The sequence below is a fragment of the Tessaracoccus sp. MC1679 genome (genome assembly GCF_014164775.1).
Lineage (GTDB): Bacteria > Actinomycetota > Actinomycetes > Propionibacteriales > Propionibacteriaceae > Arachnia.
The window spans coordinates 1-54,067 of record NZ_JACJGB010000001.1; the positions used below are offsets into that span (position 1 = coordinate 1).

The 54,067-nt window shown below is 68.5% G+C and carries 62 protein-coding genes and 1 tRNA gene (1 of these 63 cut by a window edge); 32 read left to right on the plus strand and 31 right to left on the minus strand.

What is annotated here, in order from left to right:
• On the minus strand, window positions 1-616 hold a 616-nt coding region (locus H5398_RS00005; protein ID WP_182798547.1), incomplete at its 3' end, for a transposase domain-containing protein.
• Between the two features lie 186 nt (window positions 617-802).
• On the opposite strand from H5398_RS00005, the gene H5398_RS00010 reads away from it, so the two are divergent.
• Window positions 803-997 carry a hypothetical protein gene (locus H5398_RS00010; protein ID WP_182798548.1) on the plus strand — a complete coding sequence of 65 codons (195 nt, stop codon included), beginning with the start codon at window positions 803-805 and terminating at the stop codon, window positions 995-997.
• A gap of 171 nt (window positions 998-1,168) precedes the next feature.
• Here the strand turns inward: H5398_RS00010 and H5398_RS00015 are convergent, their stop codons facing one another.
• Window positions 1,169-1,903 (minus strand): hypothetical protein, encoded by a 735-nt coding sequence (locus tag H5398_RS00015; protein ID WP_182798549.1) that lies wholly within the window; start codon window positions 1,901-1,903, stop codon window positions 1,169-1,171.
• 200 nt (window positions 1,904-2,103) lie between these two features.
• Here H5398_RS00015 and H5398_RS00020 point away from each other — a divergent pair, with 200 nt between their 5' ends.
• Window positions 2,104-2,820 (plus strand): AAA family ATPase, encoded by a 717-nt coding sequence (locus tag H5398_RS00020; protein ID WP_182798550.1) that lies wholly within the window; start codon window positions 2,104-2,106, stop codon window positions 2,818-2,820.
• A 78-nt stretch (window positions 2,821-2,898) separates the two neighbouring features.
• On the opposite strand, the gene H5398_RS00025 is transcribed toward H5398_RS00020, so the two are convergent.
• On the minus strand, window positions 2,899-3,765 hold the full coding sequence (locus H5398_RS00025; protein WP_182798551.1) for a hypothetical protein: 867 nt from the start codon (window positions 3,763-3,765) through the stop codon (window positions 2,899-2,901).
• A gap of 330 nt (window positions 3,766-4,095) precedes the next feature.
• Window positions 4,096-4,521 (minus strand): NUDIX domain-containing protein, encoded by a 426-nt coding sequence (locus H5398_RS00030; protein WP_182781856.1) that lies wholly within the window; start codon window positions 4,519-4,521, stop codon window positions 4,096-4,098.
• Window positions 4,522-4,574: 53 nt separating this feature from the next.
• On the opposite strand from H5398_RS00030, the gene H5398_RS00035 reads away from it, so the two are divergent.
• The gene (locus H5398_RS00035; RefSeq protein ID WP_182798552.1) at window positions 4,575-5,141 is read left to right on the plus strand and encodes an isochorismatase family protein; all 567 of its coding nucleotides are present in this window, start codon (window positions 4,575-4,577) and stop codon (window positions 5,139-5,141) included.
• Window positions 5,142-5,152: 11 nt separating this feature from the next.
• On the opposite strand, the gene H5398_RS00040 is transcribed toward H5398_RS00035, so the two are convergent.
• The 3 genes from H5398_RS00040 to H5398_RS00050 all read right to left on the minus strand — a co-directional run bounded on the left by H5398_RS00040 (window position 5,153) and on the right by H5398_RS00050 (window position 6,752).
• Entirely contained in the window at window positions 5,153-5,581 is a 429-nt protein-coding gene (locus H5398_RS00040; RefSeq protein WP_182781854.1) for a CBS domain-containing protein, read from the minus strand.
• Between the two features lie 62 nt (window positions 5,582-5,643).
• Entirely contained in the window at window positions 5,644-6,480 is an 837-nt protein-coding gene (gene cysE, locus H5398_RS00045) for a serine O-acetyltransferase (RefSeq protein ID WP_182781853.1), read from the minus strand.
• A 62-nt stretch (window positions 6,481-6,542) separates the two neighbouring features.
• Window positions 6,543-6,752, minus strand: coding sequence for a DUF6191 domain-containing protein (locus H5398_RS00050; protein ID WP_182798553.1), 210 nt, complete (start codon window positions 6,750-6,752; stop codon window positions 6,543-6,545).
• Between the two features lie 303 nt (window positions 6,753-7,055).
• Here H5398_RS00050 and H5398_RS00055 point away from each other — a divergent pair, with 303 nt between their 5' ends.
• Window positions 7,056-7,361, plus strand: coding sequence for an HsmA family protein (locus H5398_RS00055; RefSeq protein ID WP_220489021.1), 306 nt, complete (start codon window positions 7,056-7,058; stop codon window positions 7,359-7,361).
• Window positions 7,362-7,383: 22 nt separating this feature from the next.
• Here the strand turns inward: H5398_RS00055 and H5398_RS00060 are convergent, their stop codons facing one another.
• Window positions 7,384-8,553 carry a phosphoglycerate dehydrogenase gene (locus H5398_RS00060; RefSeq protein ID WP_220489022.1) on the minus strand — a complete coding sequence of 390 codons (1,170 nt, stop codon included), beginning with the start codon at window positions 8,551-8,553 and terminating at the stop codon, window positions 7,384-7,386.
• Window positions 8,554-8,555: 2 nt separating this feature from the next.
• Window positions 8,556-9,638: a 3-phosphoserine/phosphohydroxythreonine transaminase gene (serC, locus tag H5398_RS00065; protein ID WP_182798554.1), complete on the minus strand. Its 1,083-nt coding sequence runs from the start codon at window positions 9,636-9,638 to the stop codon at window positions 8,556-8,558.
• Between the two features lie 126 nt (window positions 9,639-9,764).
• Between serC and trpB the strand changes: the two genes are divergently transcribed.
• A complete protein-coding gene (trpB, locus tag H5398_RS00070) occupies window positions 9,765-10,964 on the plus strand; it encodes a tryptophan synthase subunit beta (RefSeq protein WP_182798555.1) in 1,200 nt (399 codons plus the stop codon).
• Window positions 10,965-10,989: 25 nt separating this feature from the next.
• Here the strand turns inward: trpB and H5398_RS00075 are convergent, their stop codons facing one another.
• Both H5398_RS00075 and H5398_RS00080 read right to left on the minus strand, forming a co-directional pair.
• Window positions 10,990-11,544, minus strand: coding sequence for an AEC family transporter (locus tag H5398_RS00075; RefSeq protein ID WP_182798556.1), 555 nt, complete (start codon window positions 11,542-11,544; stop codon window positions 10,990-10,992).
• Window positions 11,472-11,900 carry a hypothetical protein gene (locus H5398_RS00080; protein ID WP_182798557.1) on the minus strand — a complete coding sequence of 143 codons (429 nt, stop codon included), beginning with the start codon at window positions 11,898-11,900 and terminating at the stop codon, window positions 11,472-11,474. The genes H5398_RS00075 and H5398_RS00080 overlap by 73 nt, the downstream gene beginning before the upstream one ends.
• 249 nt (window positions 11,901-12,149) lie before the next feature.
• Here H5398_RS00080 and H5398_RS00085 point away from each other — a divergent pair, with 249 nt between their 5' ends.
• Window positions 12,150-12,623 (plus strand): hypothetical protein, encoded by a 474-nt coding sequence (locus H5398_RS00085; protein ID WP_182798558.1) that lies wholly within the window; start codon window positions 12,150-12,152, stop codon window positions 12,621-12,623.
• A 74-nt stretch (window positions 12,624-12,697) separates the two neighbouring features.
• On the opposite strand, the gene H5398_RS00090 is transcribed toward H5398_RS00085, so the two are convergent.
• The 4 genes from H5398_RS00090 to ychF all read right to left on the minus strand — a co-directional run bounded on the left by H5398_RS00090 (window position 12,698) and on the right by ychF (window position 15,576).
• Window positions 12,698-13,126, minus strand: coding sequence for a type II toxin-antitoxin system VapC family toxin (locus H5398_RS00090; RefSeq protein ID WP_182798559.1), 429 nt, complete (start codon window positions 13,124-13,126; stop codon window positions 12,698-12,700).
• A complete protein-coding gene (locus H5398_RS00095; RefSeq protein WP_182781845.1) occupies window positions 13,123-13,410 on the minus strand; it encodes a type II toxin-antitoxin system Phd/YefM family antitoxin in 288 nt (95 codons plus the stop codon). Before H5398_RS00095 ends, H5398_RS00090 begins: the two co-directional genes overlap by 4 nt.
• A gap of 175 nt (window positions 13,411-13,585) precedes the next feature.
• Window positions 13,586-14,113: a hypothetical protein gene (locus H5398_RS00100; RefSeq protein WP_182798560.1), complete on the minus strand. Its 528-nt coding sequence runs from the start codon at window positions 14,111-14,113 to the stop codon at window positions 13,586-13,588.
• Between the two features lie 389 nt (window positions 14,114-14,502).
• Window positions 14,503-15,576: a redox-regulated ATPase YchF gene (gene ychF, locus H5398_RS00110; protein WP_182798561.1), complete on the minus strand. Its 1,074-nt coding sequence runs from the start codon at window positions 15,574-15,576 to the stop codon at window positions 14,503-14,505.
• A gap of 172 nt (window positions 15,577-15,748) precedes the next feature.
• Between ychF and H5398_RS00115 the strand changes: the two genes are divergently transcribed.
• Genes H5398_RS00115 through H5398_RS00130 form a run of 4 tightly spaced genes read left to right on the plus strand, consistent with a single transcriptional unit; the run spans window position 15,749 to window position 19,563 of the window.
• On the plus strand, window positions 15,749-16,693 hold the full coding sequence (locus tag H5398_RS00115) for a siderophore ABC transporter substrate-binding protein (RefSeq protein ID WP_182781842.1): 945 nt from the start codon (window positions 15,749-15,751) through the stop codon (window positions 16,691-16,693).
• A 10-nt stretch (window positions 16,694-16,703) separates the two neighbouring features.
• On the plus strand, window positions 16,704-17,723 hold the full coding sequence (locus H5398_RS00120; RefSeq protein ID WP_220489025.1) for an iron chelate uptake ABC transporter family permease subunit: 1,020 nt from the start codon (window positions 16,704-16,706) through the stop codon (window positions 17,721-17,723).
• Window positions 17,720-18,697: an iron chelate uptake ABC transporter family permease subunit gene (locus H5398_RS00125; protein WP_182781841.1), complete on the plus strand. Its 978-nt coding sequence runs from the start codon at window positions 17,720-17,722 to the stop codon at window positions 18,695-18,697. Before H5398_RS00120 ends, H5398_RS00125 begins: the two co-directional genes overlap by 4 nt.
• On the plus strand, window positions 18,694-19,563 hold the full coding sequence (locus H5398_RS00130; protein WP_182781840.1) for an ABC transporter ATP-binding protein: 870 nt from the start codon (window positions 18,694-18,696) through the stop codon (window positions 19,561-19,563). The genes H5398_RS00125 and H5398_RS00130 overlap by 4 nt, the downstream gene beginning before the upstream one ends.
• On the opposite strand, the gene H5398_RS00135 is transcribed toward H5398_RS00130, so the two are convergent.
• Complete coding sequence (locus H5398_RS00135; protein WP_182798562.1) at window positions 19,564-20,829, minus strand: M18 family aminopeptidase; 1,266 nt, start codon at window positions 20,827-20,829, stop codon at window positions 19,564-19,566. It lies immediately after the preceding gene.
• 95 nt (window positions 20,830-20,924) lie between these two features.
• On the opposite strand from H5398_RS00135, the gene rmuC reads away from it, so the two are divergent.
• Window positions 20,925-22,448 (plus strand): DNA recombination protein RmuC, encoded by a 1,524-nt coding sequence (gene rmuC / locus H5398_RS00140; protein WP_255443427.1) that lies wholly within the window; start codon window positions 20,925-20,927, stop codon window positions 22,446-22,448.
• 3 nt (window positions 22,449-22,451) lie between these two features.
• Here rmuC and H5398_RS00145 read toward each other — a convergent pair whose 3' ends face one another.
• Entirely contained in the window at window positions 22,452-22,664 is a 213-nt protein-coding gene (locus H5398_RS00145; protein ID WP_182781838.1) for a hypothetical protein, read from the minus strand.
• A gap of 56 nt (window positions 22,665-22,720) precedes the next feature.
• On the opposite strand from H5398_RS00145, the gene ilvA reads away from it, so the two are divergent.
• The gene (ilvA, locus tag H5398_RS00150; protein WP_182798563.1) at window positions 22,721-23,986 is read left to right on the plus strand and encodes a threonine ammonia-lyase IlvA; all 1,266 of its coding nucleotides are present in this window, start codon (window positions 22,721-22,723) and stop codon (window positions 23,984-23,986) included.
• Between the two features lie 10 nt (window positions 23,987-23,996).
• On the opposite strand, the gene H5398_RS00155 is transcribed toward ilvA, so the two are convergent.
• Entirely contained in the window at window positions 23,997-24,971 is a 975-nt protein-coding gene (locus H5398_RS00155; protein ID WP_182781836.1) for a 4-hydroxy-3-methylbut-2-enyl diphosphate reductase, read from the minus strand.
• 41 nt (window positions 24,972-25,012) lie between these two features.
• Between H5398_RS00155 and H5398_RS00160 the strand changes: the two genes are divergently transcribed.
• The 3 genes from H5398_RS00160 to H5398_RS00170 are packed head-to-tail and all read left to right on the plus strand — an operon-like array spanning window position 25,013 to window position 27,197.
• Window positions 25,013-25,765, plus strand: a complete 753-nt coding sequence (locus H5398_RS00160) for a hypothetical protein (protein ID WP_182798564.1) — start codon at window positions 25,013-25,015, stop codon at window positions 25,763-25,765.
• Window positions 25,766-25,776: 11 nt separating this feature from the next.
• Window positions 25,777-27,003 carry an exodeoxyribonuclease VII large subunit gene (gene xseA / locus H5398_RS00165; RefSeq protein WP_182798565.1) on the plus strand — a complete coding sequence of 409 codons (1,227 nt, stop codon included), beginning with the start codon at window positions 25,777-25,779 and terminating at the stop codon, window positions 27,001-27,003.
• On the plus strand, window positions 27,000-27,197 hold the full coding sequence (locus tag H5398_RS00170) for an exodeoxyribonuclease VII small subunit (protein ID WP_182781833.1): 198 nt from the start codon (window positions 27,000-27,002) through the stop codon (window positions 27,195-27,197). The genes xseA and H5398_RS00170 overlap by 4 nt, the downstream gene beginning before the upstream one ends.
• 19 nt (window positions 27,198-27,216) lie before the next feature.
• Here H5398_RS00170 and H5398_RS00175 read toward each other — a convergent pair whose 3' ends face one another.
• Together H5398_RS00175 and H5398_RS00180 are read right to left on the minus strand one after the other, a co-directional pair.
• Window positions 27,217-27,768, minus strand: coding sequence for a DUF4245 domain-containing protein (locus H5398_RS00175; protein ID WP_182781832.1), 552 nt, complete (start codon window positions 27,766-27,768; stop codon window positions 27,217-27,219).
• Between the two features lie 47 nt (window positions 27,769-27,815).
• Complete coding sequence (locus H5398_RS00180) at window positions 27,816-28,616, minus strand: isoprenyl transferase (protein ID WP_182798566.1); 801 nt, start codon at window positions 28,614-28,616, stop codon at window positions 27,816-27,818.
• 85 nt (window positions 28,617-28,701) lie between these two features.
• Here H5398_RS00180 and H5398_RS00185 point away from each other — a divergent pair, with 85 nt between their 5' ends.
• Window positions 28,702-29,391: a hemolysin III family protein gene (locus H5398_RS00185; protein ID WP_182798567.1), complete on the plus strand. Its 690-nt coding sequence runs from the start codon at window positions 28,702-28,704 to the stop codon at window positions 29,389-29,391.
• Between the two features lie 30 nt (window positions 29,392-29,421).
• On the opposite strand, the gene H5398_RS00190 is transcribed toward H5398_RS00185, so the two are convergent.
• The 3 genes from H5398_RS00190 to H5398_RS00200 are packed head-to-tail and all read right to left on the minus strand — an operon-like array spanning window position 29,422 to window position 32,637.
• Window positions 29,422-30,774, minus strand: a complete 1,353-nt coding sequence (locus tag H5398_RS00190) for an ABC transporter permease (RefSeq protein WP_182798568.1) — start codon at window positions 30,772-30,774, stop codon at window positions 29,422-29,424.
• Window positions 30,775-30,781: 7 nt separating this feature from the next.
• The gene (locus tag H5398_RS00195) at window positions 30,782-31,879 is read right to left on the minus strand and encodes a COG1361 S-layer family protein (RefSeq protein WP_182781828.1); all 1,098 of its coding nucleotides are present in this window, start codon (window positions 31,877-31,879) and stop codon (window positions 30,782-30,784) included.
• Window positions 31,876-32,637: an ABC transporter ATP-binding protein gene (locus H5398_RS00200; protein ID WP_182798569.1), complete on the minus strand. Its 762-nt coding sequence runs from the start codon at window positions 32,635-32,637 to the stop codon at window positions 31,876-31,878. The genes H5398_RS00195 and H5398_RS00200 overlap by 4 nt, the downstream gene beginning before the upstream one ends.
• 333 nt (window positions 32,638-32,970) lie before the next feature.
• On the opposite strand from H5398_RS00200, the gene H5398_RS00205 reads away from it, so the two are divergent.
• The 4 genes from H5398_RS00205 to H5398_RS00220 all read left to right on the plus strand — a co-directional run bounded on the left by H5398_RS00205 (window position 32,971) and on the right by H5398_RS00220 (window position 36,533).
• Window positions 32,971-34,317 (plus strand): PhoH family protein, encoded by a 1,347-nt coding sequence (locus H5398_RS00205; RefSeq protein ID WP_182781826.1) that lies wholly within the window; start codon window positions 32,971-32,973, stop codon window positions 34,315-34,317.
• Between the two features lie 119 nt (window positions 34,318-34,436).
• Window positions 34,437-35,240, plus strand: coding sequence for a DUF4397 domain-containing protein (locus tag H5398_RS00210; protein WP_182781825.1), 804 nt, complete (start codon window positions 34,437-34,439; stop codon window positions 35,238-35,240).
• Window positions 35,241-35,340: 100 nt separating this feature from the next.
• Window positions 35,341-35,910, plus strand: a complete 570-nt coding sequence (locus H5398_RS00215) for a sigma-70 family RNA polymerase sigma factor (RefSeq protein ID WP_220489026.1) — start codon at window positions 35,341-35,343, stop codon at window positions 35,908-35,910.
• Window positions 35,907-36,533 carry an anti-sigma factor gene (locus H5398_RS00220; protein WP_182781824.1) on the plus strand — a complete coding sequence of 209 codons (627 nt, stop codon included), beginning with the start codon at window positions 35,907-35,909 and terminating at the stop codon, window positions 36,531-36,533. The genes H5398_RS00215 and H5398_RS00220 overlap by 4 nt, the downstream gene beginning before the upstream one ends.
• A gap of 10 nt (window positions 36,534-36,543) precedes the next feature.
• Here H5398_RS00220 and H5398_RS00225 read toward each other — a convergent pair whose 3' ends face one another.
• Window positions 36,544-38,553 (minus strand): thioredoxin domain-containing protein, encoded by a 2,010-nt coding sequence (locus H5398_RS00225; protein WP_182798571.1) that lies wholly within the window; start codon window positions 38,551-38,553, stop codon window positions 36,544-36,546.
• A gap of 94 nt (window positions 38,554-38,647) precedes the next feature.
• Here H5398_RS00225 and H5398_RS00230 point away from each other — a divergent pair, with 94 nt between their 5' ends.
• Window positions 38,648-39,232 (plus strand): rhomboid family intramembrane serine protease, encoded by a 585-nt coding sequence (locus H5398_RS00230; RefSeq protein WP_182781822.1) that lies wholly within the window; start codon window positions 38,648-38,650, stop codon window positions 39,230-39,232.
• Here the strand turns inward: H5398_RS00230 and mca are convergent.
• Window positions 39,229-40,125 carry a mycothiol conjugate amidase Mca gene (gene mca / locus H5398_RS00235; RefSeq protein WP_182781821.1) on the minus strand — a complete coding sequence of 299 codons (897 nt, stop codon included), beginning with the start codon at window positions 40,123-40,125 and terminating at the stop codon, window positions 39,229-39,231. The two genes, H5398_RS00230 and mca, sit on opposite strands and share 4 nt — an antisense overlap.
• A gap of 59 nt (window positions 40,126-40,184) precedes the next feature.
• On the opposite strand from mca, the gene H5398_RS00240 reads away from it, so the two are divergent.
• Window positions 40,185-40,586 carry a DUF4307 domain-containing protein gene (locus tag H5398_RS00240; RefSeq protein WP_182781820.1) on the plus strand — a complete coding sequence of 134 codons (402 nt, stop codon included), beginning with the start codon at window positions 40,185-40,187 and terminating at the stop codon, window positions 40,584-40,586.
• Between the two features lie 12 nt (window positions 40,587-40,598).
• A complete protein-coding gene (greA, locus tag H5398_RS00245) occupies window positions 40,599-41,099 on the plus strand; it encodes a transcription elongation factor GreA (protein ID WP_182781819.1) in 501 nt (166 codons plus the stop codon).
• A 3-nt stretch (window positions 41,100-41,102) separates the two neighbouring features.
• Here greA and H5398_RS00250 read toward each other — a convergent pair whose 3' ends face one another.
• Together H5398_RS00250 and H5398_RS00255 are read right to left on the minus strand one after the other, a co-directional pair.
• On the minus strand, window positions 41,103-41,513 hold the full coding sequence (locus tag H5398_RS00250) for a DUF2089 domain-containing protein (RefSeq protein WP_182798572.1): 411 nt from the start codon (window positions 41,511-41,513) through the stop codon (window positions 41,103-41,105).
• Window position 41,514: 1 nt separating this feature from the next.
• The gene (locus tag H5398_RS00255; protein ID WP_182798573.1) at window positions 41,515-42,318 is read right to left on the minus strand and encodes a hypothetical protein; all 804 of its coding nucleotides are present in this window, start codon (window positions 42,316-42,318) and stop codon (window positions 41,515-41,517) included.
• Between the two features lie 116 nt (window positions 42,319-42,434).
• On the opposite strand from H5398_RS00255, the gene H5398_RS00260 reads away from it, so the two are divergent.
• The 3 genes from H5398_RS00260 to H5398_RS00270 are packed head-to-tail and all read left to right on the plus strand — an operon-like array spanning window position 42,435 to window position 44,846.
• A complete protein-coding gene (locus H5398_RS00260) occupies window positions 42,435-43,112 on the plus strand; it encodes a uracil-DNA glycosylase (RefSeq protein ID WP_182798574.1) in 678 nt (225 codons plus the stop codon).
• A gap of 30 nt (window positions 43,113-43,142) precedes the next feature.
• Window positions 43,143-43,808 carry a peptide-methionine (S)-S-oxide reductase MsrA gene (gene msrA, locus H5398_RS00265; protein ID WP_182798575.1) on the plus strand — a complete coding sequence of 222 codons (666 nt, stop codon included), beginning with the start codon at window positions 43,143-43,145 and terminating at the stop codon, window positions 43,806-43,808.
• 42 nt (window positions 43,809-43,850) lie between these two features.
• Window positions 43,851-44,846: a hypothetical protein gene (locus tag H5398_RS00270; RefSeq protein WP_182781814.1), complete on the plus strand. Its 996-nt coding sequence runs from the start codon at window positions 43,851-43,853 to the stop codon at window positions 44,844-44,846.
• A 9-nt stretch (window positions 44,847-44,855) separates the two neighbouring features.
• On the opposite strand, the gene H5398_RS00275 is transcribed toward H5398_RS00270, so the two are convergent.
• A complete protein-coding gene (locus tag H5398_RS00275) occupies window positions 44,856-45,746 on the minus strand; it encodes a neutral zinc metallopeptidase (RefSeq protein WP_182781813.1) in 891 nt (296 codons plus the stop codon).
• A gap of 93 nt (window positions 45,747-45,839) precedes the next feature.
• Between H5398_RS00275 and H5398_RS00280 the strand changes: the two genes are divergently transcribed.
• Window positions 45,840-46,535 (plus strand): NUDIX hydrolase, encoded by a 696-nt coding sequence (locus tag H5398_RS00280; RefSeq protein ID WP_255443428.1) that lies wholly within the window; start codon window positions 45,840-45,842, stop codon window positions 46,533-46,535.
• Here H5398_RS00280 and H5398_RS00285 read toward each other — a convergent pair.
• Window positions 46,520-47,332, minus strand: a complete 813-nt coding sequence (locus H5398_RS00285; protein WP_182781812.1) for a Bax inhibitor-1/YccA family protein — start codon at window positions 47,330-47,332, stop codon at window positions 46,520-46,522. The genes H5398_RS00280 and H5398_RS00285 overlap by 16 nt on opposite strands.
• A gap of 129 nt (window positions 47,333-47,461) precedes the next feature.
• On the opposite strand from H5398_RS00285, the gene H5398_RS00290 reads away from it, so the two are divergent.
• Window positions 47,462-48,880, plus strand: coding sequence for an MBL fold metallo-hydrolase RNA specificity domain-containing protein (locus H5398_RS00290; protein WP_182798576.1), 1,419 nt, complete (start codon window positions 47,462-47,464; stop codon window positions 48,878-48,880).
• A gap of 3 nt (window positions 48,881-48,883) precedes the next feature.
• Here the strand turns inward: H5398_RS00290 and H5398_RS00295 are convergent.
• Window positions 48,884-48,957, minus strand: a tRNA-Leu gene (locus H5398_RS00295).
• Between the two features lie 795 nt (window positions 48,958-49,752).
• Between H5398_RS00295 and H5398_RS00300 the strand changes: the two genes are divergently transcribed.
• The 4 genes from H5398_RS00300 (at window position 49,753) to H5398_RS00315 (ending at window position 53,166) form a co-directional block, all read left to right on the plus strand.
• Window positions 49,753-50,244, plus strand: coding sequence for a hypothetical protein (locus H5398_RS00300; RefSeq protein WP_182798577.1), 492 nt, complete (start codon window positions 49,753-49,755; stop codon window positions 50,242-50,244).
• Between the two features lie 489 nt (window positions 50,245-50,733).
• Window positions 50,734-51,075: a hypothetical protein gene (locus H5398_RS00305; RefSeq protein ID WP_182798578.1), complete on the plus strand. Its 342-nt coding sequence runs from the start codon at window positions 50,734-50,736 to the stop codon at window positions 51,073-51,075.
• Between the two features lie 62 nt (window positions 51,076-51,137).
• Entirely contained in the window at window positions 51,138-51,656 is a 519-nt protein-coding gene (locus tag H5398_RS00310; protein WP_182781808.1) for an NfeD family protein, read from the plus strand.
• A gap of 16 nt (window positions 51,657-51,672) precedes the next feature.
• On the plus strand, window positions 51,673-53,166 hold the full coding sequence (locus H5398_RS00315; protein ID WP_182781807.1) for a flotillin family protein: 1,494 nt from the start codon (window positions 51,673-51,675) through the stop codon (window positions 53,164-53,166).
• Here the strand turns inward: H5398_RS00315 and H5398_RS00320 are convergent.
• Window positions 53,163-54,067: the 3' portion of an exopolyphosphatase gene (locus H5398_RS00320; protein ID WP_182798579.1), read on the minus strand. 13 nt of this gene lie beyond the right edge of the window; only the last 905 of its 918 coding nucleotides appear in the window; its start codon lies beyond the right edge, outside the window; the stop codon is at window positions 53,163-53,165. The two genes, H5398_RS00315 and H5398_RS00320, sit on opposite strands and share 4 nt — an antisense overlap.

Sequence of the window (54,067 nt, forward strand, 5' to 3'; positions counted from 1 at the left end):
GCAGCGGCTCGGCCAAGGTGGCCTCCGACTGCGAGTAGGGGCCGATCTCGGCTGCGAAGACCGCATGCGTCCCGCACTCGGCCAGCGCCACCACCCGAGCCATGGGAAAGGCAGCCCGCTCGCCCTTATTGACCCCCGGACGCCCGAAGTGCTCGGCGTTGGCTGTCGTGTCAGCGACATCAAGACACATCCCGTCGATCGCGACCAGCCGCCGCCCAGCCAGCCACACCCCCGGCGTCGCTTCCGTTCCGATCGGCCTCGCGACCCGCTCAAACAGCGCCTTCAACGGCTCAGCGCCCAGCCGGGCACGGGCCTGGAAGATCGCTGACTTACTCGGGAGAGCGTAAGACTCCCTCCACCCCGAAGCCCACGACAACCCGTCGGTCAACTGACCGAGCACATCCTCATAGGAGCCCTCGGAGTACAACGCCATCCCAATCGAGAAGTAGGCCATCACCCGCGCCGGCAACGACCGATGCCGCTGCTCGGTCCGGCCGACCTCAGCGATCACCTCATCAACCAGACCCGGCGGGAACACCCGCGTCAACACCCCCACCGACACAAGATCGGACAAACGACGCTCGGTCTCCGGCTTCTTCCATCCCGCACGCGGCATACCACCACACTACACCGACAGGAGCTTAACTGAACGGTATTGGGCTTAGCCCTGGTCTTCGCCGGCTCGCTCGTCGTGAGCGGAGTTGCCGGTTTTCAACTGGGGCTACGTCGTCGTCAGTGATCGCGAAAGGGCAGTCGCGACGGAAGCGTGGTGCGCGCGGCCGGCAGGTGAAGGAGTCCCAGGGTGATGCGATTCATCGTCGAGCTGATCGTCGGCGTCGCCCTGGCGGCGATCGTCACGGCGGCCATCATGGTCACGATGTTCTACTTCGGCCCGTGGGCCGATCCACCAGGGATGGACGAACTGTGGTGGCTGTTGGCGACCGCGGCGGTCCTGCTCGCGTCTGGACGATGGTGGGCACGCCGACGAGCTCCTTGATTGACCGAGGAACTCCACCCACCGCGGCAAGAGCGGATGTTCGCGCTTCACCAACTCCAGCTCAGGTGGCATCGTCTGGTGCCTGGTTCACGCGTCGTGCGGCGGTTCAGCAGGCGGGGCGAGCTGGATCGGCCGGGTCGAACGGGCCGGTCGGCGGGTCGGAGGCGGCTGTCAGGCCCGCCGGGGCGCCGGATTGATGGCGTCCCCGGACCAGCTCATGTTGTCGTCCACACCAACCTCGAACGCCTCCAGGGCGGGATCGGCGAGCACGGCGTCCGCGACCGCGCGCTCGCAGCCGAGCAGGGTGAACCCGAAGTCGATCTCGGTGGCCAGACACCAGACGTGGTCGTCCGGCCATACGAGGTTCGCCGACTGCCCGAAGCTCTCGTCCTCGACCCACGTCTCGTGCGCGGCCAGGGGCGCCCGGAACAGGTGGTAGCGCCGGTGCGGCAGGGCCAACACCGGCTCGGCACCCCCCGGGACCCGGCTCGGCACCGGGACCTCGTAGGTCATCAGGTCGGGGTGGTGCGCCTCGACCGCGCCGCCTCCCCAGAACCCGTAGCCCTCCCACACCGCGTAGGTCACGTCCCCAGACGCCGGCAGGTGCGCGACCAGCGCGTCGTGGTCGGGGCGCGGGAGATGGCCATCCGGCGGCCACAGGTTCGGGTGGCGCAGGGTGTCGAACATGTGGCTCCACTGCGCCAGGGGATGCAGGACGCGTCCATTGGACGCCGCGATCTCCCGCCAGCGGCGTCCGTCCGGCAGGGGGTGCAGGACCCGCACATACGCCGCGAAGCCCGTCGGCACCATGGCACCCACCGGAACCCCAGCCGGTCCCCACGGCAGCAGCCGGGGCGCGAGCCAAGCCGACAGGGCGGCGTCCGTCGTGTGGCGAGGCAGGGCCATACCGCAAGGGTAAGGCCGTAGCGCCCCACTCCTGATGTGCGGATCGAGGCGACCCACTCGTTGCGGACAGCGTTCAACACGAAGGCATACCGCGCTGCGGCAAGCGGAGCCAACACACGACCCTCGCGCAACCTGCGCCATGTCAGTGCGTTCGGGATCCCCTGCGCGGTGGTGTCACGGTCGCGCTCTAGCCTGAGCCTGTGACCCCTTTCAGTTCATTGCCCGTCCGCGAGGTGGTCGGTAATCCCAGCAAGGATGATCACGGCTGGCCATTCACCATGGGCGCAGTCAGGCAACTGCTGCGCGACGGGCTAGAGCTCTCCGAACTGACGATCCTGGTCGGAGAGAACGGAGTCGGGAAGTCAACCGTCATCGAGGCAATCGCTATGGCATACGGCCTGAGCCCCGAGGGCGGCAGCACACACCTAAGGCCCTCGGCGCGTCCCACCGAGTCGCCGCTGCACGAAAGGATCCGACTGGTGCGCGGCCTGTCCCGTTCCCGCTGGGGATACTTCCTGCGCGCCGAGACCATGCACGGACTGCTCACTTTCCTTGAGCAGAACCCGGGAGCCGACGGTCGCTACCACGAACGTTCGCACGGCCAGGCCTTCACCGGGCTCCTCGACACCAAGCTGGTACACCTGTCCCGCAGGGGCGGGTTCCTGGTGCTCGACGAGCCCGAGGCCGGGCTCTCGTTCATGACCCAGATCAAACTGGCCAACCTCCTGGCGGAACTACGCGACGACGGCATCCAGGTGCTGATGGCCACCCACTCTCCGATCCTCACCGCCACCCCAGGTGCCCGGATCGTCGAACTAGACGACGACGGACTCCACGCCCGTGCCTGGAAGGATCTGATGACCGTGGCGCTGTGCCGGCGGTTTCTCGCCGACCCCGGCTACTTCTGCCTGGAATGAGCACGCGCCACCGCGGAAGAGCCATCCGCTCCAGTCGCGGCAGATCAGTGCGTTGGTGGGGTTGCCCACAATCGGTACCTATCCCACTAGGAGCGCGGCCAATGGAGCCAGCTTCACCACCACATCCACAACCGACGATACGGCCGCCATCACAGCCGTCCATTTCTCCCGCACCACCTCCTGCGGCATCCTGGGATCGGCGGCGACGTCACGTAGCGCCACCAACTCGCCACGCACCGACTCATCTGCCACATCTGCGAGTACATCCTCAACCGCCCGCACGAACTCAGCGCGCCGCTCCCATTCAACGGTGACGGTCTGCACGTTTCCGCGCCCACCCTGGATAGCGCCCACCATGTCGCCGCTAATTGAAGTGTTCGTGCTGTAGTCGATACTCGTCGAAGCGGCGCGCACGGCATGGGAGACCGGCCTGCCAGACGTGGCCACAGCCCTACCCGTCGGCGAAACTCGCATCGCGACGATGCGGCCGTCGGCGCGTCTAGGTGCAACCATTGTTGCCAGATTGCGGTCTATGAGCGCGTCCGCGGCGTGAACCACCTCCTCCTCCGAGGCATCCAGCCCTTCGGGCTGCCCGTTGGCATAGAAGTTCTGCGGGCTCGCTGTGTCCACTGAGTTGAGCCACCGCAGCATTGCGGTCTGTACCGCATCGGCCCGATCTGGGCCAGTGGCACGGCTCTCCATGATGTGCTTCGCGGCACGTTTCCCCTTCGGTGTGAGCGCGATCTCCCAAGCCCCTGAGATATCTGGGACAGCAAGTCCGAGTTCGCGTAACTCACCGCCCACCGTGAGAGCTTCGTCGTGCTCCCAGTCCAAGACTTCGCACACCCTTGCCGGTAGGGCCGTAGCCTGCGGTTCGTCCGCAACGAGCACGAGCACGTCCTTCTGTTCCTCATTCAGCCGGTCAACTATGTCCCAGATGGTCACAGGATCCGCCACCCTTCACTTCCGTCTTGGTTCCGGGCGTTTCCCAGATCTTGTTTCATCGTTACATACAGCTCTGACGACTTACGGGAACGAGGCGACGAGTGCCTGGTAGTTCTCGTATTTGCTGGCAATCTCGAACAATTGAGCCGGACTAGCCGCAGGTACCTCTTCGACCCATGCTCACTTCTGACGGTGTGATGTCAGGATTTGGCAGTTTCACACGCCCGCAACTCGGCATGACCGTGAAACCGCACAGCCATCCCTTGACACCAGCACCCGAGCAGGCGCGAACTGGGCGCCGCCGCCGCGGCAGGAGGACTCATCCCCTACTTAAGACCGGTCTCCCGCCCGAGCCAGGAGCGGCGCGATCACCGTGGTGTAGAGCGGCGCCAGGGTGGGATCAGACCCGTCGAGCGCGACGTCGGGATCCGACCAGCGCACGGCGTCGATCTCCGCGGCCGGCTGCACCCGGCCGAGGACCGGATCAGGCCAGCTGAATACGTGCGCGACGACGGTGTGGTCCGGTTCGTTGGCGGCGGCCGCCTCGAACAGTCCCAGGGGCTCCAGCCGGAGGGGATCCAGAACCAGGCCGAGCTCCTCCCGGACCTCCCGGGCGCCGCACTGCTCAGGAGACTCCCCCGGGTCAGGCTTGCCTCCCGGGTTCATCCACATCGACGTGCCGCGCTTGCGCACCAGCAGCACCGCGCCGGTGGGATCGCGCAGCACCACGGCCGTCACGTGGATGCATCGCTCCATGCGGCCGAGGCTACCGCGTTAGGCTGGACGGACCGAGCCGAGAGGGGGCCGACGTGGCCAAGGCACTGATCGTGGTGGACGTCCAGGTGGACTTCTGCGAGGGCGGAGCCCTCGGGGTCGACGGCGGCAACGCCGTGGCCGAGAAGACAGCAGAGCTGCTGAACGGCGATCACGGCTACCGCCGGGTGGTGGCGACGCGGGATCACCACATCGACCCGGGAGCGCACTTCTCCGACAGCCCTGATTTCGTCGACAGTTGGCCGCCCCACTGCGTGGTCGGCACCCCCGGACAGGAGCTTCATCCGGTGCTGCGGGGGTTGGCCTTCGATGCGGTGTTCGATAAGGGCTCCTTCGCGGCCGCGTACTCCGGCTTCGAGGGCACCATCGGGGGCGAGGACGACGGGATCGGACTGGCGCGGTGGCTGGGCCTGCACGGCATCACTGCGGTCGACGTGTGCGGCATCGCAACCGACTACTGCGTGCGGGTCACCGCCATCGACGCGGCGCGCGAGGGGTTCGACACCATGGTCCTCGGCGGGTTGGTGGCAGCCGTGCACGCGGAGAGAGTGGCCCGCGTCGTCGACGAGCTGGCCGACGAGCGCGTGGCCTGGGTGGGCTGAGGTCGCCGCGATCAGCTCTGGACGTACTTGATGAGGTACTCCTGCTCCGTCTGCAGCTGGTCGATCCGGCTCTTGACGATGTCGCCGATGCTGACGATGGCCACGAAGTGCCCCTCCTGCACCACAGGCATGTGGCGGGTTCGGAACTCGGTCATGGCCGCCGCCACGCTGGCGATGTCGTCATCCGGGACGCACACGTGCACGTCGCGGTCGAGGATCTCGCCGATGGTGGCCTCCAGGGCCGCGGCGCCGCGCTCCCCAAGCGCCCGCACCACGTCCCGCTCGCCGGCGATGCCGGTGACCGTCTGGTCGTCGTCGGTGATGACGACGGCTCCGATCCGGTGCTGGGTCATGAGTTTCACGAGGTCCGCGACGCTCTGGTCAGAGCGGGCGGTGATGACAGTGGAGCCCTTGCTGGCGATGACGTCGTTGATGCGCATGGCTCACGGTATCGCCGCCGGAGGGGCCGGCGGTAGCAATTCCACCGAAAGTTTCGGCTCGGCTACCACCCTTGCGGAACGGCTTCGCGGCCGGACTCCTCAAGGTCGTCGATGCTCTGATCCATCTCGAATGCAGGCAGAGCGGAGGCCGGGATGTTGACGATCTTGGCCGGGACACCCGCCACCGTGGTGTGCGGAGGCACATCGTGGAGCACCACGGAGCCTGCGCCGATCTTCGCCCCTTCCCCCACGCGGATGTTGCCCAGCACCTTCGCGCCGGCGCCGATCATCACCCCTCGGCCGATCTTGGGGTGACGGTCGCCGCCCTCCTTGCCCGAACCGCCGAGGGTGACCTCGTGCAGCATCGAGAAGTCGTCCTCCACCACGGCCGTCTCGCCGATCACGACGCTGGTGGCGTGGTCGAACATGATGCCCTTCCCGATCCGGGCACCGGGGTGGATGTCGACGGCGAACACCTCTGAGATGCGGCTCTGCAGATAGAGCGCGAGCGGCTTCCTGTCATGCATCCAGTAGAAGTGCGCCACCCGGTAGGCCTGGATGGACTGGAAGCCCTTGAAGTAGAGCAGCGGGTTGGCGTAGCCGGGGCACGCGGGGTCCCGGCTCACGACGGCCTGCAGGTCCGCGCGGATGGCACGCTGAATGCACTCGTCGTCGAGGATCACGTCGTGGATGATGTCGCGCAGGCTGAGTGCCGGCAGCGTCGTGTTGTCCAGTTTGGCGGCCAGAATCAGGCTGAGCGCGTCCTCCAGGTCCGGCTGGCTGAGAACCACGGTGTGCAGGAATCCGGCGAGCAGCGGCTCGTGGGCGGCCGCCTCGGCGCACTCGGCCTTGATCGACTCCCAGATCTGGTCGTCGGAGACGATGCGGGTCGGATCCATGGGGAACTCCTTGTGTGGTCGGACGTCTGCCAACGTTACCCACCCCGCGCCTTTGGCAGGGATCAGTCCGCTGACGGCGAACCTCCGGGGCTCCTGGAGGGTTGAGGGACGCTCTCGGGTGGCAGGGTGATCGTGACCGAGCCCGATTCGAGGTCCAACGGTTCCGGCCCCGGGGCCCCCTTGTCGGCCTCGACGATGAGGATCTTGTCAAGGTCGCGCTGCTGACGGACGTACTCCAATCCTGGCTGGAATATCGACATGAAGTCGGACACTGGCTCACCTCCGTGTGTGCCCCCACTGTAGGCACCGATTCGCGGCGTCACTAGTGTCCTGCGCCAGAAGTTCGTTGATGGGTGGCGATGTCCCAGGGGATGGATCGCAAGGCCGACGAGCGAAGTAGCACTTGGTTGTTCGTCGAGTGAGGAGAACGCAGCGAGGCGCCGCTGGGGGCCGTCAATCGCAGTGAATTTCTGGCGCAGGACACTAGCATGAGACGCCCCAACCCGAGGAGTCATAGTGGACCCAAGTGCCAGCATCGTCATCACCTCGGCGCTGATCTTCTACTCGATCGGCGTGTGGGGGAGCGTCTCCGCGGACGGCTCAAGTGGTGGAATCTGGCGTTCTTCATCCTCGGCCTGATCTTCGACACGATCGGCACCAGCATGATGTTCGACTTCGTCGGGGGCATGACGTTTGATGTCCACGGGATCTCCGGGCTCATCGCGATCCTGCTCATGTTCGTCCACGCCGCCTGGGCGCTGGTTGTGCTGCTCCGCAAGGACGAGGACGCCATCAGGAGCTTCCACAAGTTCAGCATTCTCGTGTGGGCCGTCTGGCTCATCCCCTACTTCAGCCCCATGTTCTTCGCGATGGCCGGCTAGCCACCGCGCACGGGCGGCCCCGTCAGATCACGCGCACCGAGAGGACGCCCTCGATGGCACCGATCTCAGCCGCCAAGGTGTCCGGGACCGTTCCCTCGACGTCGATCAGCGTGTAGGCGAGCTCCCCACGGGACTTGTTGAGCAGGTCCGCGATGTTGAGCCCGGCGTCGGCCAGGAGCGTCGAGATGCGTCCAACCATGTTGGGGACGTTGGCGTTGGCGATCGCCAGACGACGTGTCCTCTCGTATCGGGCGAGCACCGCGTCGGGGAAATTCACGGAGTTGCTGATGTCGCCGTTTTCCAGGAAGGCGCGCAGCTGTGCGGCGGCCATCACAGCGCAGTTGTCCTCAGCCTCTCCCGTCGACGCGCCGAGATGCGGCGTCGCGACGACCGCGGGATGACCGTTGAGCCGCGGCGAGGGGAAGTCGCAGATGTAGCCGCGCAGCTTGTGCCGGTCCAGGGCATCGACGACGGCCTCCTCGTCGACGATGGCCGCGCGCGAGAAGTTGAGCAGTAGCGCCTTGGGCTTCATGAGGGCCAGCCGGTCGGCGCCGAGTAGGCCACGCGTCCCGGCGACGAGGGGGATGTGGAGCGAGACGGCGTCCGAGCGCTTGAGGACCTCCTCGAGCGAGGTTGCCTGCTCAACGGTGGCTGACAGCTTCCAGGCGTGGCCCACCGTGATCTGGGGGTCGTACCCCAGCACGCGCATTCCCAGCGCCGCGGCGGCGTTGGCCACCTGGACGCCGATCGCGCCGAGTCCGATCACGCCGAGAACGCGCCCGGGGAGCTCGAAGCCGACGAACGCCTTCTTGCCCCTCTCGACGGCGTCCTCGACCTCCTCCGGGGTCCCCGTGAGGGAACGGCTGAACTCCACGGACTGCACGATGTTGCGCGCCCCCGCCAGCAGACCGGCCAGGACGAGTTCCTTGACCGCGTTCGCGTTCGCACCGGGGGTGTTGAAGACCGGCACGCCGCGGGCGCTCAGGTCTGCAACTGGCACGTTGTTGGTCCCGGCGCCGGCTCGCGCCACCGCGATCACCGACGCCGGGATCTCCCGGCTGAAGAGGTTGGCGGACCGCACGAGCAGCGCGTCCGGGTTGGGCATGTCTGCCGCGACGACGTAGGACTCCGGAGGTAGTTGCGCCAGCCCGTGCGCGCTGATGGCGTTGAGCGTCTGGACCCGGTAGGCCACGGTCAGGCGTTCCGGCGCTCGAAGTCGGCCATGAAGCCGATCAGCGCGTCGACGCCCTCTGGCGGCATGGCGTTGTAGATGGAGGCACGCATGCCGCCCACGCTTCGGTGACCCGCGAGATTCGTCAGCCCCGCCGCGGCTGCCTCGGCAACGAACGCCTTGTCACGCTCGGGCTTCGCGGTGACGAACGGGACGTTCATCCAGGAGCGGGAGTCAGGGGCGACGGGGTTGGAGTAGAACTCGGACTCGTCGATGAAGGAGTAGAGCTTCGTAGCCTTGGCGGAGTTGCGCGCGGCCATGGCCTCGAGGCCACCGAGGGACTGGACCCACTCGAGGATGAGGCCGAGCAGGTAGACGCTGAAGGTGGGCGGGGTGTTGAGCATCGAGTCGCTGGCGGCCATCTGCGCGTAGTCCCAGATCGACGGGGTGGTGGCGCGGGCGTGGCCGACGAGGTCGTCGCGGACGATGACGACGCACAGCCCGGCCGGCCCCATGTTCTTCTGCGCGCCACCGAAGATCAGGCCGAACTTTTCGACCTCGACCGGGCGCGACAGGATGGTGGAACTCAGGTCCGCCACGAGCGGCACTGCGCCGGCGTCCGGCACGTAGGAGTACTCGACGCCACCGATGGTCTCGTTGGGTGTGTAGTAGAGGTACTTCGCCTCAGGGTTGACCGCGAAGCTCCCCGGCGCCGGGGTGGTCGTGTAGCTCGACGCTGCCTCGTCGGCGATGACGTCGACGACGAGGTCCTGCTTCTTCGCCTCGGAGATCGCCTTCTTCGTCCACTGCCCCGTGTGGAGGACGTTGATCAGGTCACCGGGTGCGGTCAGGTTCATCGGGATGCCGGCGAACTGCCCGTACGCCCCACCCTGGAGGAAGAGGACGCGGTAGTGGTCCGGCACCCCCATGACCTGGCGCATCCGGGCCTCCGCCTCGGCCGCGCAGGCGACGAAGTCCTTGCCGCGGTGGCTGACCTCGAGCACCGACATCCCTGAGCCGAGCCAGTCGGTGAGTTCGGATTGGGCCCGCTCGAGGACGGCGAGCGGGAGCATGGCAGGGCCGGCAGAGAAGTTGTAGACGCGCACGGGCCAAGTCTCGCAGCGTCGGCGCCCGATGATCGAGGGGGTCCACCGAAGCGACGTCGCCGATTCAGCCGGCTCGTTTCCGGGACCGGGTCACGCGCCGCGCAGCGAGGCAGTAGGTTCTGCGGCGTGACGAACTATTCTCAGGCGGACGAAGCGGGCTACTTCGGGCGATTCGGCGGTGCCTATCTCCCGCCGCACCTGGTGCAGCCGATCGCCGAGGTGAAGGCCGCCTACGCCGAGGCCCGCAACGATCCCGCGTTCATGGAGGAGTACGCCCATCTCCTCAAGGCCTACGTAGGACGCCCGTCGCTGCTGCACTTCGCCGAGAACCTCACTGAGCACCTGGGCGGCGCGAAGGTCTACCTCAAGCGCGAGGACCTCAACCACACCGGTTCGCACAAGATCAACCACTGCCTCGGCGAGGGCCTGCTGGCCCGTCGCATGGGCAAGAAGAAGCTGATCGCCGAGACCGGGGCAGGCCAGCACGGGGTCGCGCTCGCCACCGCTGCCGCGCTTCTGGGCCTGGAGTGCGAGATCCACATGGGTGCCATCGATGTGGCGAAGCAGCACCCGAACGTGGTGCGGATGCAGCTGCTCGGCGCCAAGGTGGTTGAGGTCACCGAGGGCGGCGCTTCTCTGAAGGAGGCCGTCGACTCCGCCTTCTCCACCTATGCGCGCGACTTCGAGGACACGTTCTTCGGCATCGGCTCCGTCGTGGGCCCTGACCCGTACCCGTCGATGGTGCGCGACTTCCAGGCCATCGTCGGCCGTGAGGCGCGGGCCCAGATGCTGGAGGCCGAGGGGCGGCTGCCCGATGCGGTCGCCGCCTGCGTGGGCGGCGGGTCGAACGCGCTGGGCCTGTTCACGGCCTTCCTGGACGACGAGGAGGTGCGCCTCTACGGCGTCGAACCGGCGGGTCGCGGTGTCGAGGTCCTGGGCGAGCACGCCGCCACCATGACCACGGGCACCGACGGCGTCCTGCACGGCATGGCCACGAAGGTGATCCAGACGCCCGAGGGCGAGCCGGCCCCGGTGCACTCCATCGCCTCCGGTCTGGACTACCCCGGCGTCGGACCCCAGCACGCCTTCCTGAACGAGATCGGGCGCGTGACCTACGTGTCGGCCACGGATGCGGAGTGCCTCGACGCGTTCCAGCTGTTGTGCCGCACCGAGGGCATCATCCCTGCCCTCGAGAGCTCGCACGCCGTGGCGCACGCCATGCGGATGGCGCCGTCGATGCCGAAGGACGCGATCGTGCTGATCAACCTGTCAGGTCGCGGCGACAAGGACGTCGATTATGTCGCCGAGGTGCTGGCGTCCCGATAGCCCGCCTCTGAGAGTGCGTGGCCGGTCATCCCAGCGTGAGCAGGATGGCCGGCATCACGACGATCGCGACCAGGATGGTCACGCTGGTGATGAAGGCGCTCGTCTCCACGTCCAACCCGGCCTCTTCCGAGAATCCCGCCACCATGGACGCCACCGGGGCGAAGAGCAGCATCACCAGCACCAGCTTGATGTCGGGGGACAGCGGCAGCGTGAACCAGATTCCCAGGGCCAGGACGATCGCGAAGGTGTAGCGCAGCGCGAGGTATTTGGCGGCGCGTGTGAGCTTGCTGCGGTGCAGCCTGATCTCCAGGCCGATGCCGATCATCAGCATCGCGAGGAAGGGGTTGGCGGCCCCGACGGTGCTGGTGAAGACGATGACCGGGTCCGGTAGCGTCAGGTTGGCCGACCTCATCGCCACGAGGACGAGGTAGGTCACGAAGATGGGCGAGCTGAACACGATCCTGAGGAACGACACGACCGTGGTTCTCTTCGACTGGTCGACCATGCTCATGCCCCAGCCGTATCCCACGCCGGCGGAGGCGAGCGAGTTGCCGACGTCGAACATGGCTGTGTGGACCATCGCGGCGCACCCATGAAGCCCGAGATGTAGGGCATCGAGAAGGCGCCGATGTTGTAGGTCCCGGAGTGGAATACGCCGAAGGCCTTGGCCCGGGGACCGTTGCGACGGTTGAGCCAGTAGCCCACGACCTGCTGCCCGAGGTTGACGACGAAGCCGATCACGACCAGTGACGCGAGCGCCGGAACGAGGTCGTAGCTGTTGAAACTTGTCGCCAGCGCGCAGGGCAACGTGACCCGCAGGACGAGCTTGGAGAAGATCCCGAAGTCGGACGCCTTCACCCAGCCGAGCCACTTGATGCCGTACCCGATGGCGACGATCAGCACCAGGGACAGCGCCTTGGTCAGGATCTCGGCCACGCGATTCTCCTCCCAGGCGGCGCCCACGAGTGTACTGAGGGTGAACCAGCGTCCGGACGCTGCCGTGCCCGACGCAGACCCCGTGGCGCGACGACGTCGACGCCAGCTATCCAGTCAAGGAGTCAAGGTCACGCGACAGGCAGGACCAGCTTCTCCCGTTGTCCACAGGCGAAATCCACGGAGGCAGCCCTTCTCCACAGTGAGCTCTGTGGAGTCCCTGCGGGACTCTGCTTGTAGCAGGCTGCAGGCATGGGAATTCGCTACTACGCCTATCCGCTTGCACCCGAGTTCGTCGACAGGGCAACCGAGGATCCGTGGGCCTTCATGTCTGACGACCCGCTCGCCGATGCGTGGGGACCGAAGGAATCTGCTCCCGACATGTTGTATCTCGACAAGTGCTGGAGATACCTGCAGCGGTTGACTACCCCTGGTGTCGCGTGCCCGCGCATCGCGTATGACCTGTTCGAGGGCGACGTCACGCACACATCACGCGGCTGGATCCCATGGATCAAGGTCCTCACACCCGACGCGGTGAGCGAGATCTCCCGAGACCTGTCACTGCTCGACGGTGACGATGTCGACGCACTGCTCGCCCGGGATGATTTCTACACGACCCGCCTTGAAGAGGACCGCAGCTACATCAAGGAGCATTTGCGCTCTGCCCAGGCTTTCACCGCCCGGATGCAGGCGCGCGGATGGGGTTTGGTCTATCTCATCGGATGAGTCCGCTCGAACCTCACGGCTCGGCCCTCACGGACCCCCGCAGGGCACAACTTCGCGGTGGACAGGGCGTGATGTCAGCCATGATCAGCAGTCTCCGCTGGGTCCGCACTGGTGAAGCCAGGTGAGATCACCGTGAGTCCGATGGACCGGGCCGCTTCGCCGAGCCTGTGGTCATAGGTCAGCATGGCGTCGGCATCCATCCGCAACGCGGCCTCAAGGTGAAGCGCGTCGAGGGTGCGAAGGTACGCCATCGGGAGGAACCCAGCGCTCCGATAGAGGGCCCTGTCGAGGGCCGCGAGCGCCACACCATCGAGTACACGAGTCACGTCCCCCTGGTCAAGGCCTTCCCGGACGGCTAATCTGCGCAACTCGGTCTCCAGTAGGTCGCACGACACCAGCGCGCTCGCCGTGTGATCGAGCCAGTCTGCCAGCACAGTGCTCTCCGGCTGCTCGATGAGCAGCGCACCCAGAGCAGACGTCTCCACGTAGACGATGTAGCTCACCGTCGCGGCCGATCCCCGCGCAGGTCATCGAGCGTCTCCCCCAGAGACCGCGTCGCGGCCTTCCGCTTGATGCCCAGTGCCGACCAGCCACCGACCCGCCGAGCAGGCCTGGTGATCGCCAGGCCTGCCCGGGGGGCCTCTATGGGCACGATCCGACCAACGGGCACTCCGCTGTTGGTCAGGATGAAGGAGTGGCCCTCCCCCACTGCGCGCAGCACCCGTCCGGACTCATTGCGCAGCTCGCGCTGGGACAGACTTTCGACGATGGGCTCCGACGCACGCATAAGCTTGAGCGTAGCACGAGTGCTACGCGAACGACCCGTTGAACGCGCACCTATCCGCACTCGCGGAGGGAGTCTCCGTCCTGCGCGACCGCCAGCATCGACCGATGACAGGCAGAACCCCCCTCGTTGTATCCCGACAGAAGGAGGAACTCACCCTCGGCAATCCGGAGGGTGATCAGGACCTGGTCTTCACAGACGGCGATCGCAGATCCACTCGATGTTGAATCTCAGAAAGCCGATCCGCCGGCGTGAAGACCTGCCATAGCCTCCACCCTTCGTTGACGAACGTTGGCCCCAGAACCGCCAGGACCTGCTCCATACTCATCGACTCCTGCCACGCAGTCACCATGACCCGTGAGCCACCCTCGGTGTGGACCGCATACCCGTCACGAACCCAGCCGTCGTAGACCTCTTGTGCCTCCTCCGTCGTCACTGGCTTGTCGAAGGTGGTCCAGGTGGCCATGAACTCCGCCAGCCGCACCGCCTCGACCATCCGCCAGCCACCCTCGGGGTCTCGGGCAACGCGCACAGTGTCGGCAACCAGCAAGGGAACCTCGACAGCGTTGTTCTGGGCCACAACGAGCCCTCTCTTGCGATCCAGCCACCGCCCCCACAACCACTCACCCGCCATCGAAGCGTCTTCCAAGGGGCGGTACTTCAAGCGGAACTTGAGGAGGTGGTCAGCATCGTGCGCATTTCTCATGACCCGAGCATGGTTGGCACCACCGACATTTTTCGTCCCACCGACCCGGGGCAGGCCCATCAGTCCTGGAGAGGGTCAGGCACCGCGCCAACCAAGTAGGCCTCGATCACGCTGCAGCGCTGCCGCTTCGTCCTTCGATAAGACGAACGTCGATCGAGCGGCTCACGCGACCTTCAGCGGTGTGATCGCCGCGATCTTGTCCCGCAGAACCCGACGCTCAAGCCGTAGTTCGTAGTTGGTCTGAAGGTTCATCCAGAACTCTTCGGACGTGCCGAAGTACCGCGCTAGCCGGATCGCCGTGTCGGCCGTTACATGCAGATGCGCTCGGTGTCCTTGTTCCCGAACGAGCTGATCAGACGACCAGTGTGGAACGAAGCCCGTCGATAACGCTAGACGTTGAACCGGAACTCGACGACGTCGCCGTCGGCCATCACGTAGTCCTTGCCCTCGAGGCGCATTTTGCCCGCCGCCTTGGCCGCGGCCTCGGAGCCGGCCGCCATGAGGTCGTCGAATCCGATCACCTGGGCCTTGATGAAGCCCTTCTGGAAGTCCGTGTGGATCACACCGGCGGCCTCGGGCGCCGTCGCCCCCTTCGGGATGGTCCAGGCCCGCGACTCCTTGGGGCCGGCGGTCAGGTAGGTCTGCAGGCCCAGCGTGTCGAAGCCGACGCGCGCCAGGACATCGAGGCCGGGCTCCTCGACGCCCATCTCGGCGAGGAACTCGCGCGCCTCGTCCTCGTCCATCTCGACCACTTCGGACTCGAACTTCGCGTCCAGGAAGATCGCCTCCGACGGGGCCACCAGCTCACTCATGCGGCCCTTGAGGTCGTCGTCGCCCAGCTCGTCCTGGTCGCAGTTGAAGACGTAGAGGTAGGGCTTGGCAGTGAGGAGGAAGAGGTCGCGGAGCTCGTCGATGTCGAGGCCGGCGGCGCGGACACCCTTGCCCGATTCCAGCGCGTCCTTGGCGGCCTGGTAGGCGGCGAGCTTCGGCAGTGTCTCCTTCTTGATCCGCGCCTCCTTCTCCACCCTGGGGAGGGCCTTCTCGACGGTGGCGAGGTCGGCCAGGATGAGCTCGGTGGCGATGGTGTCGATGTCGTTGGCCGGGTCCACCTTGCCGTCGACGTGCGTGACGTCCTCGTCGTCGAAGACGCGGGTGACCTGGCAGATGGCGTCGGCCTCACGGATATTGGCCAGGAAGGCGTTGCCCATGCCCTCGCCCTGCGAGGCCCCCTTCACGATGCCGGCGATGTCGACGAAGCTGACGGTGGCGGGAATGATCCGCTCGGAGCCGTAGAGCTTGGCCAGCTGCGCCAGCCGAGGGTCCGGCACGCCGACCACCCCGACGTTGGGCTCGATCGTCGCGAACGGGTAGTTCGCGGCGAGCACGTCGTTGCGCGTCAACGCGTTGAAGAGAGTCGACTTGCCGGCATTGGGGAGACCGACGATCCCGATGGTGAGTGCCACGAGGGACGAGCTTACCGGGCCCGTGGCCCCCGACCGAACGAGCCACCCCACCCGACCCACCGCCCTAGCCGAAGCCATTCTCACCAAATTGGGCATCTTTGCGTACTGAAATTCAAACAGGTTAGGGTTCCCTTAGTCGACTCCCCATGAAACTCTGCCAAGAAGGACTGATATGAATCGCACCCGCATCGCCGGCGCCCTCTCCGCCCTCCTCTTCCTCCCCCTCGCCGCGTGCGGCGGCCAGTCCGCAGCCGAGGAACCCGCGGCGGGCGAACCCATCACCGTCACGCACACTCAGGGCGAGACCACGCTCGACGGGCCGGCCGAGCGCATCGTCGTCCTCGATCTCGGTTCCCTGGACACCGTCCGCGCGCTCGGGGCCTCCGACAACGTCGTGGGACTCACCAAGGGCGCAGCGCTCCCCGAGCCGCTCAGCGAGTTCGCAGACGAGAAGTATGCGGACCTCGGCTCCGTCGTCGAGCCTGACCTCGAGGCCATCGCCGCACTGGATCCCGATCTCATCATCGCCGGCTTCCGCACCGCCGCCCTCGTGGAGGAGCTGTCGAAGAACTTCCCGACGATCGACATCACCTTCGACGCGGAGAAGTCGTTCTACGAAGGTATCGAGTATTCGACGAACATCATCGCCAAGGCTGTGGGCGCCGAGGACGAGGCCGCCGAACAGCTCGCGGAGGTTGAGGAGGCCCTCGCGGCCGCACAGGGCAAGACGCCCGGGGGCCAGACTGCCCTCATTCTCATGACCAGCGGCGGCAAGGTGTCGGCTCAAGGCACCGAGTCGCGCTACCGAGTCCTCCACAATGAGCTGGGCTTCGAGCCCGCCATCTCCGACGTCGACGCCGAGGCCCACGGCGACGCCATCTCCTTCGAGGCCATCGCCGAGGCGAACCCCGACGTGCTGTTCGTCGTGGACCGCGACGCGGCCATCGGCCAGGAGGGCCAGGCAGCCGCACAGGTGCTGGACAACGAGTTGATGGCCAACACCACGGCCTGGAGCAACGGCGACGTCACCTACCTCGACGGTGGACGCTGGTACATCATGATCCACGGCGTGGACAACGCTGTGGAGATGCTGAGCGACGCCACGGCCACCAACTGATCGTGACGCCGTGACTGCCACCACCGACGCCACCCGGCGCACTCTGCCCGCCGGCCACCCCCTGTCCTGGGGGTGGCTCGGCGGGCTCGGCGCGCTTCTGGGCTTGTCGGTGCTGTCGCTGTTCGTCGGCGCCGCCGATCTCTCCCCCTGGGATTTCCTCACCGGGCGCGCCACGCCCGACGACTGGCTCACCTTCACCGTTTCCCGGGTGCCACGAACTCTCGCAGTGCTGTTGGCGGGCGCATCCCTGGCCCTGTCGGGCCTCCTCATGCAGCTGCTCGTGCGCAACCGTTTCGTCGAGCCAGGCACCGTCGGCACGTCCGAGTCCGCGGGCGTGGGCATCCTGATCGCGATCCTCCTGTTCCCAGAGGCGCCGCTCGTGGTCAAGATGGTCCTTGCGATTCTGACCGCCTTGGCGGGCACCGCCCTGTTCCTGCGGCTGGTCAGATCGCTACCGCCGACGGTCCCCGTCGTTGCCGTGCCGTTGGTGGGGATCATGCTGGCCGGGGTGATCGCAGCCGGCACCACCTTCGTCGCCTACCGGCTGGAGCTCATGCAGACCATCGGAATCTGGATGCAGGGTGACTTCTCCGGCGTACTCCGCGGCCGCTACGAGCTGCTGTGGCTGCTCGCGGTGCTGGGCGCCCTGCTGTGGTTCTTCGCGGACCGCTTCACCCTCGCATCCCTCGGCGAGGAGCATTCGAAGGCTCTCGGCCTGTCCTACAAGGCCACACTCAATCTGGGGCTGGGCCTGGTCGCCACGTCGAGCGCCATCACGCTGGTGGTAGTGGGAGGGATCGGCTTCGTCGGCCTCGTGATCCCCAACCTCATCGTGCTCTGGCGCGGGGACAACCTGCGGCGCAACATCGGCTGGACCGCCCTCGCGGGCGCCGGATTCGTGCTGGTCTGCGATCTCCTCGCCCGCACCCTCAACCCGCCCTACGAGATCCCCGTGGGGACGGTCTCGGGGGTACTCGGCGGCGTCGTGTTTCTCGTGCTCCTCCTCACCGGACGGATGCGCACCCGATGACCGCCTTGACCACCCCCCGAACCTCGATCGCACCGTCATTCCGGCTGCTGCTCGCGCTGGCGCTGTGCGCGGTCGCCGCCGTCGCGTTCATGACCCTCAACCTCAGCGGCGACCTCGGCTTCATTCTCGAGCTCCGCAGCCGCAAGGTGGCATCGATGATCGTGGTCGGGTGGGCCACCGGGGTAGCGACGGTGGCGTTCCAGACCGTGACCAACAACCGCCTTCTCACGCCGTCGATCATGGGGCTGGATGCCCTGTACGTGTTCCTGCAGTCGCTCCTGGTCCTGACGATGGGCGTGGCGGTCGTGGGGCAGATCGGCGCCTACCCGATGTTCGCACTCAACGTGGCGCTCATGCTGGGGGTGGCAACCCTCCTCACTGAGGTCCTGTTCGGACGGAGGAGCCGCTCGATCTACGTGGTGGTGCTGGCGGGCCTGGTGCTCGGCTCCGTCCTTCGTTCACTGTCATCGCTGATTGCTCGCGTCCTGGACCCCAGCGCCTTCACCGTTCTGCAGGACAACCTCTTCGCCAGTTTCACCGCGGTCAACCCGGAGCTGATCTGGCTGGGCGCAGCCATCGTCACCGCCGCAAGCTTGTGGCTGTGGCGACGGCGCGCGGACCTCGATGTCCTCTCCCTCGGCAGGGACGCCGCCGTCAGCCTCGGCGTCCCCTACCAGCGCACCGTCCGGGGCGTGCTCCTCGTGGCAACCCTCCTGGTCTGCGTCTCCACCGCGCTCGTCGGCCCCATTACCTTCCTCGGCCTGATCGTGGCGGCCATCGCCTACCAGATCAGCGGCACCGGGCGCCACAGCATCGTGATGCCAATGGCAGGGCTGCTGGGCGTCGGCGTGCTACTGGGCGGCCAGACCGTCCTCGAACAACTCCTCGGCCAGGCCACCGTGTTGTCGGTGGTCATCGAATTCGTCGGCGGTATCGCCTTCATCTGGCTCGTGATCCGAAAGGTACGCACATGATCAACGTCAGGAACCTCTCCAAGCGCTACGGCCGCAGCCTCGTGGTCAACGACGTGACGCTGGAACTGCGCGATGGCGGTCTGACCGCGATTGTGGGGGCCAACGGCGCTGGCAAGTCCACGCTTCTCTCGATGATCGCGCGTCTCCTCGAGGCCGACGGCGGATCGATCTCGGTGGGTGACCTGGACGTGGCGACGGCGGACTCACGAGAGCTCGCCAAGCGCCTCGCGGTGCTGCGCCAGTCCAATGATCTTCAGAGCCGCCTCACCGTCGCCGACCTCGTGGGCTTCGGGCGCTACCCCCACTCAGGCGGGCGTCTGACGGCTGACGACCGGCTCAGGATCGACGAGGCGATCGCCTGGATGGATCTTGATGATCTGCGGGACCGTTTCCTCGACGAGATGAGCGGCGGCCAGCGCCAACGCGCCTTCGTGGCCATGGTACTGGCCCAGGACACGCAGTATGTGCTGCTCGATGAACCCCTCAACAATCTCGATGTGGCCCACGCCCACGCCATGCTGCAGACGCTGCGGCGGGCCGCCGACGAACTGGGCAAGACAGTGGTGATCGTGGTCCACGACATCAACTACGCGGCCTGCTGGGCGGACCAGATCGTCGCGATGAAGGACGGCCGGGTGATGGCCGTCGGCTCCCCGCAGGAACTGGTGCGCCCGGACGTGCTCCGAGACGTCTTCGACCTGGAGATCGAGGTGACGCAGTTCCGGGGACGCCCGATCGCGCACTTCTACCTGCCGGTTCCGCTGTGCACGTCGTGCCACCGTTCCTCGCGGGACGGCTGCTGCCTCGATGGCGCCCCAACCAGACCCGTCTCCCTGACCCTCGGCGCCCGTTCCGGCGCAGCCTGACTAGGCGCCGGCCCAGTACGCCGCGACAGCGCGGGCCAGGAACCACGGGTCCTCCACTCCGCACAGCTCCCGGGCCGAATGCATGCTCAGCAGGCCCACGCCCACGTCGACGGTGGTGATACCCAGCCTGGTGGCGGTGATGGGGCCGATGGTGGAGCCGCACGGCACGGCGTTGTTGGACACGAACGGCTGGGTGGGCACACCCGCGGCGGCGCAGGCCCGCAGCCAGATGGCGGCACCGACGGCATCAGTGGCGTAGCGCTGGTTGGCGTTGATCTTCAGAAGCGGACCGCGGTTGGGCAGCGGCCGGTTCACCGGGTCGTGGTGGTTCGGATAGTTGGGGTGCACGAGATGCCCGGTGTCGGCCGAGACACAACTGGAGCGGGCGAACATGGCACGCGTCTGGTCAAGGCCAAGGCCGAAGCCGGCAGCGATCCGCTCCAGCACGTCCTGCAGCACGGGCCCGCCGGCTCCGCTGGTGGTGGCCGAGCCCACCTCCTCGTGGTCGAAGGCGACGAAGACCGCGACGTCTGCGCCGGCCTCGGCCGAGCTGATCGCTGTGAGAGCGGCATGCGTGCAGGCCAGGTTGTCCAGCCGGCCCGAGGCGAGGAACTCGCGCTCGACGCCGATGACGGCCGGGCGTTGCGTGTCGAAGACGAAGAGATCGTGCAGCGCCACGTCACCGGGCGCGATGCCCGCCAAGGCGCAGAGGTGCTCGATCAGCGACTGCTTCAGCTCCACGGCCACGATGGGCTGCGTCCCGGTCTGCTTGTCCAGGGTCAGCGACTCGTTTGCCCCGCGGTCCAGATGGATCGCGAGCTGAGGGATGCGGGCGACGGGACCTGTGCGCACGAGGTGCACGGCACCGTCGAGTGTGGTCAGGCGGCCCGCGATGCCGAGGTCACGGTCCAGCCACGAGTTCAGCAGGGGGCCGCCGTAGACCTCGACGCCAAGCTGAGTCCATCCAGCGCTGGACAGGTGCGCGCCGGGCTTCAGCTTGAATCCCGGTGAGTCCGTGTGTGTGCCGACGATCCGGAACTCGGCCTCGTGCCCCAGCGTGTCCGGGGACACCCACGCCACGACGGCGCCGTCGCGTACCAGGAACCGCCGGCCACCGACGTCCGACCATGGGCGGCGGGCGTCGACCTCCACGAACCCGGCCAGCCTCAGCTGCGCTGCGATCTGATCCGCGGCATGGAAGGAGGTGGGCGAGGCGACGACGAAATCGGTCAGCTGATCAACGTGGTCCTGGGCTGAAGCGAGCATGGCCCTACGGTAGCCGCGGAATCGGAGGCCGGTTCCGGGCCCCCCGGCCGGAGTGGCTGACGGAAATTGTCGGTGGCCCCTGATTGAGTGGACGCATGGACCTGATCGCTCTCCTTCTGAGCCTCCTCACCCTCGTCGCGGGCGCCGCCCTCGGGTACGTCGTCGGGCGCCGTCACGCCGCCTCGGACTCGGGCAGGCAGGCCCGCGCGGACGAACAGCTGGCCCTCTCTGACGCGCGGCAGGAGGTGTCGCGGGCGTGGGCCGAGGCCAGCCGTGCGCGGGAGGAGTCGGCCGTGGTGAAGGCGGAGGTGGCTCAGCACCTGGCCGAGAAGGCGGACCTGCGCACCGCTGCCGTGGACGCGCAACGCCTTCTGGCAGAAGTCCGCGGGGAGACCGCGGCTGTCGAGGCCCGTGTGGCGGCGCTCTCGGCCCAGCGGGACGCTGCGATGGCGCGCGCTGAGCAGCTCGCGGCAGACCGGGAGTCGCTCCTGGACCGCTTCAAGGTGCTCTCGGCGGAATCCCTGGAGCGTCAGGGCAGGCAGGCCGACGTGGTGGCCGATGCCCGGCTCAAGGCGACCGAGCAGCTGATCACCCCATTGACCGATGGTCTGCGCCAGCTGCAGGAGCGGCTGCAGTCCGTGGAGAAGGACCGCGTCCGGATGGCGGCGGAGCTGGGTGAGCAGGTGCAGGCGGTGCGGCTCTCCGGGGACGCCATCCGCCGCGAGACCGTCAGCCTGAGCAACGCGCTGCGCACGCCTCAGGTGCGCGGGGCCTGGGGAGAGCGCAGCCTGAAGCGCATCGTCGAGATCTCGGGTCTCACCGAGCGCTGTGACTTCGACTCCCAGGCCACCTATACCTCGGACGACGGCCGCTTCCGGCCGGACATGCGGATCAATCTCCCCGCGGGCAAGGTGATCTTCGTGGATTCCAAGGTGCCGCTGAGCGCAGCCCTGGAGGCCTATAACACCGAGGACGAGGAGGCGCAGAAGGCGCACTTCAAGACGTTCTCCGCCCACGTCCGCAAGCACATCGACGACCTCTCGGGGAAGCACTACTGGCAGCTGGATCTCGGCTCGCCGGAGTTCGTGGTCCTCTATCTGCCCTCCGACGAGTTCTACCGCCTGGCGCTGGAACAGGAGCCGGCCCTGCATGACTACGCCACGCGCCGCCAGATCGTCCTGGCCTCGCCCGGGCTGCTCATCCCGCAGCTGCAGATCGTCGCCAACGGGTGGCAGCAGGTGTCGCTCGCGGAGACGGCCGGTCAGGTCTCCAAGCTGGGGCGCGAGCTCTACGACAGGCTTGCCACGCTGGGCCAGCACTTCGACAAGCTGGGACGGTCCCTCGGCAGCGCCGTCCAGCACTACAACAAGGCGGTCGGCGCCGTGGAGACCCGGGTCATGGTGTCGGCTCGCCGCTTCCGCGAGCTGGGGGTCACATCGGAGGAGATCGCGGATCTCGCGCCGGTGATCGAGACCCCGCGCCAGATCGCGGTGCCGGAGATGCTGGAGTTCGACGAGCTGCGCAGCCTCGAGCGCAGCACCGTCGCAGACGACGCGGATCTGCTGGACGGATCCGCCGTGCGCCAGCTGCGTCGACGCACCGGCACCGCAGATTCGTGAGCCTCACCGCAGCGTGGGCGAAGGGCTGGGCGCCACGCTGACCGTGGGGCTGGGAGCCGGGTCGTCTCGAGGTGCCCACGGCCTGGCCAGCAGGACCCCGGCCACCAGCCCCAACGCCACCAGGGCCAGTGCGCGGGTGAGGATGAGGGTCCAATCGGGCCCCTGCTCCGCCACCTCCGGCTCGATGGGCTCCGGGGGCACCTGCGCTGCCGCCATCCATCCATGCTGCCATCCTGTTGGCCCATCCGGCCCCAGACCGCGACAATGAACAGATGAGCGCCCTGTCAGACCTCGCCGTCCAGATCCCTGCCGCCGTGGACAGGCTTGGCCGGATCGCGCACCGCACCCCGGTGCAGCTCAACGCGCGCCTGTCGAGGGCCACCGGATCCGAGATCTGGGTCAAGCGTGAGGACCTGCAGCCGGTCCGCTCCTACAAGCTGCGCGGCGCCTACAACCTCATGGCCCAGCTAAGCGAGGCCGAGAAGCGTGCCGGCGTGGTGTGCGCCTCGGCGGGCAACCACGGCCAGGGCGTGGCGTTCTCGGCAGCGGCTCTGGGCATCAAGGCCACCGTCGTGGTCCCGCACACCACCCCGAGGCAGAAGCGCCAGCGCATCCTGGAGATCGGGCACGGGTTCGTCGAGCTGGTGCTCCACGGCGCCAGCTACGACGACGCCTCAGACGAGGCCGCCCGCCTTGCCGGGGACGGGAAGGTCCTGGTGCCCGCCTTCAACGACCAGCGCACGGCCGTTGGACAGGCCACGGTGGTGGTGGAGGCCTTCGAGCAGTTGGGCTTCGTGCCGGGGGTGGTGGTGCTGCCGGTGGGAGGCGGTGGTCTCCTCGCCGGCGCGGCCGCGTGGCTGCGTACGCACCATCCCGAGGTGCGGATCATCGGGGTCGAGCCCGAGGGTGCACCGTGTGTGGCCGCCGCCATCTCGGCCGGGCGCCCGGTGACACTCCACGACATCGACACCTTCGTCGACGGCGCTGCCGTCAAGCGGGTCGGCGACTTCACGTTCGAGGTGATCCAGGAGGCGCGCGTCGAGTTGGTGCGGGTGCCGGAGGGCCAGGTCTGCTCTGAGATGCTGGAGTTCTACCAGGTCGACGGCATCATCGCCGAGCCGGCCGGGGCGCTGGCCGCCGCGGCCCTGCCCAGTGGCGGCGTGGGGCCCAGGGTCCAGATCCCCAGCGGCTCGCGCGTGCTGGTGCTGCTGTCCGGGGGCAACAACGACGTGTCCCGCTACGCCGAGGTGGTCGAGCGGTCCCTGATCCACGAGGGGCGCAAGCGCTACTTCCTCGTCGACTTCCCCCAGCAACCGGGCGCGCTGCGCATGTTCCTGGATTCGGTGCTCGGCCCGGAGGACGACATCACCTACTTCGAGTACGTCAAACGCAACAACCGCGACACCGGGCCGGCCCTGGTGGGCGTGGAGCTGGGAAACCCCGGCGACTACCGCTTCCTGGTGCAACGGATCGACGAATGCGGGATGACCGCGGAGGAGGTGGCCTACGACAGCCCGTTCTTCCGCTTCCTCACCTGAGCGTCCTGCGTCAGTGCTTGACGGCGCGCTTCAGGTCCTTGCGGAGCTCCGGCGGCAGCGCGAACTGAAGCGTCTCCTCGGTCAGGCGCTCCTCAACCGCGGGCGGGAAGCCCATGGACTCGAGGTACTCCAGCACCCCGTCGACGAGCAGCTCCGGCACGGAGGCGCCCGAGGTGACGCCCACCGAGTGGACGCCCTCCAGCCACGCGGGATCGATCTCCGAGGCGTTGTCCACGCGGTAGGAGGCCTTGGCGCCGGCCTCCAGCGCCACCTCGACCAGCCGCACGGAGTTCGACGAGTTCTGCGAACCCACCACGATCATCAGGTCACACCCGCGCGAGATCTGCTTGACCGCCAGCTGCCGGTTCTGCGTGGCGTAGCAGATGTCATCCGACGGCGGGTCCATGAGCAGCGGGAACTTCTCGCGCAGCTTGCCCACCGTCTCCATGGTCTCATCCACGGACAAGGTGGTCTGGCTCAGCCACGCCACAGATCCGTGCTGGGGAAGCTCCACGGAGGCCACGTCCTCAGGCGACTGAACGAGGATGGTCTGCTCCGGCGCCTCACCCATGGTGCCTTCGACCTCCTCGTGGCCGGCGTGGCCGATGAGGAGGATCTGGGTACCCTCGGACGCGAAACGCCGGGCCTCGTGGTGCACCTTCGTGACCAGCGGGCAGGTGGCGTCGATGGTCTTCAGGCCCCGGTCCGCGGCTTCGGTGTGCACCGCGGGAGACACGCCGTGGGCGGAGAAGACGACGGTGGCGCCGGTGGGCACCTCGTCGAGCTCCTCGACGAAGACCGCGCCTCTGGCCTCCAGGGACTCGACCACATGCTTGTTGTGCACGATCTGTTTGCGCACGTAGACGGGCGGCCCGTACAGATCCAGCGCCTTCTCGACGGTGATGACGGCGCGATCCACACCGGCGCAGTACCCGCGGGGGGCTGCGACGACGACGCGCTTGATGGCCGGGGCAACGCTAGACATGCCGACCAGTCTAGGTGGTGCTCCGCCGGTACCCTAGCGGCATGGATTCCCCCCAGCTCCACGCCGTCGGCTTCGACGCCCCATCCCTGGACCAGCTCGTCGCGTCCGCGTTCAGCGCGGGCGTGCGCGGAGTGGACACCGCGCCGGGCTTCGACCTGGTAGGGACGTACACGGACCCGAGCGGTGCCCGCCTGTGCTTCGTCAAGCGGGAGGGGCAGGGGGTCAGCACGACGGGGGCGCTTGCCTCGGAATCGCGCTACCGCGCCCAGGTGGTTCGGTTCTCGGACCTGCTGGCGCGGGTGGCGCTGTACGGGACCCACGCGCCTGGGCCGCTGCTGGCCCAGTTCGTGGCGCTGGTCGACGACCCGGTCGCGTACCCGCAGCACGAGCTGCGCGCCGGCGGCCAGTACACCGTGATCGAGTCGTTGCGCGTCGCGGCGCTGGCGATCGAGGTCACTGTCTACGAGGATGCTGCCGCGTTCGAGGCCTCCCCGGAGGCTGCCCCCGGAGGCGACCTCCGGATCCCCGCCGACGCGCTGATCTCCCCCAGTCTGATCGCCCTCCAGGCCGCCGCGATCCCGCCGGCCGAGGCCTCCCCCGCGCTCCTGATGGGCGTGGAGGTACTGAGCGTCGAGCCCAGGCGCAACACCCTCACCGGCGTGGAGTTCCAGTACGTGGTGGGGCGCAGCGCGATCGAGATCTCCTGCGCGATCCCGGCGGAGGTCCCAGTGTCGGTGGGCAACGTGGTGCACGGCACCTGGTTCGCCACCTGCTCCTCGGGCCTCTGGGACTGACGAGTCTCCGCATGGGGTTGGAGAGTTCCTCGGAGAAGCCGCAGCCGCTCGGCCGGGTGATCATGGCAACCAAGGAGTGGGTGGGGCGCCTGGGAGAGGTGTGGGTGGACGCCCAGGTGGTGGAGATCAAGCGTCGCAACGCTCCCACGCAGTTCCTCACGTTCCGCGACAGGGTGGCCGACATGTCGGTTCAGGTCACGGTCTCCACCATGGTGCTCGACGCCGCCGGGCCCCTTCCCGAGGGATCCCGGGTGACCGCACGGGTCAAGCCGCGGGTGTGGGAGCGCAACACATCGCTCAGCCTGGAGTGCCTGGAGATCCAGGTGGCGGGCGAGGGCCGGCTGCTGGCCCAGCTGGAGCAGCTCAAGCGCAAGCTGCAGGCCGAAGGCCTGTTCGACCCGGCCCGCAAGCGCCGCCTCCCCCTCCTCCCCCGGATGATCGGGCTGATCACGGGCCGGGACTCGGACGCCGAGCGTGACGTGGTGACCAACGTCGGCCGCCGCTGGCCCGCCGCCGGCATCCGTACCCGGCACGCGGTGGTCCAGGGCCCCACGTCGGCGGAGTCGGTCATGCTCGCCCTCGCCGCGCTGGACGAGGACCCCGAGGTGGACGTCATCATCATCGCCCGCGGCGGCGGGTCGCTGGAGGACCTGCTCTCGTTCTCCGACGAGGGCCTCGTGCGCGCCGTGGCCGCCGCTCGCACCCCCGTCGTCACCGCCATCGGGCACGAGCGCGACGCCCCCATCGTGGACCTGGTGGCCGACCTCCGCGCCTCCACGCCCACGGATGCCGCCAGGCGCGTGGTGCCGGATCACGCCGACGAGTCCGCGTCGCTGGCGGACGCGAGGGCGCGGCTGGAGCGGGGGGTCGACGCGCGGCTCCAGGAGGCGCAACGCCAGCTGGACCAGCTCCGCTCCCGCCCCGTCATGATCGACCCCACCAGCGCCTTCGCCGCCCACTACGACAGGCTCAGCCTGCTGCGCCACAAGCTCGACACCGCCGTCGACCGCCGGCTGCGCGACGAGGAATCCCACCTGCGCTCCGCCGTCAGCTCAGTCCGCGCGCTCTCCCCGAAACGGACCCTTGAGCGCGGCTACGCCGTCCTCGTCGACGACGCCCACCGGTCTGTGTCGGCCGTGGGCGACACCGCACCCGGCGCCCGCATCCACGCCTATCTCTTCGACGGTCAGCTCGACCTCGACGTCGTCGCCACCACAGCTGAAGGAGACCGGCCGTGACCGATCAGAAGCCCACCTACGAGGCCGCCCGCGACGAACTGGTCGACGTGGTGCGCCGGCTGGAGTCCGGCGGCGCGTCACTGGCCGAGTCCATGGAGCTGTGGCAGCGCGGCGAGAAGTTGGCCGAGATCTGCCAGGGCTACCTCGACGGCGCCAAGGAGCAGGTCGCCAAGGCGCGCCGCGCCGTCGAGTGACCGGCCGCGGCTCCCCCTGCTACCCCTCGGTGAGTGTTGCCGCGAACGCTTCCAGCGCCGTGAAGTCCGCGTCGGCCGTCACGATGGAGGTGACCAGGTCGTCCTCGTGCACCAGGCTGCGGGTCCGGCCGTCGTCGCTCTCGAAGCGCTCCCAGGTGCGCCCCGCCAGTTCGACGGCGCCGCCCAGCGGGCTCCCGTCTCTGGTCGTGTCGGTGACGAATGCACTGGCACCGCCGTCGCGCTGCTGCACCCCGTAGTAGATCTCCTCCGGGGAGAGGTAGCCCACCTGCCACCAGTTGCCTGCCGCGGGCTCGCTGGTGATCCACGGGTCGCCCTCCTTGGCCCAGGCCACCCGCACCGGTACCCACCCCTCGCCGAGGTCGCCAGCACGCAGCACGGGGTAGGGCGATTCCACCTCGGCCCTGGTGAGGGTGGCGTCGACGTCGACCACCTCCGGCTTGGGCTCCGGGTTGAGGGTGAACCACCAGACGATGAGCGCGATGGGCACCAGCAGCACCGTCATCGAGATCACCATGTCGCGCGAGCGGTTCTTGGGGTTGCGGCGGGCCATGCGCGCCATCGTGCCACGACCTGCCGCGGTGCCCCAAAGGCCGGGGATCAGCGACCGAAACGGCGCTCCCGCTGTGAGTACGCCCGGAGCGCTCGGACGAAGTCGACCCGGCGGAAGTCCGGCCAGAGCGCCTCGCAGAAGTAGAACTCGCTGTGCGCGGACTGCCACAGCAGGAACCCGGAGAGGCGCTGCTCGCCGGAGGTGCGGATGATGAGGTCCGGGTCCGGCTGGCCCTTGGTGTAGAGGTGGTCGGAGATCTGATCGATCTCGAGCGTCTCGGCCACCTCGGCCAAGGTGGCACCCTCTGCGGCCCGCGCCGCGAGCAGGGACCTGACGGCGTCGAGGAGTTCGTGGCGGCCGCCGTAGGCCACCGCGACATTGACGTGCATCCCCCTCACCCACGCCGTCGAGTCGGAGGCGGCCTGAAGCGTCTCGGACATAGCCTCCGGCAGGAGGTCCAGCGCGCCGACGGCCTGGACCCGCCAGCGCCTGGTGGCGGCCAGATCGGAGACCAGTTGGCTGATCACCTCCAGCAGGGGGGTCAGTTCATCGTCCTCGGCACGCTCCAGGTTGTCCGTGCTGAGCACCCACAGCGTGATCACCTGGATGCCTGCGTCGTCGCACCATTCGACGAACTCACGCAGCTTGGCGGCCCCGGCCCGGTACCCGGCGACGAGCGGCTGGCCGGGGGCGTTCATCCGGGCCCATCGTCGGTTGCCGTCAGCCAGGACGGCGACGTGGCGCGGCAGGCTGTCACGGTCCACGTGCTTGAGGACCTGACGCTCGTAGCTTGCGTACAGCCAACGGGGCGGCCACACGCGATCGATGAGGCGCTGCACCGCTGACATGCGAAATACACTAGCGCCCAGTTGGCTTCCCGCGGCCGGAGTAGTAACCTACGGGAGCGTAAGTTACTCAACCGTAGGTATGTGCATGAGCCAGATCGCAGAACCCCCCTTCGCCTCCACCGACACCGCTGCGGCCACCCCCGCGAAACCCAAGCTCCGCGGCTGGCTGCACCTGGGCATGGCGCCCGTGGCGTTCATCATCGGGCTGACGTTCACCGTGTTCGCCCCCACCTTGACGGGTCGCATCGGGTGCGGCATCTACACGCTGGCCGCCGTGCAGCTGTTCGGCACCAGCGCCGCCTATCACCGGGGCACCTGGTCACCACGCGCCAACGCCATGTTCCGGCGGATCGACCACTCCAACATCTTCGTCTTCATCGCCGGCAGCTACACGCCCCTCGCCCTGACTCTGCTCGAGGGGACCTCGCGCGTGACGCTGTTGGCGCTCATCTGGAGCATCGCGATCCTCGGAGTGCTCTTCCGGATTCTCTGGCTGGGAGCCCCCCGCTGGCTGTACACGTTCCTCTACCTGGCCATGGGATGGGCCGCGGTCGGCTGGCTCACGCAGTTCTGGGCGGCCGGCGGCCCAGCAGTGGTGCTGCTGATCGGAGCGGGGGGCCTCGTCTATTCGCTGGGCGCCATTGCCTACGCCACCAAGCGCCCCCAGCTGTCCCCGACCTGGTTCGGGTTCCACGAGGTGTTCCACGCCTGCACCATCATCGCGGCGCTCCTGCACGCCGTCGCCATCGGTCTGGCGGTCTTCGGCGCTTCCTGAGGTCCGGACAGGTCTGGCGTGTGACGGTGGCTACTCGGCGCGCATGGCGGCCAGCGGGCTGAGGTTCGTCGCCCGCTGCGCCGGCACGAGGCCTGCAAGCGTGCCGATCAACGTCGCGAACACCACCGCACCGACCATCAACCATGCTGGGACGACCGACAGCTCACCCGAGCCGCCCTCACCTGCCACCTGTGCGCCGAGGGTGGCGTTGAGCAGCGCCGAGGCCGCCAGGCTCAACACCAGTCCGATCACGCCGCCGAGGAAGCCGATGGAGGCCGACTCGATGAGGAACATCCTCCGGATGTCCCCCAGCGCCGCGCCCATCACCTTCATGATGCCGATCTCCTTGGTCCTTTCGTAGACGCTCATCATCATGGTGTTGGCGATGCCGATGGCCGCCACCAGCAGTGACACGAACCCGATGCCGCCGAAGACCGCCTGGATCATCAGGGCCTGTGATTGGGCCTGCCTGATCCACTCCACGTCGGCGAAGGCCCCGTAGCCCTGTTCACGCAGCGAGTTGAGGACCATCTCGGCGTCTTCTGGGCTGTCGGTCAGGAGCCGGATCTCCGTGTAGATGAACGCCTTCCCCTTCGGCTTCCCGTCGGCGGTGGCGGGCTGGTTGGGGAGCGCCTTGCCCGGCATCGCCTTCTCCATGGCCTTGCGCAGCGCATCGAAGTCGGCGAACACGCTCGATGAGTAGGGCCCCCACTGGTCGTTACCCGGGTTGGCGATCTGGGCCACGGCGGGCATGATGATCCGCTTGGGCGGCTTGGCGGGCTGTGTTGGGTCATCCCCGTCCTCACCCCCGCCGATCGGCACCGGTCCGTACTCGCCAAAGGTGGCGAAGGCACCGAAGATGGTGTCGGATCGGAAGTCGACCTCCAGAGGCATGCCGGTGACAGGGTCCCAGAGCTGTGTGTGAAGAAGGTCTCCCAGCACGAGTCCGAGGGCTTCGCCCGGCTGCGGTAGCTGGCCCCAGGCCAGGTCCAGGTTCATCTCCTGCAGCGCCTCGGCGGGCAGGCCGACGACCTGGAAGTACTGGGTGGCGGCCCCAACGGTGAACTCCACGTCCACCAGGTAGGTCGGCCACACCGCTCGGACACCGGGCTCAGCTGCCAGGATGGGGATCAGGTCCCCGCTCAGCTGGGCGGGTTGGCCGGGAGCGGCCATCTCCGGTGGCGGTACGGAGTTGACGCTGACCTGACGCAGGCTGATCTGCTGGAACTGGCTCGTGAAGCTCGAGGACAACCCGACGCCCAGCGACACCATCACGATCACCGACGTGGTGCCGATGAGGACGCCGAGCACCGTCAGCGAGGTGCGGAAGAGCCGCTGCCTGAGGCTCGCGAGGCTTGTGGCGAGCAGATCCGTCCAGCGCATCGTGGGCCTAGCGGGCCGTGGGCCCGATGAGCGGGTCCTCGCCCAGCTCCGCGAGCGACTCGAGGTCCTCGCGCTCCACCCGGCGTCGTCGACGGCGTCGTACCGCGAGAGCGACGATCACCACCAGCGCCAGGAGTGCCGCCGCGATGAGCGCTGGGATCAGCAGGGATGGTCCCGCCTCCTGGCCTGGTTGCTCCCCGAGGGGGGGCTCCTCGATGGGCATGGGGGCCATGACGGCCACCTCTGCCATCTTGTCCATGGTGGTTACGTTGCCGTTGACGTCCTCGAAGGAGACGGTGATCGTGATCGGGCCGGCTGCCTCCTCAGCCGCGTTGACCGTCATGTCGACGGCGCCCGAGGCACCCGGGTCGATGGTTCCGACGAAGACCTCCGGCGAGGTGATCGCCTGGCCTTCCTTGATGGCGGCCTTGGCGTTGTAGAGCTTGGTCTTGCCCTGATTGAAGATGCTGAACGTCAACGATGCGTCCTGGCCGAGCGTCAGCTGAGAGGGCATCAGCTGCGGCACCGAGGCATCGGCGCGGATGTTCTGCCTGACCTGGATCGAGACCGTTTCGATCGAGGTGAACGGGTTGGCGGCGGCGTCCTCGTAGTCGATAGTCAGGGTGAGCCGGTACGGCTTCTCCTCCAGCGACGGCAGCGAATGGAAGGCCATGGACGCGGTCTCGAGCTGATCGGCCCTGATCCGGCTGATGAAGAGCGAGGAGGAGCCGCTGGCGGGCAGAAAGGCCGAATCGTCCGAACTCAGCGTGACTTTCATGTTCTGCACGCGGGTGCGTGTCGAGGTGTTACGCAGGGTGAATGCGACGGTGAAGTCCTGACCCGCGACGACCTCCGCCGGGTCTGTGGTGAACCCGGCCAGGATGACCCGTGGCGTGGACACACCCGGAACGACGCTCGCGCCACCACCGCCGCCACCAGCACCGCCCGTGGTGCCTCCGGTGGCGCCGCCGGTATCCCCGGCCGAATCGGTCCCTGCACTGGCCCCGCCGTCGGCGACCGGATCGCCTGCGGCGCTGATGAGCGGGATCATCGTCAGCCCGAACACCACCATCAGGACTAGGAACAGTCGTTGGGTCATCTTCATGGCGCGACCTTCTGGTTGTCGGCGGTGGTCACTGGGAGTCGGTGGTCGGTGTGGCTGATGTCTGTGATGCGGCCGTCACCGATGGAGATGATCGTGTCAGCGAACGACGCGATGTGCCGGTCATGGGTGACCATGATCCAGGTCTGCTGGAGGCGGCGGATCACGGTGCGGAAGAGAGTGAGGATCTCCTCGGAGGTGTGCGAGTCCAGGTTGCCGGTGGGTTCGTCGGCAAAGACGAGCATCGGCTGTACCGCCATGGCGCGGGCGATGCCCACGCGCTGCTGTTGACCTCCGGAGAGCTGGCCCGGGGTGTGATGCAGGTGCCTGCCGAGACCCAGTTGGGTGAGGATGGCGCGGGCGCGGGCCTGACGGCGGTGGGCGGGGATGCCTCGGAAGCTGAGCGGGAGGGCCACGTTGTTGAGCGCGGTGAGGGACGGCAGCAGGTTGAACGACTGGAAGATGAAGCCCACCTGCTCACGACGGTAGGTGACCAGCTGCGATTCGGTGAACAGGTGGAGCGGCTGCCCCGCGACGAACACCTCCCCAGCCGTCGGCTTCTCGAGCCCTCCGAGCATGTTGAGTAGGGTGGACTTGCCGGACCCGGACGTGCCGACGACGGCGGTGAAGCTGCCCCGCGGAATGGTCAGGTTGACGCGGTTGAGCGCGACGACCCGCGAGTCACCCACCCGGAAGATCTTGGACAGATCCCGCGTCTGCACCAGGGGCTCCCCCACCTCGGGCAGGGGAAGCCGTATCATTGTTGCGGGCACCCCTAACCTCCTCGCTCGAGACCGCGGACCGGGCGTCGACGGGGACGCCTGGGAGAAACCTAGCCCAACGACGGGTCAGCTCCCCTGAGGTGCGGGCCGAGTCGCGACCGGAGGGGGACCGTGGCACCCATCGCATCGGCCCCAGGTACGACGCCCTCCCTTCGGCAGCGAATGACAGCCGTGCAATTCCCTCTGGCGGGTGCCCACTTTCCGGGGCTATTGTCGGGCCATGGAGATCCACTCCATCACAGCCCAGACGGTCCTCTAGCAACATTCGGGGACCGACGCGGCGAGCGCGGGCCCCGGCGAAAGGGAGCAATCGTGCTCAACGCGTCCCCGCAGCAGGCTTCCCCCACCGCTGTCCAGCCCGAAACAGCCATCAAGACCTACGTCGTCGATACCTCCGTCCTTCTCTCCGACCCGAAGGCGATGCTGCGCTTCGCCGAGCACAACGTCGTGCTGCCCATCGTGGTGATCACCGAACTGGAGTCGAAGCGCCACCATCCGGAGCTCGGCTACTTCGCCCGCTCCGCGCTGCGGCTCCTCGACGACCTCCGCATCCAGCACGGGCGCCTCGACACCCCCCTGATCACCAACGAGCAGGGCGGCAACCTACGGGTAGAGCTCAACCACTCCGACGAGCGGTCGCTGCCGGCAGGGTTCCGCCTCGGCGACAACGACACGCGCATCCTCGCCGTCGCCCTCAACTACGCCAACGAGGGCCACGACGTGGTGCTGGTCTCCAAGGATCTGCCTCTGCGCGTCAAAGCCTCCGCCGTCGGGCTGGCTGCGGAGGAGTACCGCAACGAGCTCCCGATCCAGACGGGCTTCACCGGCATGGCCGCCGTCGACGTCACCACCGACGATGTCTCGGCCCTCTACGAGCACGGACACGCCCAGGTGGCCGCCGCGCGCGAGCTGCCCACCCACACCGGAGTGGTGCTGCACGCTCCCGGGTCGAGCGCGCTGGGGCGCAGGATGCCCGACGGTTCGGTCAAGCTGATCAAGCACGACCGCGAGGTCTTCGGCATCCACGGCCGCTCGGCCGAGCAGCGGGTCGCGCTGGATCTGCTCATGGACGACTCCATCGGCATCGTGTCCATGGGCGGCCGGGCGGGCACCGGCAAGTCCGCCCTCGCGCTGTGCGCGGGCCTCGACGCCGTGCTGGAGCAGCGCAGATACAGCAAGGTGATGGTGTTCCGGCCGCTCTACCCCGTCGGGGGGCAGGACCTCGGCTTCCTCCCCGGCACGGCCGGCGAGAAGATGGCGCCGTGGGGCCAGGCGGTGTTCGACACGCTGTCGGCGGTCACCAACAAGTACGTCATCGACGAGCTGCTCGAGCAGGAGATGATCGAAGTGCTGCCGCTGACCCACATCCGGGGGCGCTCGCTGCACGACGCCTTCATCATCGTCGACGAGGCCCAGTCCCTGGAGCGCAACGTCCTCCTCACCGTGCTGTCGCGGGTGGGCCAGAACTCCCGGGTGGTGCTCACCCACGACGTGGCCCAGCGGGACAACCTGCGCGTCGGCAGGCACGACGGCATCGTCGCGGTGATCGAGAAGCTGAAGGGCAACCCGCTGTTCGCGCATGTGACGCTAACCCGCTCGGAACGCTCGCCGATCGCTGCGTTGGTCACCGACATGCTGGAGGTCGACGAGCTCGCCTGACCCTTCTGAAAAAAGAAAAAAGAAATCTTGGATCCGGTGCATCCATGGGCGGGGGTCCGTTCGAAGTACTCAGTGTCAAGGCGATGGTCGCCTGAACAGCACTTCGAAAGGACCACTCCATGAAGCTCTCCCGCCTCTTCGTCGCCGGCTCCCTCGCCTTGGCCGCCACCGTCGGCTCCGCCGCCCTCGCCCACGCCGAGGATCACACCTCCACCATCTCCATCCTGCACGGCGTCCCCGGCGCCACCGTCGACGTCTACGCCAACGGCGCCGAGCTGCTCACCAACTTCGCCCCCGGCACCCTGACCGACCCGCAGGAGCTCCCCGAGGGCACCTACGACCTGAAGGTCGTCGCGGCCGGCGCTGGCGCCGACGGCGCTGCGGTGATCGAGGCCAACGACGTGGCGGTTCCCGCCGGCGCGAACATCACCATCGTGGCCCACCTCAAGGCCGATGGAAAGCCCACCCTCACCCCCTTCGTCAACGACACCTCCGCCTCCGACAAGGGCGCCCGCCTGACGGTGCGCCACGTGGCTGCCGCACCCGCGGTCGACGTCCGCGCCGGCGGGGCGGTCGCGGTCCCGGGCCTGGAGAACCCGAAGGAGGCCAAGCTCAACATCGCCGCGGGCATGGTTGCCGCCGACGTGGTGGCCGCAGGCACCGACACCGTGGTCCTCGGCCCCGCCGATCTCGACATCAAGGCCGGCATGAACACCATCGTCTACGCCTGGGGCTCGCTCGAGGGCAAGAACCTCGCCCTGGCCACGCAGACGGTCAAGCTGACCACCGGCATGCCGAGCACCGGCGCGGAGGGCCCCGCGGACACCTCGTTCCTGTCCCTCGCGGCGGCGTCGCTCATGATCGCCGGGGTGGCCACCACGGTCGTCGCCGCCCAGCGCTCGCGGGCCCGCAGCAACTCCTGACCCCCGATCAGCGGCTCCCGCCCCCTCCACATGGTTCCCAGGGGCGGGAGCCGCGCCCCGTCTGTCCCGTCCGCCGCATGGCGTGTGCAAGACTGGGCCCGTGATCGTCGAAGCTCCCGCTACCCCCATCGGGGTCCTGGCCACACGCTTCGCGGCCGGGGACGAGTCGGCGCTCCAGGAAGCGTTCACGCGGTGGTCGCGGCTCATCCACACCATCGCACGCAGCTCACTCGGTTCTTCGGATGACGCCGACGACGTGACGCAGCAGGTCTTCATCGCCGCCTGGAACTCGAGGGCCAGCCTCAGGGCGAGCGACGAGTCCCTTCCGGCGTGGCTGATCGGCATCTGCCGGCTCAAGGTCATCGACGCTCTCCGGGCCAGGACGCGTGCGTTCCGCAAGGACGAGGCCATGACGCAGGAGGCGTTCGCCGGGGATCCCCCCATCGAGGCGGCCCGGGTGGACGAGGTGATCGACTCGGTCATCATCCATGACGCGCTGGCTGCGCTCGGAGACCCCCGGGCAACCATCCTCCGCCTGGTCTACCTGGAGGATCGCACCCACGACGAGGTCGCCAGGCGGCTTGATCTGCCGCTGGGAACCGTGAAGAGTCACGTCAGACGAGGTTTGGAAAGGCTGAGAGCAGTGTTCGAGGAGGTGGACGCAGCATGATCGAGCGCGAGAGTTTCCCGTTGGACGCAGTGGCTGACCGCTTCCGCCGCGCTGCCCGCGCCGAACCCCAATGGTCGGATCCCGGCGACGGCACCTGGGACGCCATCGCGGCCGCCACCGGGGTCGCGGCGGCACCGGGCCCACCAACGCCACCCGAGCCTGCGTCTGCCCCGAGCGTCGGGATCGGCCGCCGGGAGTGGCTGTTCGGGCTGGGCGGCGTCCTCCTGGGCGCAGCCGCCGGCGCCACCGGGATGTGGGCATCAGGTGGGGCGGCAGAGCTGGGCGACGCGGTGCGTCGCGCCGTCCTCACCCCCCTGGACCGCCCCGATGAGGAGCTCGGCCGCGCGGAGTTGCTCCGCCGCAGCGCCGGCTACAGCCTGGCGGTCGAAGTGCCCGGCGGGGTGAACAACCCCAACGGCTACGTCGAGGTCTGGCTGATCAACATCGACCTCGCGCGCATGATCTCGGTGGGCGTCTTCGCCGCAGACGAGGTGGGCCGCTTCACCATCGACCCGTCGCTGATCGAGTCGGGCTATCTCATCGTGGACCTCTCCAACGAGCTGTTCGACGACGAGCCCCGTCACTCCGGCGACACGATCATGCGCGGAGAACTGCAGCTCTGACCCTGGTGCGCTACACCCGGGACCAGAGCGGCGTCTTCAGCTCGTTGTAGTCGGTCACCGGGTCGAAGCACACCGTGCCGCGGCACACGTAGACCGCGTGCTCGGTGCGGTGCTCGAGGTGCGACCCCCAGCCGTCCGCGCCCTCGGACGCCGTCAGCACCACCGACCCGGGCGGGGCCAGCCGCCACGCGGCGCGGGCCAGCTCGTCGAACGGGTCAGGGCTCACCACCACCGCGACAGCGGGCTTCAGCCCTCGGCGCGCCTCGTCCGACATCATCAGGTCGGCCAGCGCCGCGCCCGCGAACCGGGGGGTCTCGGCAACCGCGACCCATGTGGTCCGGGCGGCGGCCTCCGCCCTGTCGACGAGGTCCTGCCGCTCGGCGAGCAGGCCCACCACCCGCAGCGCCGCCACCAGGGCCGACGTGCCGCTGGGCGTGACGCTGTCGGTGAAGGAGCGGGGCCGGTCGAACAACCCGGTCTCCGCCGCGTCGTAGAACCCGCCGTCGGCGTGGCCGAACAACTCGACGGCGCGGTCGGCCAGCGCCTCCGCCCGGCGCAGCCATCGGGCGTCCCCCGTCGCCCCGGCCAGCAGCGCGAACGCCTCGGCAACGGCCCCGAAGTCCTCCGCGACACCCACGCCCTCGCCCGCGACACCCTCGCGCGAGGAGCGCCGAAGGTCGCCGTCGGCCAGGTGCACCGCGACGAGGTGCTCGGCGGCTCTCACCGCCAGCTCCAACCACCCCGGCTCGTTGAACACCATTGACCCGGTCACCAGCGACGAGATCATCCAGCCGTTCCAGGCGGCCACCACCAGCGCGTCGGAACCGGGACGGAAGCGGGTGCCGCGCTCCTCCAGGAGGACTGCGGCCACTTCCTCAAGCTTCGCGAAGTCCGGCCGTCCGCGGAGCTGCAGCGTGGACAGCCCGTCCTCGAACGTGCCGCCCCTGGTCACGTGGAAGACCTCGGAGGCCCACTCCCCCAACTCAGGGCCGAGCGCGTCGTCGAGCAGTTCCGGGTTCCAGAGGTAGAAGATGCCCTCGTGGACGGCGCCTCGGATGTCGCAGGAGTCGGCGTCGAGCCCGCTGATGAAGGCACCCTGCTCGCTCACCATCTCCCGCTCCAGCCATTCAACGATGCCGTAGGCGGTGCGCTCGAACAGCGCCCGCAGGCCGGAATCGTGGTCTGCGGTGCGGCGCCAGCCGCGCACGTAGGTGCCCAGCAGCAGCGCGTTGTCGTAGAGCATCTTCTCGAAGTGGGGCACCACCCAGCCGGCGTCGACGGCGTAGCGGTGGAAGCCCCCGCCCACCTGGTCGTAGATGCCGCCGCGGGCCATGGCCTCGAGGGTGCGCTGGGCGAGCTCGAGCGTGCGCGGGTCGCCCTTGACCAGGAGCGCGTCGATGAGGGTCGGGGCCGGGAACTTGGGCTGATGCCCGAAGCCGCCGTGGATGAGGTCGAAGGAGGACTCGACGGTGTCGACCGCCTGGCGCAGGTCCGGCGCCGTCTCCTGCACGGGCGCCTCGTGGCCCTTGAGCGTGGCGACGATGTGGTCGGCCGAGCCGATGATCGTGTCGCGGCGCGAGCGCCACGCCTCCGCCATCGCCTCGAGCACCTGGCGCAGCGAGGGCTGTCCGCCCTGCGGCTCCGGGGGGAAGTAGGTGCCGGTGAAGAACGGGGCGCCGGAGGGCGTGAGGAATGCTGTCATCGGCCAGCCGCCCGACCCTCCGTTCATCGCCTGGGTGGCAGTCATGTACACCGCGTCGACGTCGGGGTGCTGCTGTCGGTCCACCTTGATGGCCACGAAGTGCTCGTTGAGGTAGCGGGCGATCTCGGGATCGTCGAACGACTCGTGGCTCATCACGTGGCACCAGTGGCAGGAGGCGTAGCCCACGGACAGCATGATGGGCCGGTCCAGCTCGACGGCTGCGGCGAGGGCCTCCGGGGACCACTCCCACCAGTCGATGGCTTGGCGTGCGTGCTGCAGGAGGTAGTCGCTGGCGGACTGGGCGAGGCGGTTGACCATGCGCGTAAGCGTATCGGCCGCCGCCACGGGAGTCGCGGCGGGTACCCTCCCCCGGTATTGTGCGCCGGCTTGCCCCGTCCGACACACTTGAGTCATGCCCCAAGCACAGGCCTCACCCCCCACGCTGTCCCGCGCCCTCGTCGTCGTCGGCGGCCTGCTGGCCCTGATGTGGGGTCTGGAGGTGATCGACGTGTTGACGCTCAACAGCCTGGACAATCTCGGCATCGAGCCACGCCAGACCAGCGATCTGCCCAACATCCTGGTGGCACCGTTCCTGCACTTCGGATGGCCTCACCTGATCGGCAACACGCTGCCCTTCCTGGTACTCGGCGTCCTCACCTACCTCGCCGGAGTGGTGCGGTGGGTGGTGGCCAGCATCACCTCCGTGCTGACCTCAGGCCTGGCGGCCTGGTTCCTGTCCCCGGTGGGCACCATCACCGCCGGGGCCTCCGGGGTCATCTTCGGCTGGCTCACCTACCTCCTGGTGCGGGGGATCTTCAGCGGCAGGCCCGGCCAGATCGCCATCGCGGTGGTGGTCTTCCTCCTCTACGGCTCCGTGTTGTGGGGGGTCTTCCCGACGGCGCCTGGGGTCAGCTGGCAGGCTCACCTGGGCGGGGCCATCGGCGGCGTGGTCGCGGCCTGGCAGCTGCACCGTCGCCCGGATCAGCAGCGCGCCTAGATGTAGAACTCGGGCGTGGTGGGGAGGTCGCGGAGGCCGGCGAAGAGGTCGGTCTCCGGGATCATCGTCGGCACCTTGGAGATCACCAGCTGGTAGTCCTCCGTGGGCCAGCCCGCCTGCTGGATGGCCAGCGGCACCGTGAACCATGGCCCGTCGGGGTCGATCTGGGTGGCGTGTGCCCTCAACGCCTCGTCGCGGGCCGGGAAGTACTTCGAGCACTCGACGAACGTGGTCAGCCGTGCGTGTGAGTACGGGTCGTCGTCGCGGGCCGGAACCTGGTAGTCCAGCCCGCTCTCGTGCATCGCCATCTCCAGCATCTCGTAGCGACGACGGTGGAAGCTCATGTGGTAGTACAGCTTGGCCGCCTGCCACGCCTCGCCGTGCTCGGGCCAGGCCTCCGGGTCCGCGGCCGCGCGGAACGCCTCCACCGTGATCCGGTGGCACATGATGTGATCGGCGTGCGGATAGCCGCCCCGCTCGTCGTAGGTGGTCACGACGTGGGGCCGGAACTGGCGGATCACCGCAACCAGGCGCCCCGCCGCGACCTTCGGGTCCTGCAGTCCGAAGCACCCCTCCGGCAGTGGCGGCGGCGGATCCCCCTCGGGGAAGCCGGAGTCCACAAATCCCAACCAGACCTGGCTGATGCCCAGGATCTCCCTGGCCCGCTCCATCTCGCGCCGCCGGATCTCGGCGATGTTGGCCTCCACGAACGGGTCTCCCGCGAGCTTCGGGTTGAGCACCGAGCCCCGCTCCCCTCCGGTACAGGTGGCCACCATCACCTGAATTCCCTCGTCGACGTACCTGAGGGTGGTGGCCGCGCCCTTGCTGGACTCGTCGTCGGGGTGGGCGTGGACGTGCAGCAACCGCAGCTGGGTGGGCTCGGGGCCTGGCATGCCCCGTATTGTGGCAGGCGCGGATGGCCGGCCGGCGCGGGCAGGGCACAATGGACGGCGTGACCAGCCAGGACGAAGCCCGCATCGCCGCCCGCTACCCCAGGCGTTCCGCCGTGGATTACCTGATCGGCGGCGGGGCCGCCCTCGCCGTGCTGGGCGTCATCGTGCTGGTGGTCGTCACCGGGATCACCCGGGCCAACCCGCCTGTGGCCGCCATGGTCCGCGACTTCGACGTCATCAGCCCCACGAAGGTTGTCGCGGCGCTCGTGATCCAACGCACGGATCCCTCCACGCTGGTGGAGTGCAGCATCTACGCGCAGGCGACCTCCTACGAGAAGGTCGCCGAGCAGCTGGTGAAGGTCCCGGCCGGCACCGAGGTACTCACCACCGTCGAGGTGACGCTGACCACGGTCAAGGAGGCCACGAGCCTCAGCATCGAGGGGTGCCGCGCGGTGGGCTGATAGGCTTGCTGAATGTCTGAAACTTCTACCGACGTGGTCTGGCTCACGCAAGAGGCCTACGACAAGCTCGAGGCCGAACTCAACAATCTGAAGCTTGTGGGGCGCCCGGACGTGACCGCACGCATCGCCTCTGCCCGCGAGGAGGGCGACCTCAGCGAGAACGGCGGCTACCACGCCGCCCGCGAGGAGCAGGGCCAGATGGAGGGGCGCATCCGTCAACTCGAGCACCTGCTGCGGCGCGCCCAGGTGGGCGAACCGGAGGGCGCGCACGACGAGGTGGCGCCGGGAAAGGTGATCACGGTCGCCTACGACGGCGACCCCGACGACACCGAAACGTTCCTCCTCGGCTCCCGCGAGATCCTGGGCTCTGATTCCTCCATCAGCCACGCGGTGTCGCCGCAGGCGCCGCTCGGCGCCGCCGTCGTCGGCGCGAAACTGGGCGACGAGGTGCGCTACGAGGCGCCCAACGGCCGCGAGATCATGGTCGTGGTGACCGGGATCACCACTCTCTGACCCTTACCCGAGCAGCTGGGCCGCCACCTCGGCGCTCAGCTCCCCCCGAGCCACCCGCGCCAGGATCTGATCCTGTGCGCTCGCCGACGGGGGCGCCTCCGACGGGGACGCCTCCGATGTGGGCGCCTCGTCGGTCGGCGTGAGGCCCAGCTTGGCCAGCACGGCGTCCAGACGGGCCCTCGCCGTCGGGTAGGAGACCTGGAGATGCTTCTCCACCTCACGCAGGTTTCCCCGGGAGCCGAGGAAGACCCGAAGCAGGCCGAGGTCGGCCTCGCTCAGCGCACAGAAGTCACATCCGGCGAACTCGCCGGCGATCTCGGTGCCGCACTGCAGGCATCCCTTGCGGATGGTGATGAGCGCTTCCCCGCACACGGGGCAGTCCGCGGGGGCGTGGTACAGGTGGCGTCCGGTCATCTCAGTCCTCCGACCTGATGGTGGCCATGCCCATCACGACGGCCACGTCGAGCCGCGCCGAGCCGTTGCCGACGACATATTCGTCGACGCCTTCGCCGCCCCCTGGCCAGGTGATCCTGCCAAGGCGCGCCTCGCCACGGATGGTGACGTTGGCGCCCTTCGTGAGATGGACCGTGAGGGTGCCGGACTCGACCCTGAGTCGCGACCGACCCATGCTGATGGGGCCACTGATGCTGATCCCGCCGGCCTGACTCAGCAGGTCCTCCACCTCGTGCACGTCCTCAAGGCTCGAGCCGCCGGCCGTCACCCTGATCCGTCCCAGCCTCGGCACATTCAGGGTGCGCAGCCCGCCGGTGGTGACCTCCGCATCGACGATGAGCTGAGGGTTGACGCGGATGGTGAGTTCCTTGCCCAGCCCGATGTCGCGGAGATCGTCGAGGTTGCGCGGTGGCCGGATCAGGGAGAATCCCTGGAAGCTGGGGCCGAACTCGCCGGTGGAGTTGACCTCCATCACCGTGCCCACGCGGCGCAGGACGTGCGGGCCGTCGATGGTCAGCGTCGAGACGGTGGGGTCTCCCTCGATCCGCACCCGCCGGCCCACCGCGGTGACAGAGATGCGCGCCAGCCCGCCGGCCTTGGGACCGCCGGGGGCGGAGTTGTCCGCGGGTGTGTCGCGGGGCGTGTCCTGCGGGGTCGTCGGGGCTGCCGCCGCCTTCGCTGCTTCGATGCGGCGGCCGGCTTCGGCGGCGTCGATGCGCCCGGCGGCCAGGTCGTCCAGGATAGGACCGAGATCGGGGTTGGTCATGCCTAATGGTAAGCCTGCTTTCCATATTCGGAAGGCCCGGTTGCCATTTACCGGGGGAGGGTCAGGTGCATCCCTGGGCGACTCACGGGGCGTGGGTGTGTGCCAGAGTTGGTCACATGCCGAAGCCGCTCGCCGAACTCGTCGCTCCGGACTGGGCCGCGGCCCTCGCCCCGGTGGAGGACCGCATCGCCGCCATGGGCGCCTTTCTTCGGGAGGAGGTGGCCGCGGGACACGGCTACCTGCCGGCCGGGGAGAACATCCTGCGCGCGTTCACGCGCCCGCTCGCGGAGGTGCGCGTGCTCATCCTCGGGCAGGACCCCTATCCCACCCCCGGCAACGCCGTCGGCCTGTCCTTCTCGGTGGCCCCGGAGGTCCGCCCCCTGCCTGGCAGCCTGGTCAACATCTACCGTGAGCTGAAGGCGGACCTGGGCATCGAGCCGGCGCCCCACGGGGATCTGACGCACTGGTTCGAGCAGGGCGTGCTGCTGCTCAATCGTGTGCTGACGGTGCGGCCCGGCGCGCCCGCGTCGCACAGGGGCAAGGGCTGGGAGGAGGTCACGGCGTGCGCGGTTGAGGCGCTGGCGGCCCGGGGCGGCCCGCTGGTGGCGATCCTCTGGGGACGGGACGCGCAGACGGCCCGCCCACTGCTGGGCGAGGTGCCGGTGCTGGCCAGCGCCCACCCGTCGCCGTTGTCGGCCAGGAGCGGCTTCTTCGGGTCGCGGCCCTTCAGCCAGGCGAACCTCCTGTTGGACGAACAGGGCGCCGCCCCCATCGACTGGCGCATCCCATCCTGAGCCCTTGGGGGGCCGGTTAGCATCGTAACCATGGAGATCGACGTCCTCGCCTGGCTCAACGCCCGCCGCGGCCACCCGCAGATGGTGTCGGAGGCCGATGCCCTCGCCGGCCGAAGCGCCCCCGTGCTGTCCCCGATGCCCGTCCACGAGGTGCTCGGCCTCCCCCTCGACGAGGTACCCGCAGGCTGCGAGGTGGCCTACTTCGCGCTCGGTTGCTACTGGGGTGAGGAGCGGCTGTTCTGGGAGACCGAGGGCGTGATCAACACCGCTGCCGGCTTCATGGGCGGCTTCACCCCCAACCCCACCTACAAGGAGACCTGCACGGGCCTCACCGGGCACACGGAGACGGTGCGCGTGGTCTTCGACCCGACCCGCGTCTCGTTCGAGGACCTGCTGAGGCTGTTCTGGGAGAACCACGACCCCACTCAGCTCAACCGACAGGGTAACGACGTCGGCACCCAGTACCGCTCGGCCGTGTTCGCCGTCGACGACGCCCAGCGCGAAGCGGCTGAGCGCACGCGAGCCGAGTTCCAGGCCCGCCTCACCGAGGCCGGATACGGGCAGATCACCACGGAGATCACTCCCGGCGCCACCTTCTACTACGCCGAGCGTGAGCATCAGCAGTACCTGCACAAGAACCCCCACGGGTACTGCCCCAACCACGCCACCGGCGTGCGGTGCGGCCCACGGGCCTGACCTGTGGAGTGGGTGCCCCCCGGCCCCTTCTACACTGGCGCCATGAGGACGTGGCGGATCGGGGCGGTGGCGCTGCTTGCCCTCGTCGCCGGCTGCACAGCACCCGCCCCCGGTCTGACCGGTAGCGGGTCCCCCACACCGGACATTCCGTCAGCCAGCCCAACCCCCTCTGCCACGGCGTCGTTCACCGGGAGGCCGCTGCCTGACAGCTACTTTCCCTTGGACTTCACCGTCACCGTGCCCCTGGCGGACGGCTCCGCGGGAGAGGTGGTCGCCGAGTTGCACCGGGTTGCCGGGGGCCTTCCGGTACTCAAGGTGGACGTGACCGCAGACGCGGCCACGCTCAGCGCGCTGCTCCCCGACCTGTCTGTGGCCACCTACCAGTGGCGCGACGGCACGATCAGCCGGGTGGACTCTGACGTGCAGTACTTCGAGCAGGCCACCTTCGACCCCGAGGATTTTCCCGTGGATTCGGTGGGGCGGATGTTCGACATCGCAGACCTCCGCGGGGTCCGCGGAGACCTGGTGCTGCAGATCGTGGACTACCGCGACGGCCAGGTACTCATGACCGTCACGTCCAGGCCCGAGTCCGAGACCGTCTTCTTCCGGCAGGACGGCACCGCGGTGGCCGTGCTGGGCATGACCAGCGTGGCGGACATCACCTCGGGCATCGAGGAAGTGATCGGGGAGGACCTCGAGGCCTACGCCGTCGGGTTCAACGCCACCCGCGGCTACTGGGCCGACCTTCCCGATGCGGAGGGCGGGGTGGTGCTGAACCGGGCACGCGTGGGCGCCGTCCCCGTCTTCGAGACCCGCCGCAACGACTCACCCACCGTAGCCACGTTCGACCCATCGCTGATCCAGGCTGCCGCGCTCGCCAAGGCGGTGGCCCAGTTCCAGACCACCCCGGAGGAGCAGTGCGACGTCGTCATCGACATGAGCCTGCAGCGCTCCGCGCCGGTGGTCAAGGTGGACTGCCAGGGCGAGCTGCACTACGCGGACCTCGAAGGCCGCGACATGACGGCGCTCGTCGACTGAACGCGGGCCCTACTGCCCCAGGTCGTCGGTGGAGAAGGTGTCGCACACATTCGGATCGCCGCTGTTGAAGCCCTTGGCCACCCACAGCTGGCGCATCTCGGACGAGCCATGGGTCCAGCTCTCGGGGACCACACGGCCGCCCTGTTGCTGCTGGATGTGGTCGTCCCCGACGGCCCGCGCCGCGTCCACGATGCGGTTCAGGTCGTCCTGGGTGATGGACTCGATCGGCGACTCGGGATCCTGGAGCGTATTGGCGAACCACACCCCCGCGTAACAGTCCGCCTGCAGCTCCAACCGGACCTGGCCCGAGGTGGGGCCGGAGTCGTTGCCCATCGAGCGGGCCTGCTGCATGGTGCCGGTGAGGTTGGAGATGTGGTGGCCGTACTCGTGCGCGACGATGTAGGCCTCTGCGGCATAGCCCCCGGCTGCGCCGAGCTGGTTGAGCAGGACGCCCATGAACTCCGTGTCGATGTAGATCGTCTGGTCGCCTGGGCAGTAGAACGGGCCCATCTCGGAGGAGCCGGTGCCGCAGGCTGTGGCCACCTGCCCGCTGAACAGCTGCGTGGTGGCCGGGCTGTAGCCCTCGACGACCTGGCTCCAGTAGTTCTCGATCGCGACGACATAGGCGGGCCAGCGACATTCCGGGTTGCTCTCGATGTCCGCCCCGGTCTGGCAGTCCGGATTCGGTTCGACCTGCTGGGGCGCCGCCTCACCGCCGCCGAGGATGTCGTCCGGATTGATGCCCAGGTTGCCGCCGCCGAACACCATGAGCAGAATCGCGATGATGAGGCCACCGAGCCCGCCGCCGACCGCCAGGCCACGGCCGCCGCGCCTGCCCCCACCGCCGCCGCCGTAGCGAATGTTGGCGTTGTCGATTCGGGCATTGTCACGAAACTCCACGGCGCGCCTCCCTCAACTCTGTTCCGCCATACTAACCGCCGGCCGTCATCGCGGCGCTCAATCGCGCCCGGGGGCACCGTCTAGACTTGTCCAATGCGCGTCGTGGGGGTCACCAGTCCAGTGGGGGCGCCGGTGATCAGCTACCACGTGGAGCACGGGCAGCACCCGAAGGTGACCATGTTCGACCACGGCTATGTGCCGATCCGGCCCCTGTCCGCCACCATGCACGACGGCGAGATCTTGTTCACCTGGCTGGTGCGCGACGTGTGCGCCGCGGATCACCGCCCCCTCGAGCGGCACACCGTGTACGTGGCCTCCTCGAGTGAGACCCCGCACCGGCATCAACGGATCGGCGCCTACGCGCTCGTGGTCTCCGACCGCGGCCTCCTCGGCACCATCAATTCCTCCGTCACTGCGGCCCCCGGCACCTGGGCCCTGCCCGGCGGCGGCGTGGACCCGGGCGAATCACCGGCGGACGCCGTGCTGCGGGAGGTGTTCGAGGAGACGGGCCAGAACGTGGTCATCGACAGGGTGTTGACCCTGGAGTCCGAGCACTGGGTGGGGCGCTCATTGGCGGGGCGGCTGGAAGACTTTCACGCCCTCCGCGTGGTCTACGGGGCCACATGCGAAGCACCCAGCGACCCCGTCGTCCACGATGTGGGTGGATCGACGCAAGGGGCCAGCTGGGTGCCGACGCGCTCCTGGCGCTCACTGCATTGGACCAATGGCTCGCGGACGCTGCTCTCGCAGTACGCCCGCAAGCTCAGCCGGCCTCAGTTCCTGAAGTAGCTCATGATGCGCAGGATCTCGGTGTACAGCCACACCATGGTGACCGTGATGCCGAGGGCCGCGCGCCACGATTCCTGAGCCGGGGCCTGGGCGGCGATGCCGCGCTCCACGGAATCAAAATCCACCACGAGGCTGAGCACGGCCAGGATGACCGCGATCACGGAGATGCCGATGGACAGCAGGCCGGCGCCCGAGCCGATGTCACGGATGCCGAGGTTGATGCCGAACAGCGCAAGGACGAGGTTGACCAGGAACACGGCCGCCAACGACGCCGTGGCGATGAACACGACCTTGCGGAACTTCGCGGTGACCCTGATGTTGAAGAACTTGTACGCCGCGAGGGTGGCGCCGGCTGTCACGAAGGTGGCGAGCACGGCGGAGACCACGATGCCGGGGTACATCATCTCGAACAGGAGCGAGAACGCGCCGACGAAGACGCCCTCGATGACGGCGTAGAACAGCACGCCGCCGATGGGGAGCTTGGCGCGGCCGGCCACCATCAGTACGGTCACGAACCCGACCAGGGCCGAGACGATGACCGCCGGGTACAGCAGGTTCGGCGGCATGAACATGAAGGTGGCGATCGCGGTGACGAAGACCACGCCGAGCATGATGGCCGTCTTGGCGATCACGTCGTCGAGCGTCATCACGCCGCCGGTGCGGACCGGCTGCTGGTAGGGGGCGGTGGCCGGCGGCGGGTACTGGGAGTACTGCTGCTGGTCATAGCCGTAGGTGGGCTGCTGCGGGGCAGCGTTGCGGGTGAAGGCGTCGGGGCGCCCGATGATGGGATTTGCCATGTCACTTGCTCTTTCTGGGTGCAACCCGAGGAGGAGGCTGTCGATCTCCATGGTACCGAGAGGCGCAACCAAAGCTGTGCTTCGCCCACTCGGGCGCGGCGTCGCCACCCCCGTGCCAGGATCGTGGGTATGCGAACACCTCAGAGCGCGACCCTGACGTTCCTCGGGGCCGCCGGCACCGTGACAGGCTCGAAGTACCTCCTGACCATCGATGGGCGACGCATCCTCGTCGACGCGGGCATGTTCCAGGGGGAGAAGCAGTGGCGCACCCAGAACTGGGCCCACTTCCCCGTCGATCCTGCCTCGATCTCCGACGTGCTCCTCACGCACGCGCACGCCGACCACACCTCCTACCTGCCCGCGCTGGTCAAGGACGGCTTCCGCGGGCCCATCTGGTGCACGGAGGCCACGGCCCGGCTGGCGGAGATCATCCTTCGGGATTCGGGGCGGCTGCAGGAGCAGTCCGTGAGGGACGCGCTGAAGGGCGGCTACTCCAAGCACGAGCCCCCCGAGGCGCTCTACACCAGCGCGCACGTGGAGGACACGCTCCCGCTGATGCGCCCGGTTCCTTGGGATGAAGACGTGGATCTCGACGGCGTCCTGGCACGCTGGGTCCGCGCCGGGCACATCCTCGGCTCGGCGAGTGTCCACGTGAGCTTCGGCGGGCGGAGCGTCCTGTTCTCCGGGGACCTCGGCCGCCACGATCACCCGATCCTCAAGCCCCGTGAGACCCCGCCCGGCGCGGATGTGGTGCTGTGCGAATCCACCTACGGAGACCGGGAACATCTCGAGCCGGAGTTGGCGCACGAGCCGTTCGCCGAAGCAATCAGGCGCACCGTCGCCCGGGGCGGCCAGGTCGTGGTGCCGGCCTTCGCGATCGACCGGACCGAGACCGTGCTGCATGCCCTGGTGCAGCTGACCCGAGAGGGACGGATCCCCCAGGTGCCCGTGGTGGTGGACGGGCCGATGTCGATCGCGGCGCTGGCCGTGTACGCCGATGAGTCGCTGGGCGAGCTTGCCGACGACATCACGTTGGCCGACTTCACAGACCTGGACCTCAGCGAGGCACGCGAGGCCAAGGACTCGAAGAAGCTCAACCTTCGCACCGAACCCATGATCATCGTCAGCTCGTCGGGCATGGCCGAGGGCGGCCGCGTGCTCTATCACCTGCAGCGCCTCCTGCCGGATCCCCGCAACACCGTGGTCCTCACCGGATTCCAGGCCGAGGGGACCCGTGGCCGCGCGCTGGAGGACGGAGCCCGCACGGTGAAGATCAACGGGCGCTACGTGCCCGTCAAAGCCGAGATCGTCCGCGACCACGAGTTCTCCGTGCACGGTGACGCGTCGGACCTCCTGGACTGGCTGCGCGCCCTGGGCAGGGAGCCGGAGACGGTCTTCGTGACACACGGCGAACCGGCCGCCGCCGCCACCTTTGCGCGGCGGATCGAGGACGAGCTGGGGTGGGTGGCCGTGGTGCCGAGATTCGGAGAGGTGGTCAGCCTCTTGGCCGACGCCGCGGAGCCAGAGGACGTGGACGCCACGGCCTGACCGTGCCCTCGACGGGATTCGAACCCGCACTGAAGCGGGTTTAAGCCGCCTGCCTCTGCCAGTTGGGCCACGAGGGCGCGCCGGCGAGTTTATCCCCGCGACGGCGCGCCTGCGTAGCGGCGTGCCCAGTCCCCGCTCTCTGAGGGGCCGCCCGCGTAGCGGCGTGGCCTGTTTTCCTATCGCTCCCTGAGGAGGGCCGCTCGCGGAGCGGCGTGGCCGGTCTCCATCGCTCCCTGAGGAGGGCCGTCCGCGGAGCGGCGTGGCCGGTCTCCATCGCTCCCTGAGGAGGGCCGCCCGCGGAGCGGCGTGGCCCGTCTCCATCGACGCTCCCTGAGGAGGGCTGCCCGCGGAGCGGCGTGGCCCGTCTCGAAGGGTTGTGACTACCACCTTGACGCAGTTCATGTGGTCGGGTGCGGTGAGCCGTGAGGCGACGCCCGGGCGGCCGTTGTCCAGGGTCTCGATGTACCGGCCAGCCGGGTCGGTGGTCGGGTGGTGAGGCCGCCCGGGCCTCGCCTCCCGACTCCCCGCACTCGTCCTCCTGTGGCGTTGCCAGGTCCCAGGTGCGTGCCGGCAGGGCGGCGTTGGGGACGGGTCTGCTCGAGCGGGATGCCGGTCGGGTGATCGTCGGGTTGGGCACCGCTGCGCAGTGCCGCCCTGCCGTCCCCCACCCTCTCGGCAACCATCAGACCTCTGTTCGCTGAAAGGCCGCGAAGCGGCCTCGAAGCCTCAGAAACGCAAGCTGACAAGCCAACTCACCCACCACGTCGAGCCCCGCCACCCGCGCCGCACCCCCAGAAATCTCTTCAAAGAATTTTCGCCAGGCACCCTCCTGGGAGCCAAAAATGTCAGAGGTCGGACATAGCGTGGAACCCATGAAGGACAAGGCGCGTGAGATCGCGGAGCAGTTGCGCTCCGCCGACGAGTTGCGTCGTTTCGCCGAGGCCCAGACCCTGACCTTGCTGTGTGATCTGGCGGACCACTACGAGGTGGACTATGACCAGGTGTTGGAGGTGCTGGCTGAGCGCAGGGTGGTGGTCGGGGGTATCGGGACCCCTGCGGTGTCGGAGTTCATCGGCCTGGAACTTGCCGGGCTGCTCCGCTGCCCACCCATCGTCGCCGCCTCAAAACTCGCCGACGCTTTGAGCTTGAAGCATCGCCACCCCCGGCTGTACGCGGCGGTGCAGGAAGGCCGCATTGAGGCCGGGCGGGCCTGCAAGGCCGCCGACCTGTGCCGCGAGCTACCCGCCGAGGGGGCCGACGCCGTCACCTCAGGCAACTGGAGAGGGGACGGTCCTCGCCCGCGTCGCGAAGCAACCGCAGGACGTCTCCAAGGATCGAGAACCCGCGGCCAAACGCAAGGGTGAGGGACGGCAGGGCGGCACCGCGCCGCGGTGCCCAACCCGACGATCACCCCGCTGGCATCCCGCTCAAGCAGACCCAACCCCAACGCCGCCCTGCTGGCACGCATCCGCGACCGGCACCGCCACCGGCACGACGAGTGCGGGGAGACGGGAGACGATGCCCGGTCGGCCTCAACCACCCGACCACGGTGTGACCAGTAGCCCACAACCAGACTCTGGATCACGGCCGACCGGGCATCGTCTCCCGGCTCACCGCACCCGACCACCAGATCCCGTGAAGGTGGTAGTCACGACCCTTCGAGACGGGCCACGCCGCTCCGAGGGCGGCCCTCCTCAGGGACCGGGAAAGGACCGGCCACAGAAAAGCTGGAGCTGGCCGTCCACATCCACGCCGACGCCCGCGGCCACCTAGTCGGCGCGGCCCGCATCGATCGGGCCGGGGACATCACCACCGCCCTGCTGGTCGAACTGCTCCCCGGGTTGGATGTCACGGTGCAGCCTGTGATCGATCTGCCCGAGATCCCCGCCGAAGACCACTACGCCCCATCGGCCGGGTTGAAGAAGGCCCTCCTGCTGAGCATGGACCACGAAATGTTCCCCTACTCCACGCGCCGAGCCAACGGCCTGGACCTCGACCACACCCAACCCTTCACACCCGGCCGCCGAAGGCAGACCCGAAGCGGGAACCTCGCCCCCCTCACCCGACGCGTCCACCGCGCGAAAACCGCCCGCACCTGGCGCGCCGACCAACCCAGACCAAGCCAGCTCCACTGGTCCAGCCCCCTCGGCTACCGCTACGACGTCACCCCCAACGGCACCCGCATGCTCGCCTAGCCGGAGGGCTGCATCGGGCTGCCGCTAGGCTGGGGGTGTCCACCCATCGGAGGGAGCTGCCGTTGACTACGTTCTTGATCATCGGCGCTGTGGGCATCGCGCTTGTGCTGGTGACCCTGATCCTCGGTGATGTGCTCGACGGAGCGCTCGGCCTCGACGCCTTGGACAGCGATCTGTTCTCCATCTCCAGCATCGCCGCGTTCGTCGGCGCCTTCGGGTTCGGCGGCGCACTCTCGCTGGCCCTGGTGCCCAACACGCTGCTGGCCGTCGTCGTGGGAGCCGGCATCGGCTCCACCGCCGCCTGGGGTGCGGTCTGGCTCACGCGAGCCCTGCGCTCCGGTGAGGACACCGCGACCTTCCGGTCGGACTCGATGATCGGCGCCACGGCGCGCGTCATCACCCCCATCCCCGAGGGGGGCTTCGGTGAGGTCCACCTCACGGCGAGCGGACACGTCCGCAAGTTCAGCGCCCGCTCCGAGCACCCCGTCGACGCGGGCACCGACGTGTGGATCTCCGGCATCGTGTCCCCCACCGCCGTCGAGGTCACGCCCACGGCCCCCACCCCAGAACTGGAACCCTGACCGAAAGGCCCGTCCCATGCCACCAGTGTTGACCGCCATCGCGGGGCTCATCGCCCTGCTCCTCCTCGTGGGGCTGCTCATCGCGAGCCGCTACAAGGTAGCCAAACCCAACGAGGCCTTCATCATCACCGGCCGCAAGGGCAAGGAGGTGCGCAACCCCGAGACCGGCCTGGTCTCCACGGACCTCAGTGGCCAGAAGGTGGTGATGGGCGGCGGCGTCTTCGTCGTCCCGTTCATCCAACGCCTCCACGTGCTGGACCTGTCGTCGCGACGGATCATGGTGACCATCCGCAACGCCGTGTCCGGGCAGGGGATCAAGCTCAACGTCGACGGTGTGGCCATCGTCAAGGTGGGCGGCAATGAGGACTCCATCCGCGCCTCAGCCCAGCGCTTCCTCTCCCAGCAGGACGAGATCGAGACGTTCACCCAGGAGACGCTCGCGGGCTCGCTGCGCTCCATCGTCGGCTCGCTGACCGTGGAGCAGATCATCCGCGACCGTGCGGCCTTCGCGCAGCGCGTCACGGACGAGTCCGAGTCCTCGCTGACCGGCCAGGGGCTGGTGCTGGACACCTTCCAGATCCAGGACATCACCGACGACGGCACCTACCTGTCGGACCTGGGGCGCCCCGAGTCCGCGAAGCTGGGACGGATGGCCGCGGTCGCGGAGGCGGAGGCCCGGCGCGAGGCCGAGCAGGCGCAGATCGCCGCCGAGCAGGAGATCGCCATCGCCAACCGTGCGCTGGTGCTCAAGCAGGCCGAGATCCAGGCCGAGACCGACGCGGCACGCGCCCAGGCAGCCGCAGCCGGCCCGCTCGCCCAGGCGGACCGGGACCAGTCCATCCTGATGGAACAGGAGAAGGTGGCCGTGGCCCAGGCCGCACTGAAGGAGCGCCAACTCGACACCGAGGTCCGCCGCCCTGCGGACGCCGAGCGGTACCGGATCGAGACCGCCGCGGAGGCTCAGCGCAACGCCGCGATCTTCGAGGCCGACGCCCGCAAGGCGGCCTCCATCGCCAACGCGGAGGCCGAGGCGGAGAAGGCACGGCTCAGCGGCGTGGGCGAGAAGTCCCGTCGCTCGGCGCTGGCCGAGGCCGAGGCCATCGAGGGCGCCAGGCGCGGCGAGGCCGAGAAGGCCCGGCGCGTCGCCGAGGCGGACGCCGTGCGCGCCGAGGGCGAGGCGCAGGCCGCTGCGGTGCTCGCCGTCGGCCAGGCCGAGGCCGAGGCCATGGACAAGCGGGCCGAAGCGTTCGCGCACTACAACGACGCGGCGGTCCTTCAAATGCTGATCGAGGTGCTGCCTGAGATCGCGGAGAGGGTCGCGGCCCCGATGGCCAACATCGAGACCCTCACCGTGGTCTCCACCGAGGGTGCCTCCGCGCTGCCCAAGGCGGTGGCCAGCAACATGCTGCAGACCCTGCAACTGGTGAAGGACACCACGGGCTACGACCTCACCACCGTGCTGGAGGGCTTCACGCAGAAGGAGCAGAGCGCCCAGCCAGTGGAGGGCTAGCCGCCGAGCAGGCCCAGCGCGATGCCGTCGAGGATGTCGGTCTCGCTGACCAGCACCGCTCCCCCGGGCACCCGGCGCGAGATCTCGTCGAGGATCAGGCCACCGGCGCCGAGCACGGCCGCCCGGAGGGGGTGCATGCACGGCTCGGCCGCGGTCTCGGCCGCGGTCTGGGCCAGCCACCGCTCCACGGTGCGCTCGATGTCCGCGCGGCTGAGCAGCGTCTCGTGCACCGCCTGCCGGGAGTACTGCTGAAGCCCCAGGACGGATGCGGCCACGCTGGTGACGGTCCCCGCGACACCGATCGCGGAGGCCAAGGAGTCGAAGTCCACCCCCGCACCGTCGAGGAGGCTCCCCACGTGGCGGCGGGCCGCGGCCACCTCGTCGGGCGTGGCGGGGTCCGAGGGCATGAGCCGCTCGTTGACCCTCACGGCGCCGACGTCGAGGCTGACCGCCGAGGCGACGCTCGGCCCGTCGTGCACGACGATCAGCTCCGTGGAGCCGCCTCCGATGTCGAAGACGAGCGCCGGGGTGGCGGCCTCGACGCCGCTGAGGACGCCCGTGGTGGACAGTAGTGCCTCCTCGTCGCCGGAGATGACATCCACCTCCACGCCAAGTCTGTCGCGGACATTGCGCTCGAACTCCGCCCGGTTGCTGACGTCGCGCGCGGCCGAGGTGGCCACGAAGCGCACTGCGCCCACCTGGTGGAGCTCGATGATGCCCGCGTATTCCTCGAAGATCACGTTCGCCCGCGCCAGCGCGTCCGGGTGGAACTCGCCTGTGGCGTCGACCCCCTGCCCGAGGCGCGCCAACCGCACCTCGCGCGCCAGCTCGACGACAGTGCCGTCGGCCTCCTCCCGGAGGATGAGTAAACGGATGGAGTTGGTGCCGCAGTCGATGGCAG

Coding starts and splice junctions, on each gene's coding strand:
- H5398_RS00015 (WP_182798549.1), bottom strand. CDS start 1,903: ATGGCCCTGCCTCGCCACACGACGGACGCCGCCCTGTCGGCTTGGCTC.
- H5398_RS00030 (WP_182781856.1), bottom strand. CDS start 4,521: ATGGAGCGATGCATCCACGTGACGGCCGTGGTGCTGCGCGATCCCACC.
- H5398_RS00040 (WP_182781854.1), bottom strand. CDS start 5,581: ATGCGCATCAACGACGTCATCGCCAGCAAGGGCTCCACTGTCATCACC.
- cysE (WP_182781853.1), bottom strand. CDS start 6,480: ATGGATCCGACCCGCATCGTCTCCGACGACCAGATCTGGGAGTCGATC.
- H5398_RS00075 (WP_182798556.1), bottom strand. CDS start 11,544: ATGGTCCACACAGCCATGTTCGACGTCGGCAACTCGCTCGCCTCCGCC.
- H5398_RS00085 (WP_182798558.1), top strand. CDS start 12,150: ATGGGAATTCGCTACTACGCCTATCCGCTTGCACCCGAGTTCGTCGAC.
- H5398_RS00095 (WP_182781845.1), bottom strand. CDS start 13,410: ATGCGTGCGTCGGAGCCCATCGTCGAAAGTCTGTCCCAGCGCGAGCTG.
- H5398_RS00100 (WP_182798560.1), bottom strand. CDS start 14,113: ATGAGAAATGCGCACGATGCTGACCACCTCCTCAAGTTCCGCTTGAAG.
- H5398_RS00115 (WP_182781842.1), top strand. CDS start 15,749: ATGAATCGCACCCGCATCGCCGGCGCCCTCTCCGCCCTCCTCTTCCTC.
- H5398_RS00125 (WP_182781841.1), top strand. CDS start 17,720: ATGACCGCCTTGACCACCCCCCGAACCTCGATCGCACCGTCATTCCGG.
- H5398_RS00130 (WP_182781840.1), top strand. CDS start 18,694: ATGATCAACGTCAGGAACCTCTCCAAGCGCTACGGCCGCAGCCTCGTG.
- H5398_RS00135 (WP_182798562.1), bottom strand. CDS start 20,829: ATGCTCGCTTCAGCCCAGGACCACGTTGATCAGCTGACCGATTTCGTC.
- rmuC (WP_255443427.1), top strand. CDS start 20,925: ATGGACCTGATCGCTCTCCTTCTGAGCCTCCTCACCCTCGTCGCGGGC.
- H5398_RS00145 (WP_182781838.1), bottom strand. CDS start 22,664: ATGGCGGCAGCGCAGGTGCCCCCGGAGCCCATCGAGCCGGAGGTGGCG.
- ilvA (WP_182798563.1), top strand. CDS start 22,721: ATGAGCGCCCTGTCAGACCTCGCCGTCCAGATCCCTGCCGCCGTGGAC.
- H5398_RS00155 (WP_182781836.1), bottom strand. CDS start 24,971: ATGTCTAGCGTTGCCCCGGCCATCAAGCGCGTCGTCGTCGCAGCCCCC.
- H5398_RS00160 (WP_182798564.1), top strand. CDS start 25,013: ATGGATTCCCCCCAGCTCCACGCCGTCGGCTTCGACGCCCCATCCCTG.
- xseA (WP_182798565.1), top strand. CDS start 25,777: ATGGGGTTGGAGAGTTCCTCGGAGAAGCCGCAGCCGCTCGGCCGGGTG.
- H5398_RS00175 (WP_182781832.1), bottom strand. CDS start 27,768: ATGGCCCGCCGCAACCCCAAGAACCGCTCGCGCGACATGGTGATCTCG.
- H5398_RS00180 (WP_182798566.1), bottom strand. CDS start 28,616: ATGTCAGCGGTGCAGCGCCTCATCGATCGCGTGTGGCCGCCCCGTTGG.
- H5398_RS00185 (WP_182798567.1), top strand. CDS start 28,702: ATGAGCCAGATCGCAGAACCCCCCTTCGCCTCCACCGACACCGCTGCG.
- H5398_RS00190 (WP_182798568.1), bottom strand. CDS start 30,774: ATGCGCTGGACGGATCTGCTCGCCACAAGCCTCGCGAGCCTCAGGCAG.
- H5398_RS00195 (WP_182781828.1), bottom strand. CDS start 31,879: ATGAAGATGACCCAACGACTGTTCCTAGTCCTGATGGTGGTGTTCGGG.
- H5398_RS00200 (WP_182798569.1), bottom strand. CDS start 32,637: ATGATACGGCTTCCCCTGCCCGAGGTGGGGGAGCCCCTGGTGCAGACG.
- H5398_RS00210 (WP_182781825.1), top strand. CDS start 34,437: ATGAAGCTCTCCCGCCTCTTCGTCGCCGGCTCCCTCGCCTTGGCCGCC.
- H5398_RS00220 (WP_182781824.1), top strand. CDS start 35,907: ATGATCGAGCGCGAGAGTTTCCCGTTGGACGCAGTGGCTGACCGCTTC.
- H5398_RS00225 (WP_182798571.1), bottom strand. CDS start 38,553: ATGGTCAACCGCCTCGCCCAGTCCGCCAGCGACTACCTCCTGCAGCAC.
- H5398_RS00230 (WP_182781822.1), top strand. CDS start 38,648: ATGCCCCAAGCACAGGCCTCACCCCCCACGCTGTCCCGCGCCCTCGTC.
- mca (WP_182781821.1), bottom strand. CDS start 40,125: ATGCCAGGCCCCGAGCCCACCCAGCTGCGGTTGCTGCACGTCCACGCC.
- greA (WP_182781819.1), top strand. CDS start 40,599: ATGTCTGAAACTTCTACCGACGTGGTCTGGCTCACGCAAGAGGCCTAC.
- H5398_RS00250 (WP_182798572.1), bottom strand. CDS start 41,513: ATGACCGGACGCCACCTGTACCACGCCCCCGCGGACTGCCCCGTGTGC.
- H5398_RS00255 (WP_182798573.1), bottom strand. CDS start 42,318: ATGACCAACCCCGATCTCGGTCCTATCCTGGACGACCTGGCCGCCGGG.
- H5398_RS00260 (WP_182798574.1), top strand. CDS start 42,435: ATGCCGAAGCCGCTCGCCGAACTCGTCGCTCCGGACTGGGCCGCGGCC.
- msrA (WP_182798575.1), top strand. CDS start 43,143: ATGGAGATCGACGTCCTCGCCTGGCTCAACGCCCGCCGCGGCCACCCG.
- H5398_RS00270 (WP_182781814.1), top strand. CDS start 43,851: ATGAGGACGTGGCGGATCGGGGCGGTGGCGCTGCTTGCCCTCGTCGCC.
- H5398_RS00280 (WP_255443428.1), top strand. CDS start 45,840: ATGCGCGTCGTGGGGGTCACCAGTCCAGTGGGGGCGCCGGTGATCAGC.
- H5398_RS00285 (WP_182781812.1), bottom strand. CDS start 47,332: ATGGCAAATCCCATCATCGGGCGCCCCGACGCCTTCACCCGCAACGCT.
- H5398_RS00290 (WP_182798576.1), top strand. CDS start 47,462: ATGCGAACACCTCAGAGCGCGACCCTGACGTTCCTCGGGGCCGCCGGC.
- H5398_RS00300 (WP_182798577.1), top strand. CDS start 49,753: ATGAAGGACAAGGCGCGTGAGATCGCGGAGCAGTTGCGCTCCGCCGAC.
- H5398_RS00315 (WP_182781807.1), top strand. CDS start 51,673: ATGCCACCAGTGTTGACCGCCATCGCGGGGCTCATCGCCCTGCTCCTC.